Annotated in this window: 66 protein-coding genes (2 of these 66 running past the window's edge); 31 read left to right on the plus strand and 35 right to left on the minus strand. The window is 67.3% G+C overall.

The window, feature by feature from the left end:
* Window positions 1–1,231: the 5' portion of an MFS transporter gene (locus ACQPYH_RS04480; protein ID WP_432886954.1), read on the minus strand. The gene continues 275 nt to the left of window position 1, outside the view; 1,231 of the gene's 1,506 nt are visible here — the first part of the coding sequence; its start codon is at window positions 1,229–1,231; its stop codon lies beyond the left edge, outside the window.
* A 181-nt stretch (window positions 1,232–1,412) separates the two neighbouring features.
* On the opposite strand from ACQPYH_RS04480, the gene ACQPYH_RS04485 reads away from it, so the two are divergent.
* A complete protein-coding gene (locus ACQPYH_RS04485) occupies window positions 1,413–2,222 on the plus strand; it encodes an alpha/beta fold hydrolase (protein WP_432886957.1) in 810 nt (269 codons plus the stop codon).
* Here the strand turns inward: ACQPYH_RS04485 and ACQPYH_RS04490 are convergent.
* Complete coding sequence (locus ACQPYH_RS04490; RefSeq protein ID WP_432886960.1) at window positions 2,213–2,860, minus strand: hypothetical protein; 648 nt, start codon at window positions 2,858–2,860, stop codon at window positions 2,213–2,215. The genes ACQPYH_RS04485 and ACQPYH_RS04490 overlap by 10 nt on opposite strands.
* A 117-nt stretch (window positions 2,861–2,977) precedes the next feature.
* On the opposite strand from ACQPYH_RS04490, the gene ACQPYH_RS04495 reads away from it, so the two are divergent.
* Complete coding sequence (locus tag ACQPYH_RS04495) at window positions 2,978–3,538, plus strand: RNA polymerase sigma factor (protein WP_432886963.1); 561 nt, start codon at window positions 2,978–2,980, stop codon at window positions 3,536–3,538.
* On the plus strand, window positions 3,535–4,371 hold the full coding sequence (locus ACQPYH_RS04500) for a hypothetical protein (RefSeq protein ID WP_432886966.1): 837 nt from the start codon (window positions 3,535–3,537) through the stop codon (window positions 4,369–4,371). Before ACQPYH_RS04495 ends, ACQPYH_RS04500 begins: the two co-directional genes overlap by 4 nt.
* On the opposite strand, the gene ACQPYH_RS04505 is transcribed toward ACQPYH_RS04500, so the two are convergent.
* Complete coding sequence (locus ACQPYH_RS04505) at window positions 4,360–5,370, minus strand: aldo/keto reductase (RefSeq protein WP_432886969.1); 1,011 nt, start codon at window positions 5,368–5,370, stop codon at window positions 4,360–4,362. The genes ACQPYH_RS04500 and ACQPYH_RS04505 overlap by 12 nt on opposite strands.
* Complete coding sequence (locus tag ACQPYH_RS04510) at window positions 5,367–5,798, minus strand: VOC family protein (RefSeq protein WP_432886972.1); 432 nt, start codon at window positions 5,796–5,798, stop codon at window positions 5,367–5,369. Before ACQPYH_RS04510 ends, ACQPYH_RS04505 begins: the two co-directional genes overlap by 4 nt.
* Before the next feature lie 68 nt (window positions 5,799–5,866).
* On the opposite strand from ACQPYH_RS04510, the gene ACQPYH_RS04515 reads away from it, so the two are divergent.
* The 5 genes from ACQPYH_RS04515 (at window position 5,867) to ACQPYH_RS04535 (ending at window position 10,003) form a co-directional block, all read left to right on the plus strand.
* The gene (locus ACQPYH_RS04515) at window positions 5,867–6,526 is read left to right on the plus strand and encodes a TetR/AcrR family transcriptional regulator (protein WP_432886975.1); all 660 of its coding nucleotides are present in this window, start codon (window positions 5,867–5,869) and stop codon (window positions 6,524–6,526) included.
* Between the two features lie 199 nt (window positions 6,527–6,725).
* On the plus strand, window positions 6,726–7,124 hold the full coding sequence (locus tag ACQPYH_RS04520; protein ID WP_432886978.1) for a hypothetical protein: 399 nt from the start codon (window positions 6,726–6,728) through the stop codon (window positions 7,122–7,124).
* 50 nt (window positions 7,125–7,174) lie between these two features.
* On the plus strand, window positions 7,175–8,347 hold the full coding sequence (locus ACQPYH_RS04525; RefSeq protein WP_432886981.1) for a TRAFAC clade GTPase domain-containing protein: 1,173 nt from the start codon (window positions 7,175–7,177) through the stop codon (window positions 8,345–8,347).
* Window positions 8,344–8,757, plus strand: coding sequence for a hypothetical protein (locus ACQPYH_RS04530; RefSeq protein ID WP_432886984.1), 414 nt, complete (start codon window positions 8,344–8,346; stop codon window positions 8,755–8,757). The genes ACQPYH_RS04525 and ACQPYH_RS04530 overlap by 4 nt, the downstream gene beginning before the upstream one ends.
* A gap of 226 nt (window positions 8,758–8,983) precedes the next feature.
* Window positions 8,984–10,003, plus strand: coding sequence for a ScyD/ScyE family protein (locus ACQPYH_RS04535; RefSeq protein ID WP_432886987.1), 1,020 nt, complete (start codon window positions 8,984–8,986; stop codon window positions 10,001–10,003).
* Between the two features lie 60 nt (window positions 10,004–10,063).
* On the opposite strand, the gene ACQPYH_RS04540 is transcribed toward ACQPYH_RS04535, so the two are convergent.
* The 3 genes from ACQPYH_RS04540 to ACQPYH_RS04550 form a co-directional block, all read right to left on the minus strand.
* On the minus strand, window positions 10,064–10,387 hold the full coding sequence (locus tag ACQPYH_RS04540; RefSeq protein ID WP_432886990.1) for a DUF427 domain-containing protein: 324 nt from the start codon (window positions 10,385–10,387) through the stop codon (window positions 10,064–10,066).
* Window positions 10,388–10,389: 2 nt separating this feature from the next.
* Window positions 10,390–11,307, minus strand: coding sequence for an NADP-dependent oxidoreductase (locus ACQPYH_RS04545; RefSeq protein ID WP_432886992.1), 918 nt, complete (start codon window positions 11,305–11,307; stop codon window positions 10,390–10,392).
* A 72-nt stretch (window positions 11,308–11,379) separates the two neighbouring features.
* Entirely contained in the window at window positions 11,380–11,721 is a 342-nt protein-coding gene (locus ACQPYH_RS04550; protein WP_432886995.1) for a GNAT family N-acetyltransferase, read from the minus strand.
* A 112-nt stretch (window positions 11,722–11,833) separates the two neighbouring features.
* Between ACQPYH_RS04550 and ACQPYH_RS04555 the strand changes: the two genes are divergently transcribed.
* A complete protein-coding gene (locus ACQPYH_RS04555; protein ID WP_432886998.1) occupies window positions 11,834–12,469 on the plus strand; it encodes a TetR/AcrR family transcriptional regulator in 636 nt (211 codons plus the stop codon).
* Between the two features lie 2 nt (window positions 12,470–12,471).
* Here the strand turns inward: ACQPYH_RS04555 and ACQPYH_RS04560 are convergent, their stop codons facing one another.
* Together ACQPYH_RS04560 and ACQPYH_RS04565 are read right to left on the minus strand one after the other, a co-directional pair.
* The gene (locus tag ACQPYH_RS04560; protein ID WP_432887001.1) at window positions 12,472–12,894 is read right to left on the minus strand and encodes an LmrA/YxaF family transcription factor; all 423 of its coding nucleotides are present in this window, start codon (window positions 12,892–12,894) and stop codon (window positions 12,472–12,474) included.
* 17 nt (window positions 12,895–12,911) lie between these two features.
* Window positions 12,912–13,640 (minus strand): GNAT family N-acetyltransferase, encoded by a 729-nt coding sequence (locus tag ACQPYH_RS04565; RefSeq protein ID WP_432887004.1) that lies wholly within the window; start codon window positions 13,638–13,640, stop codon window positions 12,912–12,914.
* 139 nt (window positions 13,641–13,779) lie between these two features.
* Between ACQPYH_RS04565 and ACQPYH_RS04570 the strand changes: the two genes are divergently transcribed.
* Window positions 13,780–14,220: a VOC family protein gene (locus ACQPYH_RS04570; protein ID WP_432887007.1), complete on the plus strand. Its 441-nt coding sequence runs from the start codon at window positions 13,780–13,782 to the stop codon at window positions 14,218–14,220.
* Between the two features lie 4 nt (window positions 14,221–14,224).
* Here the strand turns inward: ACQPYH_RS04570 and ACQPYH_RS04575 are convergent, their stop codons facing one another.
* Complete coding sequence (locus ACQPYH_RS04575) at window positions 14,225–14,818, minus strand: TIGR03086 family metal-binding protein (RefSeq protein WP_432887010.1); 594 nt, start codon at window positions 14,816–14,818, stop codon at window positions 14,225–14,227.
* Window positions 14,819–14,870: 52 nt separating this feature from the next.
* Here ACQPYH_RS04575 and ACQPYH_RS04580 point away from each other — a divergent pair, with 52 nt between their 5' ends.
* From ACQPYH_RS04580 to ACQPYH_RS04595, 4 genes are all read left to right on the plus strand, one after another.
* Window positions 14,871–15,290, plus strand: coding sequence for a MarR family winged helix-turn-helix transcriptional regulator (locus ACQPYH_RS04580; protein WP_432887013.1), 420 nt, complete (start codon window positions 14,871–14,873; stop codon window positions 15,288–15,290).
* A 63-nt stretch (window positions 15,291–15,353) separates the two neighbouring features.
* Window positions 15,354–16,205: a hypothetical protein gene (locus tag ACQPYH_RS04585; protein ID WP_432887016.1), complete on the plus strand. Its 852-nt coding sequence runs from the start codon at window positions 15,354–15,356 to the stop codon at window positions 16,203–16,205.
* Between the two features lie 117 nt (window positions 16,206–16,322).
* Window positions 16,323–16,832, plus strand: coding sequence for a sigma-70 family RNA polymerase sigma factor (locus ACQPYH_RS04590; protein ID WP_432887019.1), 510 nt, complete (start codon window positions 16,323–16,325; stop codon window positions 16,830–16,832).
* The gene (locus ACQPYH_RS04595) at window positions 16,829–17,491 is read left to right on the plus strand and encodes an anti-sigma factor family protein (protein WP_432887022.1); all 663 of its coding nucleotides are present in this window, start codon (window positions 16,829–16,831) and stop codon (window positions 17,489–17,491) included. Before ACQPYH_RS04590 ends, ACQPYH_RS04595 begins: the two co-directional genes overlap by 4 nt.
* Before the next feature lie 351 nt (window positions 17,492–17,842).
* Here the strand turns inward: ACQPYH_RS04595 and ACQPYH_RS04600 are convergent, their stop codons facing one another.
* Window positions 17,843–18,079, minus strand: coding sequence for a hypothetical protein (locus tag ACQPYH_RS04600; protein ID WP_432887025.1), 237 nt, complete (start codon window positions 18,077–18,079; stop codon window positions 17,843–17,845).
* A gap of 63 nt (window positions 18,080–18,142) precedes the next feature.
* Window positions 18,143–18,820, minus strand: coding sequence for an ArsR/SmtB family transcription factor (locus ACQPYH_RS04605; RefSeq protein WP_432887028.1), 678 nt, complete (start codon window positions 18,818–18,820; stop codon window positions 18,143–18,145).
* Between the two features lie 67 nt (window positions 18,821–18,887).
* Between ACQPYH_RS04605 and ACQPYH_RS04610 the strand changes: the two genes are divergently transcribed.
* The gene (locus ACQPYH_RS04610; protein ID WP_432887031.1) at window positions 18,888–19,499 is read left to right on the plus strand and encodes a flavin reductase family protein; all 612 of its coding nucleotides are present in this window, start codon (window positions 18,888–18,890) and stop codon (window positions 19,497–19,499) included.
* Here the strand turns inward: ACQPYH_RS04610 and ACQPYH_RS04615 are convergent, their stop codons facing one another.
* The 5 genes from ACQPYH_RS04615 to ACQPYH_RS04635 are packed head-to-tail and all read right to left on the minus strand — an operon-like array spanning window position 19,500 to window position 22,906.
* Window positions 19,500–20,285, minus strand: a complete 786-nt coding sequence (locus ACQPYH_RS04615; protein ID WP_432887034.1) for an arylamine N-acetyltransferase family protein — start codon at window positions 20,283–20,285, stop codon at window positions 19,500–19,502.
* An 18-nt stretch (window positions 20,286–20,303) separates the two neighbouring features.
* The gene (locus ACQPYH_RS04620) at window positions 20,304–20,705 is read right to left on the minus strand and encodes a VOC family protein (RefSeq protein WP_432887037.1); all 402 of its coding nucleotides are present in this window, start codon (window positions 20,703–20,705) and stop codon (window positions 20,304–20,306) included.
* Between the two features lie 11 nt (window positions 20,706–20,716).
* The gene (locus tag ACQPYH_RS04625) at window positions 20,717–21,067 is read right to left on the minus strand and encodes an SgcJ/EcaC family oxidoreductase (RefSeq protein WP_432887040.1); all 351 of its coding nucleotides are present in this window, start codon (window positions 21,065–21,067) and stop codon (window positions 20,717–20,719) included.
* A complete protein-coding gene (locus ACQPYH_RS04630; protein ID WP_432887043.1) occupies window positions 21,064–22,194 on the minus strand; it encodes a YbfB/YjiJ family MFS transporter in 1,131 nt (376 codons plus the stop codon). Before ACQPYH_RS04630 ends, ACQPYH_RS04625 begins: the two co-directional genes overlap by 4 nt.
* A 1-nt stretch (window position 22,195) precedes the next feature.
* Window positions 22,196–22,906: an SDR family NAD(P)-dependent oxidoreductase gene (locus tag ACQPYH_RS04635; protein WP_432887046.1), complete on the minus strand. Its 711-nt coding sequence runs from the start codon at window positions 22,904–22,906 to the stop codon at window positions 22,196–22,198.
* Window positions 22,907–23,015: 109 nt separating this feature from the next.
* On the opposite strand from ACQPYH_RS04635, the gene ACQPYH_RS04640 reads away from it, so the two are divergent.
* Window positions 23,016–23,927: a LysR family transcriptional regulator gene (locus tag ACQPYH_RS04640; protein WP_432887049.1), complete on the plus strand. Its 912-nt coding sequence runs from the start codon at window positions 23,016–23,018 to the stop codon at window positions 23,925–23,927.
* Here ACQPYH_RS04640 and ACQPYH_RS04645 read toward each other — a convergent pair.
* On the minus strand, window positions 23,915–24,694 hold the full coding sequence (locus tag ACQPYH_RS04645; protein WP_432887055.1) for a GntR family transcriptional regulator: 780 nt from the start codon (window positions 24,692–24,694) through the stop codon (window positions 23,915–23,917). The two genes, ACQPYH_RS04640 and ACQPYH_RS04645, sit on opposite strands and share 13 nt — an antisense overlap.
* An 80-nt stretch (window positions 24,695–24,774) precedes the next feature.
* Between ACQPYH_RS04645 and ACQPYH_RS04650 the strand changes: the two genes are divergently transcribed.
* Window positions 24,775–25,863 (plus strand): YeiH family protein, encoded by a 1,089-nt coding sequence (locus tag ACQPYH_RS04650; protein WP_432887058.1) that lies wholly within the window; start codon window positions 24,775–24,777, stop codon window positions 25,861–25,863.
* Here the strand turns inward: ACQPYH_RS04650 and ACQPYH_RS04655 are convergent.
* The 4 genes from ACQPYH_RS04655 to ACQPYH_RS04670 form a co-directional block, all read right to left on the minus strand.
* Window positions 25,848–27,656, minus strand: a complete 1,809-nt coding sequence (locus tag ACQPYH_RS04655; RefSeq protein WP_432887061.1) for a glycoside hydrolase family 2 protein — start codon at window positions 27,654–27,656, stop codon at window positions 25,848–25,850. The two genes, ACQPYH_RS04650 and ACQPYH_RS04655, sit on opposite strands and share 16 nt — an antisense overlap.
* Before the next feature lie 85 nt (window positions 27,657–27,741).
* Window positions 27,742–28,110, minus strand: coding sequence for a hypothetical protein (locus ACQPYH_RS04660; protein WP_432887064.1), 369 nt, complete (start codon window positions 28,108–28,110; stop codon window positions 27,742–27,744).
* An 11-nt stretch (window positions 28,111–28,121) separates the two neighbouring features.
* Window positions 28,122–28,847, minus strand: a complete 726-nt coding sequence (locus ACQPYH_RS04665; RefSeq protein ID WP_432887067.1) for a class I SAM-dependent methyltransferase — start codon at window positions 28,845–28,847, stop codon at window positions 28,122–28,124.
* Window positions 28,848–28,849: 2 nt separating this feature from the next.
* Entirely contained in the window at window positions 28,850–29,302 is a 453-nt protein-coding gene (locus tag ACQPYH_RS04670; RefSeq protein ID WP_432887070.1) for a GNAT family N-acetyltransferase, read from the minus strand.
* A gap of 204 nt (window positions 29,303–29,506) precedes the next feature.
* Between ACQPYH_RS04670 and ACQPYH_RS04675 the strand changes: the two genes are divergently transcribed.
* The 3 genes from ACQPYH_RS04675 to ACQPYH_RS04685 are packed head-to-tail and all read left to right on the plus strand — an operon-like array spanning window position 29,507 to window position 31,277.
* Window positions 29,507–30,235, plus strand: coding sequence for a TRM11 family SAM-dependent methyltransferase (locus ACQPYH_RS04675; protein ID WP_432887073.1), 729 nt, complete (start codon window positions 29,507–29,509; stop codon window positions 30,233–30,235).
* A gap of 23 nt (window positions 30,236–30,258) precedes the next feature.
* Window positions 30,259–30,606 (plus strand): ArsR/SmtB family transcription factor, encoded by a 348-nt coding sequence (locus ACQPYH_RS04680; protein ID WP_432887076.1) that lies wholly within the window; start codon window positions 30,259–30,261, stop codon window positions 30,604–30,606.
* Window positions 30,603–31,277 (plus strand): cation diffusion facilitator family transporter, encoded by a 675-nt coding sequence (locus ACQPYH_RS04685; RefSeq protein ID WP_432887079.1) that lies wholly within the window; start codon window positions 30,603–30,605, stop codon window positions 31,275–31,277. The genes ACQPYH_RS04680 and ACQPYH_RS04685 overlap by 4 nt, the downstream gene beginning before the upstream one ends.
* On the opposite strand, the gene ACQPYH_RS04690 is transcribed toward ACQPYH_RS04685, so the two are convergent.
* From ACQPYH_RS04690 to ACQPYH_RS04705, 4 genes are all read right to left on the minus strand, one after another.
* Complete coding sequence (locus tag ACQPYH_RS04690; RefSeq protein ID WP_432887081.1) at window positions 31,245–32,129, minus strand: amidohydrolase family protein; 885 nt, start codon at window positions 32,127–32,129, stop codon at window positions 31,245–31,247. The genes ACQPYH_RS04685 and ACQPYH_RS04690 overlap by 33 nt on opposite strands.
* Window positions 32,130–32,134: 5 nt before the next feature.
* A complete protein-coding gene (locus ACQPYH_RS04695; RefSeq protein ID WP_432887084.1) occupies window positions 32,135–33,370 on the minus strand; it encodes an ATP-grasp domain-containing protein in 1,236 nt (411 codons plus the stop codon).
* 63 nt (window positions 33,371–33,433) lie between these two features.
* A complete protein-coding gene (locus ACQPYH_RS04700) occupies window positions 33,434–34,180 on the minus strand; it encodes an esterase family protein (protein ID WP_432887086.1) in 747 nt (248 codons plus the stop codon).
* The gene (locus tag ACQPYH_RS04705) at window positions 34,140–35,216 is read right to left on the minus strand and encodes an alpha/beta hydrolase (RefSeq protein ID WP_432887089.1); all 1,077 of its coding nucleotides are present in this window, start codon (window positions 35,214–35,216) and stop codon (window positions 34,140–34,142) included. Before ACQPYH_RS04705 ends, ACQPYH_RS04700 begins: the two co-directional genes overlap by 41 nt.
* A 43-nt stretch (window positions 35,217–35,259) precedes the next feature.
* Between ACQPYH_RS04705 and ACQPYH_RS04710 the strand changes: the two genes are divergently transcribed.
* Window positions 35,260–35,622: an MmcQ/YjbR family DNA-binding protein gene (locus tag ACQPYH_RS04710; RefSeq protein ID WP_432887091.1), complete on the plus strand. Its 363-nt coding sequence runs from the start codon at window positions 35,260–35,262 to the stop codon at window positions 35,620–35,622.
* A 204-nt stretch (window positions 35,623–35,826) separates the two neighbouring features.
* Here the strand turns inward: ACQPYH_RS04710 and ACQPYH_RS04715 are convergent, their stop codons facing one another.
* Entirely contained in the window at window positions 35,827–36,567 is a 741-nt protein-coding gene (locus tag ACQPYH_RS04715) for a response regulator (protein WP_432894337.1), read from the minus strand.
* Window positions 36,564–37,922 carry a sensor histidine kinase gene (locus ACQPYH_RS04720; RefSeq protein ID WP_432887094.1) on the minus strand — a complete coding sequence of 453 codons (1,359 nt, stop codon included), beginning with the start codon at window positions 37,920–37,922 and terminating at the stop codon, window positions 36,564–36,566. The genes ACQPYH_RS04715 and ACQPYH_RS04720 overlap by 4 nt, the downstream gene beginning before the upstream one ends.
* A 341-nt stretch (window positions 37,923–38,263) precedes the next feature.
* Between ACQPYH_RS04720 and ACQPYH_RS04725 the strand changes: the two genes are divergently transcribed.
* From ACQPYH_RS04725 to ACQPYH_RS04735, 3 genes are all read left to right on the plus strand, one after another.
* Window positions 38,264–38,971 (plus strand): M15 family metallopeptidase, encoded by a 708-nt coding sequence (locus ACQPYH_RS04725; protein ID WP_432887097.1) that lies wholly within the window; start codon window positions 38,264–38,266, stop codon window positions 38,969–38,971.
* A 20-nt stretch (window positions 38,972–38,991) separates the two neighbouring features.
* Complete coding sequence (locus ACQPYH_RS04730; protein WP_432887100.1) at window positions 38,992–39,363, plus strand: hypothetical protein; 372 nt, start codon at window positions 38,992–38,994, stop codon at window positions 39,361–39,363.
* Window positions 39,364–39,426: 63 nt separating this feature from the next.
* A complete protein-coding gene (locus ACQPYH_RS04735; RefSeq protein WP_432887103.1) occupies window positions 39,427–39,813 on the plus strand; it encodes a pilus assembly protein CpaE in 387 nt (128 codons plus the stop codon).
* A 161-nt stretch (window positions 39,814–39,974) separates the two neighbouring features.
* Here ACQPYH_RS04735 and ACQPYH_RS04740 read toward each other — a convergent pair whose 3' ends face one another.
* Window positions 39,975–40,850, minus strand: coding sequence for a redoxin domain-containing protein (locus ACQPYH_RS04740; protein ID WP_432887105.1), 876 nt, complete (start codon window positions 40,848–40,850; stop codon window positions 39,975–39,977).
* Between the two features lie 48 nt (window positions 40,851–40,898).
* Complete coding sequence (locus tag ACQPYH_RS04745) at window positions 40,899–41,609, minus strand: YqeB family protein (protein ID WP_432887108.1); 711 nt, start codon at window positions 41,607–41,609, stop codon at window positions 40,899–40,901.
* 63 nt (window positions 41,610–41,672) lie between these two features.
* Here ACQPYH_RS04745 and ACQPYH_RS04750 point away from each other — a divergent pair, with 63 nt between their 5' ends.
* A complete protein-coding gene (locus ACQPYH_RS04750; RefSeq protein ID WP_432887110.1) occupies window positions 41,673–42,686 on the plus strand; it encodes an ornithine cyclodeaminase family protein in 1,014 nt (337 codons plus the stop codon).
* Window positions 42,686–44,149 carry an aromatic amino acid lyase gene (locus ACQPYH_RS04755; protein ID WP_432887113.1) on the plus strand — a complete coding sequence of 488 codons (1,464 nt, stop codon included), beginning with the start codon at window positions 42,686–42,688 and terminating at the stop codon, window positions 44,147–44,149. The genes ACQPYH_RS04750 and ACQPYH_RS04755 overlap by 1 nt, the downstream gene beginning before the upstream one ends.
* A gap of 149 nt (window positions 44,150–44,298) precedes the next feature.
* On the opposite strand, the gene ACQPYH_RS04760 is transcribed toward ACQPYH_RS04755, so the two are convergent.
* Window positions 44,299–45,372, minus strand: coding sequence for an iron-siderophore ABC transporter substrate-binding protein (locus tag ACQPYH_RS04760; protein ID WP_432887115.1), 1,074 nt, complete (start codon window positions 45,370–45,372; stop codon window positions 44,299–44,301).
* Window positions 45,373–45,562: 190 nt separating this feature from the next.
* Between ACQPYH_RS04760 and ACQPYH_RS04765 the strand changes: the two genes are divergently transcribed.
* From ACQPYH_RS04765 to ACQPYH_RS04780, 4 genes are read left to right on the plus strand one after another with little or no spacing between them, the layout of a single operon-like run.
* The gene (locus tag ACQPYH_RS04765; RefSeq protein WP_432887118.1) at window positions 45,563–46,210 is read left to right on the plus strand and encodes a hypothetical protein; all 648 of its coding nucleotides are present in this window, start codon (window positions 45,563–45,565) and stop codon (window positions 46,208–46,210) included.
* A 44-nt stretch (window positions 46,211–46,254) separates the two neighbouring features.
* Window positions 46,255–46,602, plus strand: a complete 348-nt coding sequence (locus ACQPYH_RS04770) for an ArsR/SmtB family transcription factor (RefSeq protein WP_432887121.1) — start codon at window positions 46,255–46,257, stop codon at window positions 46,600–46,602.
* Window positions 46,599–47,075: an SRPBCC family protein gene (locus tag ACQPYH_RS04775; RefSeq protein ID WP_363880260.1), complete on the plus strand. Its 477-nt coding sequence runs from the start codon at window positions 46,599–46,601 to the stop codon at window positions 47,073–47,075. Before ACQPYH_RS04770 ends, ACQPYH_RS04775 begins: the two co-directional genes overlap by 4 nt.
* On the plus strand, window positions 47,075–47,818 hold the full coding sequence (locus ACQPYH_RS04780; RefSeq protein ID WP_432887125.1) for an SDR family NAD(P)-dependent oxidoreductase: 744 nt from the start codon (window positions 47,075–47,077) through the stop codon (window positions 47,816–47,818). Before ACQPYH_RS04775 ends, ACQPYH_RS04780 begins: the two co-directional genes overlap by 1 nt.
* Here the strand turns inward: ACQPYH_RS04780 and ACQPYH_RS04785 are convergent.
* From ACQPYH_RS04785 to ACQPYH_RS04800, 4 genes are all read right to left on the minus strand, one after another.
* Entirely contained in the window at window positions 47,815–48,900 is a 1,086-nt protein-coding gene (locus ACQPYH_RS04785) for an ornithine cyclodeaminase family protein (RefSeq protein ID WP_432887127.1), read from the minus strand. The two genes, ACQPYH_RS04780 and ACQPYH_RS04785, sit on opposite strands and share 4 nt — an antisense overlap.
* Window positions 48,900–50,027 (minus strand): NAD(P)/FAD-dependent oxidoreductase, encoded by a 1,128-nt coding sequence (locus tag ACQPYH_RS04790; protein WP_432887130.1) that lies wholly within the window; start codon window positions 50,025–50,027, stop codon window positions 48,900–48,902. The genes ACQPYH_RS04785 and ACQPYH_RS04790 overlap by 1 nt, the downstream gene beginning before the upstream one ends.
* 116 nt (window positions 50,028–50,143) lie before the next feature.
* Window positions 50,144–51,688 (minus strand): aldehyde dehydrogenase family protein, encoded by a 1,545-nt coding sequence (locus ACQPYH_RS04795; RefSeq protein ID WP_432887133.1) that lies wholly within the window; start codon window positions 51,686–51,688, stop codon window positions 50,144–50,146.
* A gap of 12 nt (window positions 51,689–51,700) precedes the next feature.
* Window positions 51,701–52,294 carry a hypothetical protein gene (locus ACQPYH_RS04800; RefSeq protein WP_432887136.1) on the minus strand — a complete coding sequence of 198 codons (594 nt, stop codon included), beginning with the start codon at window positions 52,292–52,294 and terminating at the stop codon, window positions 51,701–51,703.
* 85 nt (window positions 52,295–52,379) lie between these two features.
* Between ACQPYH_RS04800 and ACQPYH_RS04805 the strand changes: the two genes are divergently transcribed.
* A protein-coding gene (locus tag ACQPYH_RS04805) for a DUF1992 domain-containing protein (RefSeq protein WP_432887139.1) crosses the window boundary here: on the plus strand, window positions 52,380–52,752 show its 5' portion. Its footprint extends 104 nt past the window's final position; the window shows 373 of its 477 coding nt (coding positions 1–373); its start codon is at window positions 52,380–52,382; the stop codon falls past the right edge of the window.

Genomic DNA, 52,752 nt, shown 5'->3' on the forward strand with positions numbered 1-52,752 from the left:
CCGCGGCTCCGACGTACCGGGCCATGTTGGAGACACCGGAGGCTCCGCCGACCTCGTTCTCCGGCACCGACGCCGTTGCCGCCGACGACGACGGACCGTTCGACAGTCCCATGCCCACCGCGATGGCAACCAGCGGCAGCAGGAACGCGGCGTACGTCCACGAAGCGCCGACGAAGCCCACGATGACGAATCCGAGCGTGGAGAGGGCGAACCCGGCGCCGATCGTCTGCCGGCCGCCGAACTTCGCCGCCAGCCGTGGTACGAAAGGCGCCACGACGACGAGACCGACGGTCGCCGGCAACGTCGCCAGCCCTGCGTCGAGCGAGCTGAAGTTCAGGGCAGCGGGTTCCTGGAAGTAGAGGCTGAGCAGGTACATCAGTGCGTTGATCGTGCCCGCACCGATCAGAATCGCAATGGTCGAGCCCACCAGGACGCGGTTGCGCAGCAGCGAGAGGTCCAGCATCGGTACGGCGACCCGTCCCTCGACGACGATGAACGCGTACCCGGCACCGATCGAGATCGCGAAGCACCCCAGGGTGGCCCAGGACAGCCATCCCCAGTCGCTGCTCTTGGTGACTCCGAGGATCAGCGGTGTCAGCGTCAGCGCGATGAGTACGCTGCCCGCGTAGTCGATGGTCGCCGGTCGATCTGGGTCCCTTGACTCGCTCACCGTCGCGGCGGTCAGCACCATGCAGAGCACAGCCACTCCGGCGTCGATCCAGAACAGCCCCTGCCACCCGCTGAGGTCGACGAGTACGCCGCCGGCCAACGGGCCGGCGGCCGCGCCGACGGCCGCGGCCGCGCCCCACAGCGACACCGCCCGCAACTGCGCGGAGCCTTCGTTGGCGACCGTGAGCAGGCTCAGGCCGCACGCGAGAATGGTCGCCCCGGCCGCGCCCTGGATGACGCGTCCGGCGATCACCATCCCGCCGGACCCGGCAAGCGCGATCATCACGCACGACGCCACGAACAGTAGCAGGCCCAGCTGGAAGATCCGCCTGCGGCCGAAGACGTCACCCAACGAGCCCGAGGTGACGATCACGGCGGCACCGACCAGCGAATAGCCGGTCACAGCCCACTGCAGCGTCTGGACCGAAGTGCCGGTGTCCTTCGAGATGGCGGGAAGAAGGATGCTGACCGCCGAGGTGTTCGCGTTGACCACGAGCGTCGAGATGCACGTGGCCGCGAGTACCCCACTGGCCTTGTTACTGACCTGTTCGGCGTCGCCCATGCGTTTCCTCCCGTTCCCGGCCAGGCCGATCGAGGCAACGGTAGGGCGGCCACCTGCCCGGCAACCTCACCTCCTGCGGACGAGCCGGGCTCGCGAGTGATCCCATCAGCGCGTCGAGCCCGGTCCCGGCCGGGGAGGCCAGAGCAGCGATGGATCCGACCCGCCTGTGGGAGAATCCGCCATGGTGGCCGACAGGTGGGTTACGGAGTACGTGCGCGTCGATGGGAAGTCTGTCCACCTGAAGCGCAGCTCGGGTGGCAGCGGTGTGCCTCTCGTCCACATTCACGGCTTCGGCATCTCTGGCGCCTACCTGATGCCCACGGCACGAGTCCTGGCCGGCCGATGGCTGAACGTCGTCCCGGACCTGCCGGGCTACGGCCGCAGCGAACGGCGCGACCACGTCCTGGACGTTCACGCTCTGGCTGGCGCCCTGCTGTCGATCCTGGATGCACTGGGCATCGACCAGGCTGTGCTGATCGGGAACTCGATGGGTTGTCCGATCGGGCTCGAGGTGGCGCATGAGGCGCCCGAGCGCGTCGATCGCCTTGTCCTGGTGTCTCCTGCCGGGGGCCTACAGAACCAGCCGCTGCCTCGCGGGCTCGGTCAGTTGGCTCTGGACGTGATGCGAGAGAGCCCCGCGATGGTCCCGGTCGCGCTGCCGGACTACCTGAGGTTCGGGCCGATCAACGGCCTGCGCCTGTTCCACCAGCTGACCCGCTTCCCGTCCCTGGAGCGATTGCTTCACAGCCCTGTTCCGACGTTGGCCGTCCTCGGTGGCCGTGATCCGCTGATGCCGTCTCCGTCCCGTGTCGGTGAGGTGGCGCGGCTTGCTTCCGGGCATCTGGTGGTCGCGCTCGTAGAACGCGCGGCGCACGCCGTGAACTTCAGTCACCCGGAGGAGTTGGCGAACCTGATCGAGGCCTGGCTGGACGGTCGGCTGCTCGCTGGAGGCACTCAACTCCCTGCCGGGGTTCGCGTTATCTACTCCTGACACTTGCTCGAGCACGAGCTGGCGTGGATGCGAACGTTCTCGGATCTGCGGCTACTCACCCAGGAGGATGAATTGGAATCCGATGAGGGCTGCCCGTTGACGCCGCACTTGTGGACGACCAGCGACTCGTATGCCGCCCAGCCGGACTTCCGGATCAGCTTCACGACCGGCTTTGCCTTGGCGGTGGTGGGGATGTGGATCGTGTAGAGCGCGCCGGCCTTCGTGGTCATCAGGAGGGTGTCGTACGCCCTCTCCTCGCTGATTTGCTGTTGCTGTTCAGACCGTACAGGTACGCGGGCCGGGATCCCTTGAGGGGATAGGTTCGAGCCCAGCAGGAACAGGCCGAAGGCGTAGTACTGGGTGCCCGCGGCGTTCCAAGCCAGGTACCACCTGTCCATGAAGCGGGTGGCGAAGAACTTCGAGTACACGTACGGCGGGTACACCGGAGTCGGCGGCTTGTGCGCGGTGATGTCGACGGTGTCCACGACGTTCGCCGTGGTCGGCCAGACGACCGAGTTCCAGCACGTGTCGGTAGCAGCGGCGGCTGAGCCGGGCGCGGCGGCGGCCGTTGGTGTGGCGCTGGCGGTGGTGGTGGCAGTGGAGGCCAGCAGACCGCAGCTTTGTGCAACGTCCTGCATCACTCGTGGCACCCGTGGAGAAATCGTCGTTGGATTGGGAACCTGCTCGTTCGCGCCGACACCTAACGATCGCAAGAGCAATCGTGAGGGGAGTGTGGAGTGGGCGGCATACGGGCTGTGCCTGCTGTCTCGGACCGGGACCTGTGGGCCCGAGCCGCGGAGGGTGACTCCGAGGCGTTCGCGCAGCTGTACGACCGGCATGCCCGGGCGATCTACAACTTCCTGCACCGCCGGACCGGATCCTGGAGTGACGCGGAGGACCTGACCTCCGCGGTGTTTCTGCAGGCGTGGCGGCGGCGGGCTGACGTCGTACTCGATCGTGACTCGGCCCTGCCCTGGTTGCTTCGGACGGCCGACTACACGGTCCGCAACGAGTGGCGGAGCAAGCTCCGCTACCGCCGTGCGCTCGCCGCGGCCCATCTCATCCACAGCGATGTCGAGGACCCCGCGGACGACGTCGCGCGGCGGATCGACGACGACAGCCGGATCCGGGCGATCCGGGCCTCGCTGAAACGTCTGCCCCGGCAGGAACGCGAGATCGTCGAGCTGTGCATCTGGGCCGGACTCGATCAGGCAGCCGCGGCGGTAGCGCTCGACGTACCGATCGGGACGGTCAAGTCGCGGCTGTCCCGCGCTCGGAAGCACCTGCGCGAACTCGATCTGGAGACCCCGGCATGAACATTCTGCTGCCCGACGGCGACCTGCGGCCGTCGACCCGAGACCGTCAGCGCGACGAACTGATCTCGATCCTCGAGAGCGAATCCGGTACGCCGTCACGCCGCCGACTGCTCGTTCCGCTGGCCGCGGTCGCGGCGATCGTCCTGGTCGCGGCTCTTGGTTTCGTTCTGAAGGACGGCAACCCGCGCGTCGAGCAGGTTGCGTCGGCGCCGGCGGTCGAGCCGTTGAGCGCCGCGGACAAGGCGCATCTCGGTCAGCGCTGCCTGGTCAGCTACAACCTCGCGACGTCCACGGGCCACGCTGTTCTGGACGGCTTCCGATTCGTGAACCCGCCCAGCGACGCGTACGTCCGGACGTGGGTCGTCGGGTACGGCGACGGCCTCTGGGTGAACTGCGGGTTCGACCAGGCCGGAGCCATGGTCTCTGGTACGGCGGCGGCACCGAGGTTGGGGCTGTTCAACGAGGGGCAAGCCGGCGGGCCGGGCAGCGGTGCCTACGTCAAGTCGATCACGCGTATCACCGTCACGCCGCAGGGCGGTGAGCCCGTCGAGGCACTGCTCCGCAATGGCTTCTATTACGCGCCCGTGAGGCCTGTTCCGGCAGGCAAGGCGCAGACTGACAGCAGCCCTCGCCCGTACGTCGTTCGCGGGTACGACGCCACCGGACACCTCGTCTACACCAGCCCGGAGACCGAGGCCGACCGCAAGGCTGGACAGGTCGCCTGCCGCGCCGACCCAACAGGCCGCACGTACGCCTTGATCGGCACGGAAAGACCCCTCCCCGCCCCCAAGGACTGCCGCCCCAACCTCCCCTGGACCTGGCTACCCAACTGAGCCGGCAAAAGCGGCGCCGAAGACCCACGAGGATGTCTGGGCGATGAAGTCGTGCGGGAATCCGAGGTCGACTGCGGTGGCCTCGTTCAATCGGGCGATGGCCTGGGGTGGGAGGACGAGGTCCGCCGCGGCGAGGTTGTCGCGGAGCTGGTCGGCAGTGCGGGCTCCGATGATGGGATGGATCAAAGGAGAGCGGTTCATCGTCCAGGAGATCGCCACCTGTGAAGACGTTGTGTCGAGTTCATCGGCGACGTCTTGCACGACTTGGGCAACGGCGTGGTCCCTGGCTGACAGGGATTCCGGGGCCAGCCGGCTTCTGGAGGCCGGTGTCGCGAGGGCGTATTTGCCGGACAGCACTCCGCCGGCGAGCGGGCTCCACGCGGTGACGCCGAGGCCGAGCGACTCGGCCATCGGCAGGAGCTCGCGTTCGATGTCGCGCTGGAGCAGGCTGTAGGGAACCTGCAGGCCGACGAACGGGCTCCAGCCGCGCCACTCGGCCAAGGTATTGGCGCGGGCCACGACCCAGGCGGGTGCGTCGGAGATCCCGACGTACAGGACCTTGCCGGCCTGTACTGCGTCGTCCAGCGCTCGCATCGTCTCCTCGAGCGGCGTATGCCGGTCCCACATGTGCACCCAGTAAAGGTCCAGGTAGTCGGTGCGGAGGCGGCGCAGGCTGGTCTCCAGCGATGCGCGGAGGTTCTTGCGGTGGTTGCCGGCGGCATTGGGGTCCGCGCGGTCGCGGGAGACGGTGTACTTCGTTCCGAGGACGAACGACTCACGACGGCCGGACAGCAGTTCGCCGAGGAACTCCTCGCTGGCCCCGTCGCGGTAGTTGATGGCGGTGTCGATCATGTTGCCGCCGGCCTCGGCATACAGGTCGAGCATCTGCCGGCACTCCGCCATCGGCGCGCCGACCCCGCCCTGCTCTCCGAACGTCATCGCGCCCAGCACCAACTCGGACACCCGAAGTCCGCTGCTACCCAAGGTGCGGTACTTCATGCGAACAGCTCGGCGGCCCGCTCGGCAACTTCTTCAGGTGACACATCTCGCAGGTGCTGATCCAACGCCCAGCGGTGACCTGAGGGGTCGAGGAACTGGCCGGTGCGGTCACCCCAGAAAGCGTCGTGCACGGGCTCGAAGACTGTGGCTCCGGCTTGCAGTGCCTGCGTCCAGGCGGCGTCGACGTCGGCGACCCGGACACGGAACGCCGCGGGTGTGCCGCCCAGGTTGGCCGGCGTGCGCATGCCTCGCTCGGGCATTTCTCCTGCCACCGCGAGCACCGTGTCGCCGAGCAGGAGTTCGACGGTCAGCGTCTGCCCGCCGGGAAGAGTGAGGCGGCTCGTCTCCCGTGCGCCCAGCGCCTCGGCGTACCAGGAGGCGGCCTGATCCGGGTCGTTGACGACCAAATGCATCGCTATCTGAGTCACGGTTGTGACCATACATTGTGTATGGTCACGACGTCCATACATGGTGTCCGGACACTATGATGAGGTGCATGGCTTCCAGACGCACCGTGCGCTCTGCCCGTCGATCCGCTGCATCCCCGGCCTCCGCGGAGTTGCGGGAGCGAATCTTGTCCGCGACGCGCGAGCTGCTGCGGGATTCCCGGTTCGACAGCCTCAGCGTGGCCGACATCCTCGACGCCGCGGGCGTGTCCCGGGCCAGCTTCTACTTCTACTTCCCGAGCAAACAGGCTGTGCTCGCTGACCTGGTGCGCGAGGCGGTGGCGCAGGGGCAGCAGGCGGCTCGCCCCTGGACCGAGCGGGAGCAAGATCCGGTCAGCGCGCTTCGGGCCGGGGTGTCCGACGGAGCCCGGCTGTGGCGCGAGAACGCCGGCGTTCTGATGGCGATCGTCGAGAGTTGGGGATCGGACGAAGGGCTTCGCGAGCTATGGCTCGAGCAGATGAACCTGTTCACCGAGGCCGCCACCGCACGCATCGAATCCGACCCCCACGCCGGCCCGCGAATCGGCTCCGCGAACGCCCGCGCCGTCGCCGCATCGCTGACCTGGATGGGCGAACGCCTCTATTACCTCGCCGCCGCCTCAGTCCCGCCCTTCGACGACGAGGAAGTCCTCATCGACACCCTCACGACCGCCTGGACCTCGATCCTGTACGGCGACCCGGCCCACGAGCTAAGACCCCCCGAACGCTGAAGCGACGGAACGGCCAGACCCGAGCGAGCTGGGCGCTGGTTTCAGGGGTGACAGTCGAGCGCGGACGACCGAGACTGCTTGTGCCGGCGTGGTTCGGGAGGAGCGCGAGATGGCTGCGGAGTGGGTGTTGGCGGGGGCCTCGTTTTTCGCGGGGTTGGCGGCGGGGTTCTTGGGTGGGTTGTGTTTGATATTGCGGCCGGTGCAGGCGGAGATGGGTGGGCGGGAGTTCCGCGGGTTTATGGAGACGTTTCTTCGGTACGCCGACAGCGGCTGGGGCAAGGTATACAACTACGCGTGGTCGCTGGGGATGGGGATACCGCCGATTGTCGCGCTCGTACTGCTTCGGCACGATCCCGGCTCCGCGTCGTTCGTGCTGACCGCGATCGGGCTCGGCATCGTGATCCTCGGTGTGTACGTCGTCTCGAACGTCTGGAAAACCCCGCAGTACAAGGTGATCCTGGCGTGGGATCCCGACGCCCTCCCCGCGACCTGGGAGGCGGACCGACAGCGCTACTTCAACATCAACTGGATCCAGCTGGTCACGACCTGGATCGCCTTCATCCTGTTCCTGGTAGCCCTGCTCGCACTGCCCCATTGACGAGCGTTGAGGTCGCACTACCTTGAGCCAGGGTGAGGTACGTTCGCGCCATGGCGAAATATCCCAGGATCCGCGAACAGCACATCGCAGTTTTCGGAGAGGGCGGCTCCGGGAAGACAGTGCTCGTTTCCTCGTTCTACGGCGCGACCCAGGAGGGGTCGTATTCGAACGACCTCTGGGACCTCGTTGCAGATGACACCGGCCAGGGCAACCGGCTCTACCAGAACTACCTCGGCATGAGAGACCGCGCTAGGACGCCGTCGACTACCCGATTCGCTGCCACGACCTACTACTTCTCGGTGAAGCTCAAGGGTGGAGACAACGCCGCAGCGAAGAAGAGGCCTTTCGACGCTCTGCGACTCGCATGGCACGACTACCCGGGGGAATGGTTCGAGGAGTCGCCGAGCAGTGAGGAAGAGTCGAACCGCCGTGTCGACACGTTCCGGTCACTGCTGCGATCAGATGTCGCGTTCCTGTTGGTGGATGGCCAGAAGTTGCTGGACTACGCGGGCGAGGAGGAGCGCTACCTCAAGTCGCTCCTGACGAACTTCCGCCAAGGCGTACTGCGCCTCAAGGACGACCTGCTGGGCGACGAGAACCGCCTGGACGAATTCCCGCGCATCTGGATCATGGCTCTCTCAAAGGCGGATCTCTTCCCGGACTGGGACGTCTACTCCTTCCGCGACCTCGTGATCGAGAAGGCGGCCAATCACCTCGACGAGCTCCGCTCGACGCTCAAAGACATCGTGAACGCGCCTGACGCGTTGTCGGTGGGCGAGGATTTCATGCTGCTCTCCTCGGCCAAGTTCGAGCTCTCGGCGGCTGACCCGGAGATTGACGTCACCCAACGGGTTGGGCTCGACCTCATCCTGCCGGTGGCTTCCATGCTTCCGCTGGAGCGCCGCGTTCAGTGGAACGAGCGGATGGAGATCCCGAGGAAAGTTCTCGACACCTTGGCGGACGGTGCCGAGACCGTGGCGGCGGTCCTGGTCGGCGGGAAGCTTCTCGACAAGCTGGTGGGGAAGCTGCCGAGGATCGGCTCCGTCGCCAAGATCGCGCTGCCTGTCCTGGCTGCGGCCGCCAAGATGGCGGGGTCGCAAGTCAGGGAGATCAACGCCCAGGCTCGGAAGGATCACGACTTTCTGACCGCAACTCTCACGCAGTTCAAGCTGGACCTGGACCAAGGCGTCAAGGACAAGTTGCTGATCAGGAGCCTCAAGTGAGTGCTCTCGACCTACCCGGGAGCCTTATCTGGGCGACTCGCGGGCGTTCCTGGGGGTTCCGGTTTCTCCTCAACGGAGGGTGGTCCGATCCACTGCTGAACTACGAACGGAGCTTCGCAGGTCTTGAGGACGAGCCTGCGACGTGGCGCCGTTCCGCCGGGAAGGTCGCGCTGCGCTTTCCCGATCCGTTGGGGCGGAAGGATGCTGCCGGCCGCGTCATCCCACACGAGTTCGTCGTATCCGGCGCCTTAGCCGATGAGATCGACTCGGTCGAGGACGGCCGGCAACAGATCTGGCCGCTCGTTGCAGGAGCCTATGCCAGAGTCTGGGATGCCGAGGGTCCACCCTCGACTGCGGACCTCGGCTTCACTACACACGACAACCCGCCCCTCGATGCCGCCGGCGGGTGAGAGTCGGCGACGTCATCGCCGCTTACGTACGGCGTACTTCTAACCGGCGAGCGACGGTGCTGCGTTATTGCTTGACGGGGGTCTGTTTCTTGACGCCGGGGTAGTCCGGGTGGAGGGTGAAGTTGGGGGTTGACGATGGTTCCCGGGTTGGGGCGGTGGGGCTGTCAGGCCAGGTCGCCGCTCGGCGGCGGCCATTGTTGTTCTGGGGTTGACGAGGGGGGAACCCATGTCTACCGCACGTCGGATCGTTCTGTTCATTGCTGCATTCGGCCTTGTGACGGGGGTGATTGCGCCGACAGCGAGTGCGCACGATCGACGAGGGCCGGTGGTGACCCAGCTCGCCAGCTTCGGCAACGGCGGGTCCGTGACTGGAAGCACGATCGGTCCCGATGGAGCGCTGTACGTCACAGACGGAAACGCCGGCAGTGTGCTGCGGATCGATCGCCGCAGCGGACGAGTGACCACGTACGCGACCGGATTGCCGCGGAAGGCGTTGCCGCCCGGTGCGATCGGCGGACCCGTTGACATCGCATTCGTCGGCCGCACTGCCTACGTGTTGGTCACCTTGGTCAGCGGTAAGCTCGCCGGCGCGCCGTTCGGTAACAGCGCTGACAAGAACGGCATCTACCGCCTCGAGCGCAACGGCGGATTCAGGGTTGTAGCCGACATCGGCAAGTGGTCGGTGGACAACCCTCCGGCACCGGCGTTCTTCATCGACACCGGCGTGCAGTACGCCATGGAGCCGTACCACGGTGGTTTCCTGGTCACTGACGGACACCACAACCGGGTGTTGCACGTCACGCGGCACGGCGGGATCAGCGAGGTCGCGACCTTCGGCAACGTCGTCCCGACCGGGCTCGAAGTAACCAACAGCCGTGTCTTCATCACCTTGGCCGGACCGAACCCGCACCGACCGGAGGACGGAAAGGTCCTCGCGCTGCGTCGTGGGTCGCCTCCGCGCGAGGTTGCCAGCGGAGCGAGCCTGCTGATCGATGTCGAGCGCGGGCCTGGCGGCAGGCTGTACGCACTGTCGCAGGGGCAATGGGACGGCGTCGGCGAGGGCTCGCCGGCCTTACCGAACACCGGTCGCTTGGTTGTGGTCCAGGACGACGGAAGTCTGGCCCCGGTGGTCGACCGCCACGGACGAGAACTTGTGCTCGACCGCCCGACGTCGATGGAGTTCGTCGGAGACACGGCGTACGTCGTATCCGTGGTCGGCGGCGTCTACAAGATCGACAATCTCTAGCGAGACGACTCCGAGTATCAGTCAGAGGAGCAACGCGACGGTCGGCCTGCGTCCTGTTCCTCATCGCTCTCCTTGAATTGCGACGTTGACCTGGACGGGGTCGAAGGCTATGTAGCCGGTGAAGTCGCGGCCTACTCGTTCGATGGCGGAGTGCTTCGGGGCGGGGTAGGTCCAGGCCGCGTCGGAGAGGGTGCGGCTTGGGGTTGTGACGTCGAAGTACTCGGCGTGGCCTTTCCAGGGGCAGACGTAGGGCTTGGTTGAGGGGCGGAGTACGCCGATGGTGAGCGCGGCCTGGGGGAAGTAGTGGTTGCCCTCGATGACGACGACGTCGTGGGCGGGGGCTTCTGCCAGCAGCGTTCCGTCTGCGGTTGCTTTGATATCCATGCTCACGGCCGAACCCGGATGATCGTCTTGCCCTTGGTGCGCTCGGTCGGGTTGAGGGCGGCGACGGCGTCGTCGAGGGTGGCGACGGTGCCGATGTTCGTGCGCAGGCGGCCGTCGCGGACCCGCTGGACGATCTCGATCAGCTGGGCGCGGTCGGCTTCGACGACGAAGTCGATGGCCAGGCCGTCCGCGGGGCGCGCCTCGGGCGGGCCGACGATCGTCACGAGGGTTCCGCCGACTCGGATCAGGCTCGCGGACTGATGCTGGATGTCGCCGCCGATCACGTCGAACACCAGGTCGACCTCGCCGACGTCCTTCAGAGAATCGTTGCCGAGGTCAACAAACTCCTGTACGCCGAAGTCGAGCGCGGCTTCACGGTCCGCAGTACGCCCGGTGCCGATCACGTACGCACCGAACTCATGCGCGAGCTGCGCCACGATCGACCCGACCGCGCCGGCTGCGCCGTGCACGAGCACGCTCTGCCCCGCCTGAAGGCGGCCGTGCTGGAAGAGTCCCTGCCACGCCGTAAGCCCCGAAATCGGCAGGCTTGCCCCGACCGTGAAGTCGACGTCGCCCGGGAGCGGTGCGAGGTTGCGCGACTCGATCGCGACGTACTCCGCCAGCGTGCCATCGCGATGCCAGTCCGAGAGGCCGAACACCCGCTGCCCGACGGACAGTCCCGTCGTACCGTAGCCGAGCGAGGCGACAACGCCGGCCAGTTCGTGGCCGACGATCGACGGACTGCGGTCGCGGTTGGCGCGATCGGTCCAGGTCGACGGCCACGTCACCTCGGTGGGTACGTATCCAGACGCGTGAACCTCGACGACGACGTCGTTGATCGCCGCCGGCGGCTCAGGACGCTCGCCCAGCGTCATCCCGGCCGTTCCTGCAGCCTCATCCGTCACAACGATCGCCTTCATCACGCACCTCCGGGTTGAGATTGGACCAATTCGTCCACAGTAGTACTGGATGGCTGTGCCGACAAACGGTGGTCAGGACGGGATGTTGCGCGGAGCCCGGTCCGGGACTGCCGCGCCGCCCGGATGCTCGGGGTCGACAAGGGTCTTGTATGTCGGGTGGTCGGCGATGTAGTCGGCGATGAACGGGCAGAAGTTCGTCAGCCGCCGTCCGGTGGCAACGATGTCGTCAAGTGCGGCCTGGACGAGTTGGTTCGCGATGCCCGCGCCGCGGTGAGGTTCGTCGACCTCGGTGTGTGTGAGTACGACGCGGTCCTGGCGGAGCCGGTATCCGACCCGCCCGACAACCTCGTCGTCGAGGACGGCTTCGAATTCGCCGTCGGCTGTGTTGTTCCTGATCTGCAGCGCTGTGCTCAACGTGCCGTGCCTTCCGTGCGTCGATGTCCTGTAATGGACTATATAGTCCAATACAAGGTAACGCTGCGCCATTCGAAGAGACCGGCGCGGTCCGAAAAGGTACCGTGGGATCGTGACTCGACCGGGAAGCGTGACCGTAGCTCCGCCTCGCCAGTTGACGGCGCGCGGCCAGGCGACCCGGGCGCGAATTGTCGACGCGGCGGCGGACCTGATGTACGTGAAAGGCGTGAATGCCACGACGCTCGACGATGTTCGGGCGGCGAGCAGCACGAGCAAGTCGCAGCTCTACCAGCACTTCGCCGACAAGGACGAACTGGTCCGGGCGGTCGTCTCGCGGCGCGCCGGCCAGATCCTCGAGCGCGAGCAGGGGTACCTGGAGCGGCTACGTTCGTTTCGCGGTCTGCAACGCTGGCGGGACGCTTTGGTCCAACGCAACGCCCTGCAGAACGGGGCGTACGGGTGCGCGCTCGGCTCGATGGCCAGCGAGTTGTCCGACCAAGATGACGAAGCCCGCCAAACGCTGGCGGAGGCTTTCACGGAGTGGACCGGCTTGATCGCCGCCGGCCTTCGACGAATGCGGGACGCCGGCTCACTCAGTAATGCAGCCGACCCTGACAAGCTCGCCGTGGGACTGATGGCGGCGCTGCAAGGCGGATATCTGCTCGCTGAGACCCAGCACGACATCACGCCGATGGAGACCGCGCTCGACATGGCGCTCGACCATGTTCGGTCGTTCCTCGCCCAGTGAGTTCAGCGGTTGGCGAAGGTGTCGATGCGGTCCAGAGCCATGTCCAACGCGTCAGCCATGGGCTGCGGGTCGTGCGCGTTCTGAGCGAGGATGTATCCGCCTTGCAAAGCGGCAAGCAGCCCGGTTCCGAGCTTGTGCGGGTCCGCGTCGCTCGTGCGTACGTCGAGATCGCGCAGGCGTGCCAGTGTCTCGATGAGCAGCTCATGCCACCTCTCGAACGCCGCCGCCAGCGCTGAGCGAGATTGTTCATCGTCGTCGGGCAGTTGGGCGCACAGCGCACCGAGAGCACATCCGTAGGAGCCGTCTTGCCGCGTGTTCGCCTGGACGAGCGCGTCGCGCCAGCTCCGTAATCCGCCGAGAGTTCTCACACTCGCCAGGAGGCCTTCTTCCCTGTTCAGCACCAGTCGCGACTGAGCCTCGATCACATCGCGAATCACAGCCGTCAGGCCCGCCGCGGCCGGCTCAGGAGATCGCCGTACGACGGGTTCTTCTCGACGAATCGGCTCACGACCGGGCAGTAGTTCATCACCGTCGGGTACTTCGTGCGGATGTCGTCGAGTGCTCCGCCGACGAGCGCCCACGAAAGCCCTCGTCCGCGGTACGTCGGTTCGATCGCGGTGTGCGTGATCGACAGGTGCGAGCCGATCACGTGGTACACGAGCAGCCCCGCCTGTTGGCCGTCGACGAGGAGCTCGTAGTACTCGTCGTCCGGGTGGTGGACCACGGATACCCCCGGAGCCTGCGGTGCCGGCTCATCGGCGGTGCGATCGATGGTCAGGAGGTCGGCCAAAGGAGCCTCCCAGCCGGCATCGAATGCTTCGGTGGGGAGCTCGGCCTGCCAGGTGAGGCTCGATCCGGCCTGATTGCGGAAGTGAAGGACCAGTCGCCAATCGTTCTCGGCCGTGTCTGTGTGCAGTCGCACTCGCACGCTGCTCGGCAGCGAGTTGAGCATCATCGGCCGCGTCTCCAACGGCAGGACGCTGCGCCCGCCTTCCGACCGTACGTCGCCCGGATCCGCCGTACTCCGGCTCGCCAGCGTCACATCGAATCCGTCGAGCAGGCGCGCGCTAACGCTGGCATCGACGGTCCCGCCGTACCCGCCCGCCACCGTCAGCTCACCATCGACGAGAGAGAAGCCCGTTCCGTCGGGCCGAACAACCTGATCAGTCATCACTACGTCCTCGTGCCGCTCACGTCCATATGGACCATATAGTCCAAGGTACCCCGCGGCTCAGGAGGACACCAAGGTGGGTTGTCGGTGGGCTCGGGGACGCTGGGGGTGACGGGTCGCCGGGTGTGGAGGAGGAGTGATGGGTGCGGAGTTTCAGTTGGTGGTCGATTGTGCTGAGGCTGAGGTGATGGTGCGGTTCTGGGGTGGGGCGTTGGGGTATCAGGTTGCGCCGGCGCCGGAGGGGTTTGCCAGCTGGAAGGACTTCTATCGGCGGTTGGGGGTGCCGGAGGAGGAGTTGGGGGACGGGACGGATCGGATCAGTGATCCGGAGGGGCGGGGGCCGGATATCTGGTTCCATGTGGTGCCGGAGGGCAAGGTGGTCAAGAACCGGTGGCACCTCGACATTCACGCCAGCGGTGAGTGGTCGGACCCGATCGAGACACGGATTCAGCGTGTTGATGCTGAGGCGGCCAGGTTGGCGGAGTTGGGCGCGACCATCACCGGAGCGTTCGAGGAAGGGCTCGACCACTACGCGGTCGGGATGAGGGATCCCGAAGGCAATGAGTTCGACATCAACTGACTGATCAGTTCGGCCAGTTCGGGTTGCGGCCGAGGTAGGCGACGATGCGGTCGAGAGGGTTGTCGCCGGACCAGGGGATGTCGGCGGCGAAGGGGGTGCCGGGGGCGCGGCGGACGTCGCCGGTGGGGACGATCTGCGCGACCGTGTTGGCGGCTTCCAAGGTGGCGGGCTCGAACGTCACCGTCTTGCCGATGGACTTTGCGACGTCCCAGCTGTGGACGATGTAGTCGATGAAGTGGAAGCTGACAGCCTGAGCTCCCGGGAAGGCTGCGTCGGGTCCGAACTCGGCCAGCGGGAACGTGCGCTCGGCGACGCCGGGCTGAGCGAACGCGTCGAGGACGTGCTCGGCGGACTCGACGTACGCCTTCACTGGGTCGTCGCCGAGGTCGCGGAGCTTCCAGACTGCCGGGTCGGACTCGCCGCGGGAGGCGGCGGCGAAACCGTAGTGCTGGGTGGCCATGTGGGCGAGTAGACCGTACAGAGTCCAGGCCCGGCACGGGGTCGGCTTGGACAGGTCGGCGTCGGTGACGGTGGAGACCAGCTCGATGCTGGTGCGGACGGCTTCGGCGTCTAGTGCGATGTATTCAACGGTAGGCATGTGCCTATCGTAAGCCCGCGCATATGATTGCGCCAGTGCTACCTTTTCAGCTATGGCAACCGAGCGCCCCGATCTGGCTGCGATGCTGTACCCGCTGGTGCGGGAACTGATCGCGCTCGAGCTGCCGGTGCTCGCCGCACACGAGGTCTCGATGTGGGGCTACTCGGTCCTCACCGCGCTCGACGACACCCCGGTCCGTACCCAGGCCGCACTCGCCGAGGCGATCGGCGCGGACAAGTCCCGCATCATCGGCACGCTCGACGAGCTGCAGAATGCCGGCCTGATCGAGCGCACGCCGGATCCCGACGACCGGCGCGTCCGGCTGCTGTCCATCACCGCTGAGGGCCGTCGCGTCCGCCGGGCCGTCCGCCGGGGTATCCAGGTCAAAGAGATGCAGGTGCTCGAGAACCTCCTGGTTCCTGACCGCAAGGCCTTCCTCCGCATCCTGCAGCAGCTCCACGCTTCACGCTGACGATGGAGGTCGTTCCCTCGCGCGGGTGATCCGGTCGCGGTCGAGGCTCAACAGACTGGCTGCATGAGGCGAGCGGTGGTTGCGTGGGCGATGGCGTACGGCGGTCTGCGGATCTGGTTCGCCACCGGCCACGCCCCAACCTGGAAGCTCCCCGGCAACGACCTCCTCATCCCACCCTGGCTCGCCGTCGCCGCCTGCGCCGTCACAGCCCTAGCCGCAATCACCATCCGCGCCGAGCGCGGCGGGGTTTGGGTTGGGTGGTTGTTTTGGGTGCTGGCTGGTGGGTGGGTTGGTGCGGCCGCGTTCATCCTGCTTGACGTCGTTGCTGCTGTGCTGCCAGGTCTTGGCATTCCGTTCGATCCGCTTGGCATGCTCTGCCGGGTCGGCGCAATCCTCGGCGCGGTCCTATTAGGCCTGACCGCCAAGGCCCACCAATCCAAGGCAAAGCCGTTGCCCCACTGGATCGCGACTCTAGGTGCGTGCCTTGCGGTTGCCGGGTGTCTCACCAGGCTCGCGGCTCAAGCGGCCGTCGGCTTCGGCGCAACGCCGTACGGCAGGGACCTGTCGCTGTTCCTCTTCGAAGCCGGCTTCATGCTTGTCGGCACGCTGCTGCCGTTCCTGCTGGTGCATCCGATCGGCCGGCGCTTCCCGCGCTGGGTGCTGCTCGTTCCGGGGTTCACGCTCGGCGCCGGCATGACGGCGTACTTCGGTGTCGGTCTGATCCAGATGATCGTCGCCACGGTTCAGGGCAAGCCGATGTTCGCCGACATCCCGCTGCCGGACGCGTTCTTCTGGGTGGCGGTGCCGGCGTACGTCGTCTGGGGTGCCGGCCTCACGCTCGCCACCCGCGGCTACCAATTCGCGACCCGCAAGGCAACCGATTCGGAGTGTGAGCTTCAAATCACGCGCAGTTGAACCAGACTGTGCACCCGACAGCTGCTTTGCTTCCTGTGCAGAATGGTGGCGAGAACGGCGCCACAGCGAGCAACCGCAGCAGCCGAGTGAGCGATGTCCGACAGAGCAGGAGCGCCGATGGCCGACGACCGGGCGGCGCTGCTGCGTGAGCTGCACGACGTGCATGCTCCCGCGCTGTGGCGGTTCGTCGTCCGGCTGACCGGCGACGATCGGCTGGCCGAGGACGTCGTACAAGAGACCCTGCTCCGGGCCTGGCGCCGGCCGAACATCCTGTCCGAGGACGAGGCGGGTGCCCGGGCCTGGCTGTTCACGGTGGCGCGCAACCTCGTCATCGACGACCGGCGCAGTGCCCGGGTCAGCCGGGAGGTTGCCAGCGACGACCTTCCGGAGAACCCGAGCGCCGACCATGCGAACGCAGTACTCGACGCGTGGCTGGTGGCGGAATCCCTGGCACAGTTGTCTGAAGAACATCGGCAGGTAATCGTTCGGGCGTACTACGGCCGCCGGACGGTCACCGATATCGCCAAGGAGCTGGACATCCCGTCGGGCACCGTGAAGTCGCGGCTGCACTACGGGTTGCGCGCGCTGAAGCTCGCGCTGCAGGAGAAGGGGGTGACAAGTCAGTGAGCGACCCGTACCGGGAGTGGGATTCGGCGTACCTGCTCGGGGCGTTGTCGGCGAAGGACCGCCGCGCGTACGAGGAGCATCTGCGGACCTGTGCCGAATGCTCGGCAAAGGTGTCATCGCTGGCCGGCGTCCCCGGCGTACTCGCAGCCCTTCCGGCCGAGCGGGCGCTGGCGACCATCACCGCCGAGCCGCCGAACTTGTTGCCCGGTCTGGTCCGCAATGTCCAGCGCGATCGGCGCAAGCAACGCATCCGGCTCGGCGCGTTGATCGCCGGCGTCGGGGTCGCGGCCGCCGCGATCGGCGCAGTCGTCGCGATCCCGTTGACGAACGACGAGCCGCAGGGCGACTACGTCGTACTCGCGCAAACCGTGAACAGCAAGCTGTCCGCGGACGCCCGGCTGGTGCCGGAGCGCTGGGGTACGACGATCGAGATCAGCTGCCGGTACGACGAACTCGCGACGCCGAGCGAACGCGCCCGCGGATATGAGTTGTTCGTCACCGACTCCTCCGGCAAGGCGTCGCTGATCGCGAGCTGGACGTCGTCACCCGGTACGACGGTAAAACCGGCCGCCACGACGAAGCTGCAGCGTAGTGAGATCAAGGCGCTGGACATCCGCAGTTCGGAAACCGGCCGGATTCTGCTCGCTGTGCACTTCTGAGTCGTTTCCGGGCATGAATGATCACGGGCTGTCGGGGCACCTGAAGGTCACGAACGGTTGTCGCTCGAGAGGCCGCCGATCCAGACCCCGGTGTTCAGGGACGTGCACCGGGGTCGCGGCATGACCCGCCGGACGTGACCTGGTTGGAAGAAAGTTCCGGGGATCCTGTAACACTCACCCCGTTATCGGCGATACACCCTGTGTAACGCCACTGAGGTTCCCGTCCCAGGTCAACCGCCCGAAGGGCCTGGGGCGGGTTCCTCTCGTTCGTCTGAGGCGCCACGGCGGCGTTATGCACACGTCGGCCCCCGGTGATGCTCACCCGGGGGCCGACGTGTGTGCGTTCCCTCCCTAGGACGCTCTCTCCGTGCCTTCCGACTCCGGCAAGGCGATCCGGTTCGCCGGCAGGCGCTCCGTCCGCTCGTTACCGTCGTCGCCCTCGTACTGCACCAGAGCGGTCCATCCCGACTCCTCATGGTCGCGGCCGATCAACCAGCCGTGACGCCACTGGCCGTCAACCTGGACGACCACATGGCTGGGCAGAGGGAGACGGGACACCAGCTCTGTGCCGGGCTCGAACTCAGTCATGGCCGAAGGTTAAGTGCTATCGCCGCTGAGCGCTTCCTGAAAGCGTGTTCCCTCATACAGTTCTCAGACTCCGGACGACAGTCCAAACGCTTGTACTGCGCCGTTCACCTTCAGGGCACGCCCGCCTGGTATGTGACTTACCCAACCCTGTTGCAACGCGTGTGAACACAGCGCCGCGCCGACCGCGCCGGCCAGATGCGGCCGTCGTTCGGTCACGTCCAAGCAGGATCTCAAGGCGGGGCGCCCACGTCGTACGTCGACCTTGACGCCGAGATTCTCCAACCAGGCTTGGCCTTCCGGCGTCAGCGCGATCCCGTCCGACCAGTCGATCAGGCCACGCTCTGTCATCGCATCGGCCAGGGCGACGCCGAGTTTGCCTGCCAGGTGGTCATAGCACGTCCTAGCTCTCGCGAACGCGTCTCGCTTGCTGACCGCTGACAGGCTGTTCGCTACTTCGGTACGTCGTGGTGCCAGCGCGGCGAGTCCTTCGAGCAACTCGGCCGTATCCGGTCCGGCCAGCTTCACGTACCGGTGCCGCCCTTGCCGTACTTCGGTCAGCAATCCACCGCCGACGAGCAGGTTGAGGTGCTCGCTGATCGTCGGCCGCGACACCTTCGCCAACTTCGCCAGCTCGGTCGGCGTCCACGCCCGCCCGTCGAGCAAGGCCAGACAAACCGTCGCCCGCGTCCCGTCGGCAAGCATCCGCGCCCAGCCGGCCAGCTCCTCACCTTCGGCACTCATACTGCCCATCATGCCCTGGCAACAGTTAGGCGACCGCCGAATCATCCGGTGCCTACTGTCGATTCACATGACCCATCTGACCATCGAACCTTCCATCCTGTACGTCGGCACTCCGGTAGCCCTGCTCAGCACGGTGAACGAGGACGGGACCGTGAACCTCGCGCCGATGTCGTCCGCGTGGGCGCTCGGCGATGTCGTGGTCCTTGGTGTCGGCATGACCGGTCAGACCGCGATCAACCTGCGCTCTCGCCCGGACGTGGTCATCAACTTCCCGTCGCCCGCGCAGTGGGAGGCCGTTGAGCGAATCGCCGGACTGACCGGTCGCGATCCAGTTCCGGAACACAAGCAAGCCCGCTTCCGCTTCGAACGCGAGAAGTTCGCTGCGGCTGGGCTTACGCCGGTCCCGGCCGAGCTCGTCGCGCCGCCCCGTGTAGCGGAATGCCTGATCCAGTTCGAGGCAACCGTCACCCACGCAGAGCTAGATGCCAAGGGCAACTTCCTCATCGCCCAGGCCGAGGTACTACGAGTTCACGCCGAGCAAAGGATCGTCGTCCCGGGGACCTCGCATGTGAACCCCGCGGCGTGGTCCCCTCTCATCTACAACTTCCGCCACTACTTCGGCCTAGCAGAAGAGCTAGGCGAGTCCTTCCGCACCGAAACGCCCAGAAAGCGCGTCTAGTTACACCAAGCGCAGGCGGTCGACCTCTTCGTCGCTCAGGTGTACGTCGAGTGACTCGAGTACGTCGGGAAGGTCCTGCGTCGGCACGGTTCGTTCCGCCGTGTGGCCGTCGGCGTGCTCGATGGTGAGCGTGTTGCCGATCAAGCGTCGTACGACGCCGTCTGCGACGCGCATCACCACCGGGCGGCCGGTGAACGGGGACTTCGGGTGGGTGGAGACGTAGTGGTGGTAGACCTCGTAGTCGATCGGTCGCACCGGCTCGTCATTGGAGGCGTGTTGCGGCTCCCAACCTTCCGCGGTCTTCTTCGACAGCGTCCACACGTCGCCGTCGAGCGTGAGCCGATGGTCCCATCCGGCCTGATCGACCACGACCCCGTCCTTCAACGGAGTCGGATAAAGCTGACCGGCCCCGAACCCGACATCAGCCAGGAACCACGACCCGTCAACCCCAACCTTCAGCAGGGCGTGCGTACGCGGGCCTGCCTTGTGCGGTTGGACCCGGCCAACCCGCCGTACGACGTCGAACCCGAGCCGCTCGAGCGCCGCCCCGAACAACAGCGCGTGCTCGTAGCAGTACCCACCGCGTTGTCGACCGACCAGCTTCGCCTGGATCGCATCGAGGCCGATCCCGGGATGCGTCCCGAGGATCACGTCGATGTTCTCGAACGGGATCGCCAGCACATGCGCGCGATGCAGACTCCGCAACGCGTCCGCCGACGGCGCTACCCGCGCGTGCCCGATCCGCGCGAGGTAGGCGTCCAGGTCAAGGCTCTCGATGTTCCACATGATCCCTAGCCCAACACTTCAAGCCTGCTTCAGGTCAAGCTCGGTGAAGAGCGTGAGTTGAATGCCGCCTGGTGTTTCGAGTCGGGCGTTGAGCGAGTTCCACGGCGTACGCGTCGGCTCCGCGATCACCGTCGCGCCGGCGTCGGCGAGCTTCTGCGTCGTCGCCGCGGAGTCCTCCACCTCGAACGCGACCCGGTACTTCCCCGCGACCCGCCGGCCCACCTCGACCGCGTCGATGTAGTCCGCCTGTCCGGGATCCGCGATCTCGAGCGTTGCTCGCTCGACCTCGAGGATCGTCACCCGCCCGTCATCCGAGGAGTACGACGCCCGCTCCGGCAGCCCGAGGACGTCGCGGTAGAACGCGACCGCCTCCTCGTAGTCGTCCGCCGTGACCACCAACCGCAGTTCCTTGACCGTCATGCAGCCAGTATCTACAACCGCGAGACCTGGTAATGCGAGATGAGCCAGCCGTCATCCACATGCCGAAGGATGACAAGCAGGTTGACGGACAGCGTCGGACGGTCGGTGAAGGTGAAGTCAACGGCCAGGTAGCCGAGGAGCGTGTCGTCAGCGAGTCGGCGGGTCTCCAGCAGCTCGTACTGCGGGGACAGGCCGACGGGCTGCGATTCGTAGTACTCCGCGACAGCGTCTCGGCCTACGCCGTACGGATGCAGGCCTTGGAAGATCGTGTCCTTGGTGAAGAGCGCAGCGGCACGCGACGGATCGTGCGAGTCGATGGCTGACTTCCACTGGGCGAGGACGTCGTACAGGATGTCGTTCATGTGAGTTCCTTCGGTTGATGGCGGACCAGAAGCGCGGCCATCGCGGCGAGGGCCACGACGCCGGCGCTGACCAGGAGCGCCTGGTGGTATCCGTTGTGGAGAAGGGGTCCGACGGCCAGGGGCCCGATGATCTGGCCGAGGCTGTAGCCGGTGGTGAGGATGGCGACCGCGTGCGGCACGGCGAGTTCGGCGCCGAGCGCGATCGCGAGGTTGGCGACGCCGAGGAACGTCGCACCGAAGAGTGCCGCGGAGATCAGCGCGGCCGCGATCCCGTGGATGAACGTCGGCAGCGCGATGCCGACTGCTTGCAGGAGCAGTGCGACCAGGAGGAGCGTCGATCGCGACCATGAGCGGCTCAACCAGGCCCAGAGTGCAGTCGACGGCAGTGCGGCCAGACCGACGATGATCCACGCTCCGTTGCCGACAGCATCTGTTGCCGTTTCGTTGATCGCGGCAACGAGGAACGTGCCCGCGATGATGTAGCCGATGCCCTCCAAGGTGTAGCTGGCCAGCAAAGCGTTGAAGTGTCGCGATCTGGTGCCTCGCGCAACAGTTGCTGAGCTTGCCGACCCGGTGAGGTTCCAGGCCGGAATCGTGCAGGCGACGGTAAGCAGAGCCGCGAGACACCACGCCGTACGCCAGTTGCCACCAGCAAGTACTGCGCCCGAGAGGGCGATGCCGGCGCCGACTCCGCCGAAAGTCCAGCCGACGTGGTGACTGTGCAATCGGGGGAGTACGGCGTTGACCGCGATCACGAACACCAGTGCGCTCGCGATCCCCGCGATGAACCGCAAGCTGATCCAGAGCGACTGACCGAGCGGCATCAGGGCGAGCGTCGCGGCAAGGATGAGCATCGACAGGCGGAGTACCCAGCGTGAGTGGATCAACCGCGGTACGGCGATCGCGGCGAGCGCACCGGCCAGGTAGCCCGTGTAGTTGGCCGTCGCGAGCGCGGCGCCGAGGCGCGGGGACAGGCCGACCTGTGCATGCATCATCGGCAGGATCGGCGTGTACGCGAACCGGCCGATCCCCATCCCACCGGCCAACGCCGCCGCCCCTTGCCCGGCCAACCGCCAAGCGGCGCGACCGCCCGCCAACCTCTCCGTGACCGCGACAGTGGTCGACATCTCAGTGGCCGGCCTGCTGCCCGCCGTCTACGTGCAGCACCTCGCCGGTGACGAACTTCGCGCTCTCCAAGTAGGTGACAGCGTCGACGATCTCCTCGATCTCGCCGAGCCGGCCGACCGGGTGTAGGGCCGCGAGGAACTCGTGCGTCTCCTCCGGGTGCATCGGCGTACGAATGACGCCCGGCGCCACCGCGTTGAACCTGATCCCGCGCGAGGCGTACTCGGTCGCGAGCGACTTGGTCACCGAGTTCAGCCCGCCTTTGGTCAGCGACGCCAGCGCGGACGGGACCGTGCTGTACGCGTGCGAGGCGAAGCTGGTGGTGATGTTGACGACATGCCCGCCGTCCTCGTTCTGCAGCATGGCGGCGATCGCCGCGCGGGTGGTGTCGAAGAAGCCGCGCAGGTTGATCCCGTTGATCCGCTCGAAGTCCTCGTCGGTGTACTCCGTGAACGGCTTGGCGACGAAGATGCCCGCGTTGTTGACGAGCGTGTCGATCCGGCCGAAGGTGTCGAGGCCTTGCTCGATCACCCGCGCGCCGGCGCCCGGCTCGGCGATGTCGCAGGGCACCGCCAGCACCAGCGGGTCGTCGGAGCGCGTGATGTTCCGCGAGTTCGCGACGACGGCGTAGCCGAGCTTGCGGTACGCCGTGACCAGGCCTGCCCCGATGCCCTGGGACGCTCCCGTGATCACGGCAACCTTCTGGTGGTTCATGGTTCTCCTCATCCGAAGTGGTTGTACTTCGATGGTTGTCGAACCATGCGAGCTTTTCCACGACCGCTTTGCTCCCAGCTGGGAGGCTCCGCCTACTACGCTGTGGCACGTGGAGCTGCGGCAGTTGCGGTACTTCGTGGCGGTCGCCGAGGAGCTGAACTTCGGCCGGGCCGCGGCCCGGTTGCACATCGCCGGCCCGTCGTTGTCGCAGCAGATCAAGTCCCTCGAGCGGGATCTCGGCGTGCGGTTGTTCGAGCGCGATCGCCGGACCGTGACGTTGACCGCCCACGGCGAGACCTTGCTGCCGCAGGCGCGGGCGTTGCTCGAGCAGGCGGATGCGTTGCGGCGTACGGCGCGGGGATTCGCGGCGAGCGAGCCGGTGCGGTTGGGGTACGTCAGCTGGCGGCCGCCGGATCTGGCCGAGCGGGTGTCCGGGGTTGCGCAACTGCTGGTCGACACCTGGGTGATGCCGTCGCACACGCAGGCGGCGCGGGTCGCGGACGGGAGCATCGACCTCGCGATCTGCTGGGTTCGTGCGACCGATCTGGCTGAGCAAGAGCTGTCTGGCAAGCTGCTCGGGGCGGACCGGTTGTTTGCGGTCTCAGCCGGCGAAGAGACACCAGTCCGGGCGCGGGACACGGTCGTGCTGGTCGACGCGGACACCGAGGCGTGGGCTTCGTGGAACATCTACGCGGTCGAGTTCGCCAGGGCGACCGGCGCCGCGGTCGAGCGGATCGAGGATCACGGGATCACCGGTCCTGGTTTCTTCGATCACGTACGACGGTTGGGCCGGCCGATCGTCAGCTCGCCGAAACGGGATGCGACGCCGTTGCCGCGGGGCTTCGTCCGCAGATCGGTGATCGATCCGGTTCCGGTGTGGACCTGGGCACTGGTGGCGCGGCAGGACGAATCGCGTCCCGCCGTACTTGCGGCTGTTGATGCATTGACCCGGGACGTGAAGGTCGACCTGGACCCGGCGACGTCCTGGTTACCTGCGGACGATCCGTTTCACCAGGCCTGAGAGAGGGCTGTCGTGCTCGGCGTCAGGCGGTAGCCGGCGTTGGCGGAGAACTCTGCGGACAAAGCGAATCGGTCGCCCCGGACGAGGGTGTGCCGCCACTCGACCGGACGGTTCTGTGCGGTGCCTTGGCGGACGATCGAGAAGACCGCCGCGTCCGCGGGGCAGTGCAGGAGCGCTCGTTCGGACGGGCTCGGGTTCACGGCGCGGATGTCTTCGCGGCCGTGGTCTAGGTTGATGCCGGTGCGGGTGGAGAGCTCGTTGTACAGGCTGGTGTGGGTGAAGTCGGCGTCGAGCAGCGGTTCCGCGAGGGTCGCGGGAAGCCAGACGCGGTCGAGTGCGAGCGGCTCGTCACCGGCGTACCGGAGGCGCTCGAGGTAGAGCAGCGGGGTGGATCCGTCGAGGTTGAGGCGGGCGGCGATCACGCCGTCGGCCCGGACATCGAGCGCGCGTACGGCGCTGCGCTGCGGGAGGCCGGACTCCTCGACGGAGGAGAACAGGCTGTAGAGCGCGCCCATCGGCTGCCGGATCTCCGGCGCGGTCGCGACCCGCGGCTGGCGTCCGCGCTCGGCGATGATCAGCCCGTCGGTCCGGAGCTGAGCGAGCGCCTGGCGAACGGTATGCCGGCTGACCTCGTACTCGTCGACCAGCGCGAGCTCCCCGGGGAAGGCATCGTCAAACTCGCCGGAGCGCAGCCGCCGGACCAGATCCTCCTGCAGTTGCTTCCACAGCGGCCCGCCGCCTGCACGGTCCAGCCTGCCCACGCTCATCCGTTCCTTCCGGGTTGCTAAATGTCCGGTCATCTCCTACCGTAAATGTGCGTACATTTCGGCGGGAAGGACCGGGCTCAGTGGTGCACCTTGAGGTTAGGCCACGGCACACCTCTACTACTGCTCCGAAGCCGCCGTCCCGGATGCCAGGCCTGGCTGCTGTCCTGGTGATCACCGCAGTGGCGGTCCCGCTCGGGCGGCTGGTGCCTGTCGTGGGCGGTCCGGTGTTCGGGATCGTGCTGGGTGTGATCGCCGGACTCTTCATCCGGCCGCTCCGCAGCGAGGCCTGCCGCCCGGGGTACGACTTCGCCTCGAAGACGCTGCTCCAGCTGTCGATCGTCGTACTGGGAACGGGTCTGTCGCTCCAGCAGGTCGCCCGCGTCGGCGTCTCGTCGCTGCCGGTCATGCTCGGGACACTCGCGCTCGCTCTCGGCGGAGCGTGGTTCTTCGGGCGGCTGCTCGGCGTACGCGGAGATACTCAGACCCTGATCGGCGTCGGTACGGCGATCTGCGGCGGATCCGCGATCGCCGCCGCGACTGCTGCGATCGGGGCTCGGCGTTCGTCGGTCGCCTATGCGATGGCGACGATCTTCACGTTCAACATCGTCGCCGTCCTGACCTTCCCGCCGATCGGCCACCTGCTCGGCATGAGCTCGGAATCCTTCGGGCTGTGGGCGGGTACTGGGGTCAACGACACGTCGTCCGTCGTCGCGGCCGGATACGCGTACAGCCAGGCCGCCGGCGATCAGGCGATCGTGGTGAAGCTGACCCGTTCGCTGACCCTGATCCCGATCGTGCTGACGCTGGTCGCGCTGAAGATCCGGCGCGAGAACCGCGCGGCTCGTGCGCTCGACGCTGCGGGGGAGGGCTCGTACGACGGCGCCACGACGTCGATTCGCAAGCCGCTGCCGTGGCGCAAGCTCGTCCCGCTGTTTCTGATCGGCTTCATCGCCGCCGCGGGCCTGCGCTCCGCGGGCGTCGTACCCGAATCCTGGCTGCCGACCCTCACGATCATCGGCAGCACTCTCATCACCGCCGCACTCACTGCGATCGGCCTGTCGCTGCGGCCACGCGAGCTGCGCGACGCAGGACCCAAGCCGCTCCTGCTCGGAGCGATCCTCTGGGTCCTGGTCGCGGTCGGCAGCCTCGGACTTCAGTCCTTCTCGTAGGCCGCCTGGCGGTCCTGGACCGCCTTGATGCGCGGTACGTCGAGCTTGTCGGAGCGGTCGAAGTTGTAGATGCCGTTCTCTTCCTGGAACACGTCGGTCAGCTGCGTGTAGCAGTAGCCGAACATCAGCTCGTTGTCGAGGAGTGCGTCGACCAGGCCGGTGAAGCGGCTGTAGAACTCCTCCTCGTCCGCGACGCGCTGGCCGTAGCCCCAGGACTCGGCGCTCCGGCCGTCCTTGCCCGCGGCAGCGGCCTTGGCGTTCCACCAGATGCCGCCGAACTCGCTGCAGAAGTACGGCTGGCCGTCGTACCCGAGGGAGATCGGCTTGCCCTCGGGGCCGCCGGTGTTGCCGTACGGCTTGTTGTTCACCAGGTCCGCCATCTGCTCGGCGAACTTGGCGGGGTCCTGCTCGTAGTTGTGCGAGTCCCAGACATCGGTCTCCGGCACGCGGTGGCTGTAGCCGGACGCATCCAGCACCGGGCGGCTCGTGTCGGCGGCCTTGGTGGCAAGGAACATCGCGCGGGTGACGTCGTCGAGCTGGGTGATGCGGTCGTGCAAGAGTTGGTGGGTCTCGTTCAGCGGGCACCAGCCGACGATGCTCGGGTGGCTGTAGTCGCGCTCGACCGCCTCGAGCCACTGAGCGACGTACGACGCCGTCGGCTGCTGGTTGTCGTTGTCGGTGTTGCCGACGCCGGAGCCCCAGTCGCCGAACTCGCCCCAGACCAGGTAGCCGAGCCGGTCGGCGTGGTAGAGGAACCGCTCCTCGAACACCTTCTGGTGCAGGCGTGCGCCGTTGAACCCGGCCGCCAGGCTGAGCTCGATGTCGCGGACCAGCGCCTCCTCGGACGGCGCGGTCATCAGGCTCTCCGGCCAGTATCCCTGGTCCAGCACGAGCCGCTGGTACACGTGCTTGCCGTTGATCAGGATCGCCTTGCCGTTGATGCTGACCGAGCGCAGGCCGGCGTACGAGTCGGCGCTGTCCGCAACGTTGCCGTCAGCATCGATCAGCTCGAGGTGTACGTCGTACAGGTGCGGGTCCGTGGTGTCCCAGAGGCGGACCCGATCGGCCGGGATCTGCAGGGTCAGGCGCGGGGCGAGGTCGAGGTCGGCGCGTACGTCGGCCGTGGTGACCTCGCCGTCGGCGTCCTTGAGGGTTGCGCTGATCTTGTATCCGGGCTTGTTCGCGGAGACCGGTACTTCGAGGTGGAAGCTCGAGCCGGCGACGTCCGGGGTGATGCGCGGGCGCTTCAGGTGCACCGTGGGTACAGCTTCGAGCCAGACGGTCTGCCAGATGCCGGTGGTGCGGGTGTAGAGGCAGCTGTGGTTGAAGTACAGCTGGCTCTGCTTGCCGCGCGCCTGCGGACCGCGGTGGCTGTCCCGCGCGCGGACGACGATGGTCGCCTCCTCGCCGGGGGCGGCGACGTGGCGGAGGTTCGCGCTGAACGGCGTGAACCCGCCGCGGTGCCGGACGACCTCGACGTCGTTCACCCAGACGGTCGCGTCGTGGTCGACGGCCTGGAAGTGCAGCACGGCTTCCTTGCCGGCCCAGTCCGCGGGGATCGTGACGGTGGTGCGGTACCAGACCGCCTCCAGGAAGTCGACGTCCTCGATCCCGGACAACTCGGTCTCCGGCGCGAACGGTACGACGATCCGCTGCGTCAGCTCCCGCTCCCGCAGCCCGCGCTCCAACCCGGAGTCCGACCGGTCGATCTCGAACTGCCAGTCACCGTTCAGATTCACCCACTCCGAACGAACGAACTGCGGACGCGGATACTCCGCACGAGGCTGCGACATGAACTCTCCCAGATGCTGATCTCGATGGCGACAGGACGACAGTACAACGTTGGAATAACCCCAGCAACGGGTGTTCACGGATGCGTCATCCGCTCGGGCAGGGGAGGCCGGACCCATCCAGGCCGTCGCTGGCCTTGGTCGGGGTGTCGACCAGGACCAGCCCGCCACCCGCCGCGCCGATTACGGCGGCGACGAGCAGAACGCCTGCCAATGCTTGGGTCAGCGCGCGGGCTCGCGGCGCGGAGGCGAGAAAGCAGCCGGCCGCGGCCAGGCACAAGACCATCCCAGCGACGGTCACCACGCCGACCTGCGGGAGCGGCGGCACGTGCTGACACTTCGTCCCGACCACAGTGTGGAGCCAGTCCTGGCGCTCGTGCCACCGAACCCAGTACGCGGCCGCCGCGGCGACCAACGCCAGCAGGCCGGCCACCAGAGCGGCGGTTCGTCGAGACATGGGCCACCACGCTAGAGGCCCGAGGGGTCCACACTCCTGAAGAGCCCGGCGTTGAGGAAGTCGGGAGCGAAGGTGTCGGGCCGGTCGGGGTTTACGGCGCGGAGTTCGACCGGGGTGAGGGCGCCGAAGATCGTGCGGAGGTCGTCGACGGAGAACGTCATGCCGCCGTACGTGTCGCCCGTCATGACGACGTCGAGGTCGCTGGGCGTATCCATCCGCTCGGCGGCGAAGGTGACGATCGCGAAGCGGCCTCCGGGGCGGACCAGGGGAAGGATCCGCTGGAGGTACGTGATCCGGCGGTGTGGCGCGATGTGGTGGAAGCAGCCGGAGTCGTACACAACATCGAACGGACCGGCCGGCAGCGCATCACGCAGTACGTCGAGCGCCGTCAGAGTGACCGTCGCCGGCATGCTCGGCCGAAGCTTGTCCAGCAGTTCGCCCGCGAGATCGACGGCCTCGACCGTCGCACCCTGCTCGGCAAACCAGCGGGTATTGCGGCCTCCGCCACAGCCCACGTCGAGCACCCGCGCGCCGGACAGTTCCCCGAGCAGACCGCGCTCGTTCCAATCGACCAGCGGCTCGTCCGGCAACGGACTCGTCAACGGATGCCCGGGCGTCGTCAACAACCCGGTCCAGTAGTCGGCCGCGGAAGCATGAGCCCGATCGCCCCGCCCACTCGCCCCCACAACCTGGTCGAGGACATCGAGCAGCTGATCGACCGTGTAGATCCGCGTCATCCTCAAAGTGCCTTTCCGTAGCAGCGGGTCCGCGGTTCGTGGACGTACTTGCCCCACGGCGCCGTCCGCACGTAGCCGCTCGACTCGTAGAGTGCGATGGCCTCTGGCTGTTGCTCTGCGGTAGATAATCGCAAGAACGGATGGCCCGCTGAGCGGGCCGCCTCCTCCAGCGTTGCCAGCAACTTGCGCGCATACCCATGACCGCGGGCGGCCGGCATCACGTAGACCCGCTTGATCTCGGCGTCGCCCGGGTGAGCAGTGTCCGTCCCGAACACCTGTAAGGCGCCACACCCGACGGGCTGTCGCTCCGTGTCGAGCGCCACGAAGTACCGCGCTCCGTCCTTGACCTGGGTCCGTCCCTTGGCGCCGTTCCGCGTGACGAGTTCGTCGAACGCGGCCTTCAGCAGGACGGCCAGCTCGGCGTCCTCCGGTGATCGTTCCTCGATGTCTGCCACCCGGCAACAAAACCAGATGATGGCAGGCGGCGAAACCCAATACGCTGCCGGTGATGGGACGTTTCTGAAGGCGTAGGTACGGCGGGTTGAGGCGGGCTCCGGTGGGAGTCGGCCGGCTTCGTCGTGCGTGCGCCGCGCTTCGGCTGTTCTTGTCGATCGCGAGCCTTCAGGAGTCTTGTGGTGTCCTGCTGTACCGGCCGTTTTGTGCTGCACACCATCGACGGCGCCGCCGATCTCCTCGTGGAGGAGCTTCGGGCGATGTCGTCCGTTCATTCGATCCGCCAACTGTCCGCCGAGACTGTCGAATGCGCGGTCGACGGCCCGTTGGACGAACTCGTTGCCTGCGCTCTCTACTTCACCGTCACCGGATCCGGCAACGCGCCGCTGTCGTGGATGCGGCGGTTCGGGCGGCTGGAACGGTTGCCATGGTCAACCAATCCGGTGGTTGCCGAGGTCATCGTCCGGCTGGCGAAGATCCGGCCAGGTCAGCATGTCCTCGACCCGTTCTGCGGCACGGGGACGATCCTTCTGGCCGTACGCCGTCGCGCACCCGCGGCCCACGTCATCGGAACGGATCACGACCCGCGCGCCCTCGAGATCGCAACCGCGAACGGATGCCGCCGGCTCGCACAGGCCAAGGCGGAGGCGCTTCCACTGCAAGACCGGAGCATTGATCGCGTCGTCACGAATCTCCCGTTCGGCAAGCAGGTCGGCAGTCATGAACTCAACCGCACGCTCTACCCGGCCGTCCTGCGCGAGCTCGGCCGAGTCCTCACCGTCGACGGTCGCGCCGTCCTCCTGACCGAGGACAAACGCCTGCTCCACAACGCGATCCAACGCCAGCGAGCCCTCAAGCTCGTCCGCCAGCGCCTCCTCAAATACAACGGAGCCACCCCGACCGCCTACGTGCTCACCCGTACTCGTCCAAAGTGACCGATCTGCGATAACATCGCCAAATGGCGATGAGTGCTGTCGGTGCGGACCTGGCGGTTGCGGCGTGTTTGTTCCATGGGTTCAGTGACGGATCGCGGTTGGCGATCGTGCGGCATCTGGCGTTGGGTGAGCATCGGGTTGTCGAGCTGACCGAGCATCTGGGGCTGGCGCAGTCGACCGTGTCCAAACATCTTGCGTGTCTACGGGACTGCGGTCTGGTCGAGTCGCGTCCCCAGGGGCGGGCGTCGATGTTCAGCCTGTCGCACCCCGAGGCGACGATGGACCTGCTCGCCGCGGCCGAGCGCCTCCTCGGCCTGACCGGCGATGCCGTCGCCCTCTGCCCCAACTACGGACTGACGGTCACGCCATGACTGAGCCGATGCAGCTCGGCACCGCGGCCTCAGCCTGGGTCGTAGATCCGGCCGAACGCCGCCGCCTCGGTCGCCGCGCTCAACTGCTGGCAGGCGCCTCCGTCACCTACAACGTGATCGAGGCCGTCGTTGCTATCTCCTCAGGTCTGGTCGCAGGATCGGTCGCCCTCGTCGGATTCGGCCTGGACTCGGTCGTCGAGGTCTCCAGCGGCCTGATCATCCTGTGGCAGTTCCGCCACCCCCTCCCGGAGTCCCGCGAACGCCGCGCCCTCCGCCTCCTCGCCTTCTCCTTCTTCGCCCTGGCCGCGTACGTCGGCTTCGAATCGATCCGCACCTTGATCACCGGCGCCGACCCGCACGCCTCGCCGGTAGGTATCGGCCTCGCGATCGCGTCGCTGATCGTGATGCCGTTCCTCTCCTGGGCCCAGCGCCGCACCGGAAGAGCTCTCGGCTCGAACGCCGTTGTCGCCGACTCGACCCAGACGCTCCTGTGCACCTACCTGTCCGCGGTCCTCCTGGTCGGACTGCTCCTCAACGCAACCCTCGGCTGGTCGTGGGCAGACCCGATCGCCGGCCTGATCATCGCCGCGGTAGCAGTCCGCGAGGGCGTCGAGGCCTGGCGAGGCGAGGGCTGCTGCTCACCCCTTGGCGGCGCCTGCAAGGCCGAGTAGCCGCGCGCCGTTCTCCCAGCACACCGACCGCAGCCAGTCATCGCCGAGCTCCAACGCCTCGAGCACGTCCAGCTGCACGGCGTACTCATAAGGAATGTTCGGGAAGTCGGTCCCCAGCACGATCCGGTCCTGGAGGTCGCCCAACTGTGGGACCAACGAGCGGGGGAATGGCATCATCGCCTCAGTGAACGGCGTCAGTGCCATCGTCGTGTCCAGATGCACATTCGGGTACGACGTGAGCGCGAGATGCTCGGCGTACTCCGGCATCCCGAGATGAGCGATCACCGCGGTCAACCGGGGATGCCTGCGCAAGACCTCACCCATCGGCCCGGGCCCGGTGTGCCGACCTGGGATCGGGCCGGAGCCGCAGTGCACGACCACCGGCGTACCGGCCTCGGCCAGCTGCCCCCACACATCGTCCAGCTCACCGGACCGCGGATCGTAGTCGCCGACCTGCACGTGGACCTTGAAGATCCGCGTCCCCAACTCCAACGCCTCGCGGACATACCTAGCCGCTGCGGCCTCGGGAAAGAACGTCCCGCTCGCCACACACCCAGGCGTCACTGCCGCGAAGTCCCGGGCCCACTCGTTCAAAGACGCAGCCATCCCCGGCTTGTGCGGGTAAACCAACGCCGGAAACGCCCGAACCCCTAGCGCGTCGAGCGTCTTCAGCCGCTCCTCGACCGACGTCCGGTAGGTGATCGGCCACGCGGTCCCGTAGTGCTCCGACGCCTGGTCGAAGTACGCCCAGACCGCATTCATCACCCGGTCCGGCAGGAAATGCACATGCACATCCACCAGCCCGTCCAACCCGAGCCGCCGCCACCAGGCCGCTACCTCCGCGTCACGCACGCCCTCTAGCCTGCCTGATCCGCCACCCAGAGGTCGGTCAGGCCCTTGAAGTGGGCGTGGAACTTGTCCTGCTCGTGCTTCGGGTACGTCGCGACGACCGTCTCGCGCAGCAACCGGTCGAAGTCGGGGCCGGCGACCCATTCGCGGACCCGCAGGTCGAAGTCACCCAGGTGAGCGGCACACCATTCCTGGTACTTCGCGGTCTCGAAGTGCTCGTCCGCGAGGGCCAAATACCCGTCGAGCTTCGCGTCGTAGTCCAGCGACTCGTCGTCGGCGATCTCGAAGTACCGCTCGGTGTGGAGGTCGACCTTGGTGCGGCGGCCGGTGGCGAGTGAGAAGACCGACCACTTCACCAACGCGCTGATCGCCCACGGGAAGTAGTAGTGCAGCGAGGTGACCGCGACGTCGGGGCAGGCGTTGGCATAGTCGATCGGGTACACGTCGTCGCCTGCGACCAGCATCTCGCAGGAGTTGAACTCCCAGCCGAAGAACGCGTTCACGATCCGGCTGATCGCCACCGTCTGGTGCCCGGCCGACGGCGACAGGAAGCCGTGCGAGACGGCGTACCGGTTGTGCATCGGCTCGTCGGGGCGGAAGTCCATCACCATCGTCTCGGCGCCGATCGACAGCGCGCGGGCGAACTTGTCGTACTCGACCGTGGCCTGCAGGTGCATCAGCATCTCGTCGGACTCGTCGTACGCGCGGTGCAGGTCGTCACGGTTGTTGATCCGGGACACCCCTCGCCACCCGCCGCCGTCGAACGGCTTCATGTACAGCGGGTAGCCGAGGTCGTCGGCGATCGCGTCCAGGTCGAACGGCCGGTTGTACTTCGCCGACGTGTACGCCCAGCGCACGTTGTCGACCGGGTTCTTGTACGGCACCAGCACGGTCCGCGGGATCTTCAGCCCGAGCCGCAGCATCGCGCAGTACGCCGAGTGTTTCTCCATCGACTGGAACGTGAACGGGGAGTTCAGCAGGTATGTGCCGTTCATCAGCGCGGCCTTCTTCAGCCACTCGCGCGGGTGGTAGTACCAGTACGCGAGCCGGTCGATCACCAGCCCGACCCGGACCGGATCGTTGAGGTCGAACGGCTCGATGGTCAGCCGCCGGGACCCGAACTCGTGCTCGCCCCCGTCCAGCGACACCGGCCCGACCCGCTGCAGCAACGCCTCGAACGCCTGCGGCCAGTCCTCCTCTGCGCCCAGCAACAACCCGATCAGATGACGCGAACGGTCAGACACAAGATCTCCTACAGATCGGGGAAAGGGAAGGAAAGAAAAGAGGGGGGTGGGGAGGGAAATCTCCTAACAGAATCGGGGCAGATGATGGGCGAGCTGCTGCTGCCACCACGGCCAGTCGTGTGCTACGTCGTACCCCCACAGGTCCAGCTCATGCGGGATGCCCTTCTCGGTCAGCGCCTTGTCGGTCGCGCGCGCCGACGGCAACGAGCCCGTCGGATTCGTCTCCCAGTCACCCTGACCCACCGTGAGCAGGATGAACAGACGCTTCCGCAACCAGTCGAGGTGCTCACCGGACAGGTTGGGCAGGTAGTCGGCCGGATTGTTGAAGTACGTCGCGTCGCCGCGCTCGCCCCACGCGTGCCAGCTGCTCGCGTCGTAGTTCCCGCTCTGACAGATCGCGACCGGGAACAGGTCGGCCCGCTTGAACGCGAAGTTCAACGCGTGAAAAGCACCCAGGCTGCAGCCGGTTGTGATGATGTCGCTGACCCCGGGTGAGTCGGCCCCGATCGCCGGGACGACCTGGTTCACGATCCAGGACTCGTACAGCTCGTGCCGGCGGGCGCGGTCCTCGAGCTGGATGCTCCGGTCGGACCAGCTGACGTGGTCGTAGGAGTCGACGCAGTACAGCTTCACCCGCCCGGCCTCGATCAGGTCCGCGACGGCGTCGACCATGCCGTTGTTCTCGTAGTCCCAGGCCCGGCCCTGCTCGCTCGGAAAGACCAGCATCGGGCGGCCGAAATGCCCGTAGCGGATCACTGTTCCGGGGCGATCAAGCCCCGGTGCCTCCAACTCGGCCTGCTCCCGTTCCATCAGCCCCACCCCAGGTCTGCCGCAGAAGATCCGTCAGCTCAGGATGAAGCACATCCCGCCAGGCTGTGAAGTTGTGCATGTCGGGTGTTTCGTCGAGTGTGACCTCGAGGCCGAGCTCGGCGAGCCTTGCGGCCATCACCCGGTTGTTGTGCACGTTCTCCTCGGTGGTCCCGGCGGTCATCCCGACCAGCGGCGTACTCGGCGCCGTGGTTGCCGTCAGCACCTGGTCGACGAACGCCGTCACCTCGGCGTAGAACTCGAACCGGGACTCCTGCGGATCGGTGTCCGGCGTGAAGAACGACCCCGACTGCAGGAACAGCCCGTCGAACGTGCCCGGATGGTTCCACTCCGCATACAGCGCCGCCAGCGCGCCCAGGCTTGCGCCCATCATCACGGGCCGCCTGCTCTTGTACTGCGTTTGCACGGCCGGCACGACGTGCTGCGCAAGGGACACGGCGTACTGCGGGTTCGCGGCGTACCAGAGGTTCCGCGACGTCGGCCGGACCAGCGCGAGCCGAAAGGCCGGCAGGTTCCCGGAGGCGATCATCGCGCCCGCGTAGTGCGTCAGACCGGCGTACGCGGCGAATTCAGGACCGTCGTGGGAGAGCAGCAGTGGCAGCTCGAACGTCGGCGCGATGCCCTCCGGCGCCCAGACCTGCAAGTCGATGGGCCCGACCGGGGCGTCGATCACGAGTGGAGCCAAGGTCGACGCGATCGGCTCGGTCGCGATCCAGGACGGCTCGACGTACCCGGGGAGCGGCAGCCAGGAATGGTCGCCGAACGCGCCGCCGACGACCCGCGGGTTGGTCGGATCGGTCCGCATCCCGAGGTCGGCGATGTCGAACAGGTACTCCATCCGGTGCACCGACGGGCGCGGCAGCCGCAGCTCCCAGCCGTAGTCGACCGGCTTGAACTCGAGCAGTTCGGCGGGGAGCCCGAGCTCCTGCCACAACCGAACGCCGGTGAACGCATGCGGAGCGTCACCGAGGCGGAACACCACCTCGGCTCCCTCGACCGCGCTCACGAAACTGGGCATCCAACCAAGGTACCGACGAAATCACTGACACTCGGTGTCAGTGATGACGTTCTATCGTGGGAACGTGGTCGATCTCACCGATATCCGCGAAATCACCGCGGACCTCCCGCGCAGCTACGAAGTTCTGGTCCGGGACCGGATCAAGTTCCGCGTCGGCCAGATCGTGTACCTCGCGGTCGCCGCCGACGAGCAGACCATCGGCCTCGGTTTCCCGCGTGAGGAACGCGCCGCCGCGCTGGCGGCCGAACCGGACAAATTCCTCCCGCCGCGCCCGTCCGACGAACGGTTCCAGTGGATCGAGCTCAACCTCGCGGCCGTCGACTACGACGAACTCCGCGAGCTGATCCTCGACGCCTGGTCGCTGTGCGTCCCGAAGAAGGTCCGCCGCGAGTACTTCGGTGACTAAAGCAGGGGCTCGCGGCAACGACCTCATCCTCAGGTAGTAGGCCAGAACCGTCCTGAAGGCCGATGGGCGGAACGCCTTCGCGAGCGACTCTGGAAGCATGACTGGGGACTTCCTACCCCGGCGCCAGAAGGCGTCGGTGCTGAGCCAAGCGTTGACCGTAGTGATTCTGCTCGCCGTGGGGGCGGTTGCGCTCTGGTTGTTTCTCTAGGAATCCCAGCGCACGTCGGCTTCGCCCGGCCGGACCACGCCGGCCTCGTAGGCGACGACGACCGCCTGGACCCGGCTCGACAGCCCGAGCTTCGACAGGACCGAGCTGACGTGGGTCTTGACCGTGGTCTCGCTGACGAACAGCTTCGTCGCGAGGTCGCGGTTCGACAGGCCGCGGGCCATCCAGACCAGGATCTCGCGCTCCCGTTCGCTGAGGTTGGCGAGCAGTCCGACCCAGCGCGGATCCGGCTGGGCGGGCGCGGCGTTCGGCGTACTGCCGTCGACCTGGCGCTCGAGCTCCATGCAGCGCTCCAGCAGCACCCGCGTCGAGGCCGGGTCGACCAGGGAGTCGCCGCGGTACACGGCGCGGACGGCTGAGACCAGCAGATCCGGATCGGTGTCCTTCAGCAGGAACCCGGACGCCCCGGCGCGTACGGCGGCCAGCACATAGGCCTCGTCGTCGAACGTGGTCAGCACGAGTACGGCGGGACGTGCGCGTCCAGCCTCCCGGTTGGCCGTCGTGATCCGCTCGGTCGCGACCAGGCCGTCCATCACCGGCATCCGGATGTCCATCAGTACGACGTCCGGGTCGTACTGCTCGATCAGCCGGAGCGCCTCCTCGCCGTTCTCGGCCTGGGCGACCGTGGTCAGGTCCGGCTCGTGATCGAGGATCATCGCCAGCCCCATCCGGATCACGCCCTGGTCGTCGGCGACCAGGACCCGGATCGACTCGTTCAGTTCTGCGGCGGCAGCCATGCCTGCACTCTCCATCCACCCAGGGGGCCGGCCGCGACGGCGAGGGTCCCGCCGACCGCTGTGGCCCGTTCCCGCATCCCGATCAGCCCGTTGCCGCGGCCGCTCTCGCTGCGCCGCGCGGTCTCCAGCACGTTCACCGGCGGCGGTCCGCCGTTCCCGTTGTCGTCGATGGTGAGGAGCTCACCCTGCGGCCCACTCTGCCAGGTCACCCGCGCCGCGGTCGCCTTCGCGTGCACCATCACGTTGGTCAGCGCCTCCTGGATGATCCGTACTGCGGTCAGGTCCGCCGCCGACGTGAGCTGGCGCTGCCGCGGCGGCAGGTCCATCGTCACGTCGATTCCGACCGCCTTCAGCCGCTCGCCCATCCGCGCCACATCGGCCAGATCCGGCACGGGCGCGGTCCCGCCGCCCGACCCGGTGTCGCCGGCGATCTGGGGCGAGGCGGTGTTCAGTACACGGACCGTCTCCCGCATCGCGGTCAGTGCTTCCTTGCCGCTGGCAATGATCCAGCGGATCGCTTCCCGCAGTACTTCGGGGCGCTGGTCGGCCACCCGGTCGGCCGCCTGTGCGCGGATCACGACCGCGCTGACGTGGTGCGAGATCACGTCGTGGAGGTCGCGGGCGATCCGGGTCCGCTCCGCCACGGCCGCCCGCTCGGCCTCGACCGCGCGCAGGCGGACCAGCTCGGCGTTCCGCTGCTCGAGCAGGGCGACGCTCTTGCGGCGTCGCCGGGCGTCGGCGCCCAGCAGCACCATCCCGCAGATCAGCGCCTCCGCGAAGACGAACAGCGACACGTCGATATAGCTGTACAGGCTCGGTACGTCGCGCGGGAGGCTCCGGTAGCGGTCGCCCAGCAAGACGTCTCGGTTCACGTGGCTGAGGACGAACGCCACGACGGTCGGCAGCCCGATCATCAGCCCGGCCAGGCTGCCCATCGTGAAGAACAGGCAGGTGAAGCGCCGTACGCCGGCCGACGCTGCCAGGTAGCCGACGACGAGCAGCGGGACCAGATGGATCTCCGACTGCAGCGCCGCGTCGCTGATCTCGGGCTGGCCGAAGATCGTCAGCCCGACCTGCGCGGCCAGCCCGGTGCCGACGGCGGCGTACAGGAGGGGATAGAGGACTGAGACGATCACGAGCATCGTGCGCGGGATCCGCCGCGCGAACGCGACCGTCGCGACCAGAAAGACGCCCGTCACCACCGAGACGGCCGGGTTGTGGGGGCGGAGTCCGGTGCCGTTGATGAAGTTGAGCGCCGCGATCCAGACCAGGCCAATGACCGCAGCGAGCAACAGATCCTGCTGCCCCTGCGACATCCGCCGCCAGATACCCTTCACTTTAGTGACCCCTCGGCGTCGTGGCTCGGCGCTGCTCGCGCCCAGGCACGCGCCTCCCGGCACTGGCCGAGCGCCCACGATGCTCCGCATCGAGGCCACTCGTCCAGCACCGCGATGCACGCACCTGGACACGAGCATCACTCGAGCCACAACGCCGAGGGGTCACTTGCCCAGCGTAGTCAGCTTGAGTTTGCCGAAGCTTCATCTGCCCGGAGGGGCGGTCTCTCCAACTTTTGGAGGAGGCTCGGCGTCCGAACTGATACTCAGGGGCTAGAGGTGGGGCGCGAGGACGGTCCCTGGGACCGATGTGTCGACCGCGCTGATCCGAAAGGCTGTACCCCATGAGGAACGACCTGCCGCCACGCCGTACCGGCGCGGTGCGGACGCGGTTGCTGTCCGTGATCGGTGTGGTCGGGGTCGGCGCGGTCGCCGGTTCGCTGCTGCTGTGGCACGCGCAGGTCGGGGACTTCCTCGGCCTCGCCGCGGACAAGGAGCCGGTGGTATCGACCGTGAGCGCGCCGGCGATCGGTGCGCCGCCCGCGAGCACGCCGTCGACCAGCACTCCGACGCCGACCCGCCGCCCGACGTACCCGCCGAAGACCCCGTCGACGACTCCTACCAAGAAGAAGACGACGGAGCCGACGACGACGGCGGTGCGGGAGGAGAGCATCAACGGGCTGTCGCCGAAGCTGAAGGCGCGCCTGAAGAAGGCGATGGCGGCCGCGAAGGCCGACGGCATCACGATCAGCATCACCTCCGCCCGGCGCAGCGCGACCAAGCAGCAGCGGCTGCTGAACGCGGCGATCAAGAAGTACGGCTCGTACAAGGTGGCGACCCGCTGGGTGCTGCCGCCGAAGTACTCCGCTCACGTGCAGGGCAAGGCCGTGGACATCGGTCCGGCGGCCGCGATGACCTGGCTGAACAAGAACGGCTGGCGGTACGGCGTGTGCCGCCGGTACGACAACGAACCGTGGCACTTCGAGGCGCTGACCGCGCCCGGTACCAAGTGTCCGCCGCGCGAACCGCACGCGGTCGCCAAGGCTGACTGAAACCCAAGGGGGAACTCACCATGACCATGACCTACGCGCAGCCCCTGACCCGGCGCTACACCCGCGCCCGCCTGGCCGTGCCCGCTCTGTGGCGGCAGGTGATCCGCTCCAGCGAGAAGGGAGACGTGACCGCCGTGCCGGAGCCGGACCGGTCCGCGTACACGCAACTGGAGATCTACGACGGCGTGCTGGCCGCGTTCGACCGCCGCGACGAGGTGGCCGAGGTACTGCGGGCGTCCGCCGACCGCGACACCGCCGTACGACGGCTCCGCGCCCAGTTCGGACTCAGCCACCTGCAGGCGACCGCGCTGCTCGATCTGCCGCTCACGACCGAGTGCCGGGACCGCATCGCGCACCGTGCCGAGGAGCTGCGCAGCGCGCTCGGCCGCTGACCTTCCTCCCCCGCGGCTCGCCGCGAACCTGCGCTGTTTGCGTGTCGTGGGGAGGATGGAAGGGTGATCACGATCGAGCAGGCTGGACGACTGCGCAAGGCCGGGGTGCTGTGGGCGCCGACGGCAGGGGATCGATTCGTCGTGCCGGACCGGGATATGGACGACGACGTGTTCGTGGTGAGCGACATGACCGTCGAGGTGCACGACTACCAGGGCAGCAAGGTGATCGGCTTCAACGGCACCACCGAGTGGGCCCTGGACAGCATCGAGCAACGCGAGGTGATCTGGCTCCCGCGCGAGGAACAACTCCGCGCTCTCCTGGGCGATCACTTCCAGTCGCTGGAGTCGGTCCCTGGCGGCTATCGGGTGAGTTTGAGCGAAAGCACCCACACCGCCGACGACGCCGAACAGGCCTACGCCCAGGCGGTCATCCACTTGCTAGGCGCTTAGGGCCTGTCTGGTGGTCCAGCGCCTACTGCGGGGCACTCGGCACGGCACCTCGCCGCACGGGTACAAAGGGAACGATGCTCCGCATCGACCCCTTCGCCCCCGCGCGCCGATGCACCGCACCGAGCACCTCCTCGCTACGGCGCTGGATCACCAGACAGGCCCTAGCCGAACGTGAAGACGTAGGCCTCTGCACCGGGTGCGAGGAACGTGAGCTCCAGCGTTCGCTCGCCGACTTCACCTTGCTGACGGAAGAGTTGGTAGAGCCGGCCCTCGTCGATGAGACCTTGTCCGTCGGCGGACACGTCGACGCCGTGGGACTCTCCGGGCGGTTGCCCGTTGACCAGCAGCCGGAACGGCACGGGCTCGGCTCCGCGGGCGAGTACGAGGTTCGCGTCGCGGGCACGGAAAGTGAAGGCGATCTGGCCGCCGGCTTTCGTGAGCACCACCCGCTCCTGCTCGACCTCCCAGTCTCCGGCGAGCGCCTGAGATGCGACCCCGCCGCCCCGCCCGCTGCCGAGGTATGTCTCGGGTGTCCGCAGATTGGCCCAGTCGGCGGCCGCCTCCACACCGATGCCCGTGACGCTGGCCGGTTCGCGGTCGATGCCGAGCAGCCGCTGGATCACTCGCTCCGACTGTTCGTAGCGCCCCTCGCCGAAATGGGTGTCACGGATCGAGCCGTTCCGATCGACGAAGTACAGCGCGGGCCAGTAGTGGTTGCTGAACGCACGCCAGACCTCGTACTCGTTGTCGATCACGATCGCGTACTCGATCCGATGCTCCTCCGCGGCCCGGCGTACCCGCGCGACGTCGTGCTCGAGGGTGAACTCGGGGGTGTGCACCCCGATCACGACGAGGCCGTCGTCGCGATAGGCCTGCGACCAGGCCCTGACGTACGGCAGTTGGCGCAGCCAGTTGATGCAGGTGAACGTCCAGAAGTTCACCAGTACGACGCGACCGTGCAACTCATCGGGACCGAGCGGCGCCGAATCCAACCACTCAGCTCGAGCGAGTGACGGCATCCCGATCGACGCGTTCATGACCCACCCCCGACGGATCGTACTGCGGGGGTGTGGTGGTTGGGGAGGTCAGGCTGTGGGCCGCCAGTACTGCTTCTTGTCCTTGTCTTTCACGGTGTAGCCGAGGTTGGTGAGCTCACCGCGGAGTTCGCGGAGGTCGGCTTTGCCCTTGTCGCCTTGGTCGAACGCTTTCGAGCGGACCTTGAGGATGGCGTTGACCGCGGGTGGGAGGTCGGGGTCGTCCTCGATCCAGCGGCGGAACTCGGACTCGTGGGGGTCGCCGGCGTCGGACCACGGATAGCCGTGGGCGCGGAAGGCTGTCGGGATCTGCTTGGCCTCGGACTTCAGTTGGTCGTGCTTCTCGCGAGCCAGCTCGCGCGACGTCGGGTCCTGCAGGACGATCTCCTTGCCGTCCAGGAACGCGACCGCGACCTTCTCCCGCGGCACCGTCACCGTCTTCTGGTTCTTCAGGAACTCGACCGACTGATGGGTGATCGTCACCTTCAGGATGTCGTCGAGCGCCACCGCGGCCAGCAGTACACCGGCGATCAGCCCGACGAGAACGCAGATCGCGACGACCCACCAGCCGTCCCATGCGGCGATCATCTTCAGCACGCCCTGGAACGGCACCCAGGCCCGCCCGGCGGCCCAGTCCGCGATCCGTGGGAGGAAGAACCCGAGCACCAGCCCGAGCAGCGGCAACCCGCCGAACAGCAGCACCTTGTCACCGGCCGAATGCCCGATCACGGTGCGCTGCGGCGTCCCAGTCGTCGACCCCATGAGCCGAACGTAGCGTGACGAGGAGAAACTTAAGTATCAACCGACGACAACCGAAGGAGCCAAGTGGCGGACGGCATCTGGTTGAGGTTCATCAGCGGTCCGGACATCGACGCGCTGGGGTTGACCCGGCTGGAGATCGTCGACGCGGTCGAGGAAGCGGTCCGCGAGCACGGCGAGGGACGTACGGCGTTCGAGCCGCGGGTCCACCTGACGCCGGACAACGGCGGCATCGGCCACTTCAACGTCCTCCGCGGTCATCTCGACGGACTCGGTGAGCACGGGATCAGCGGCGTGAAGGTGGTCGGCGACTTCGTCCCGAACTACCAGAAGGGTCTGCCGAGTGAGCTCGCGATGGCGACGCTGTTCGACCCGACGACCGGTATGCCGCTGGCTGTGCTCGACGCGACGATGATCACCGCGGCCCGGACCGGCGCGATGACCACCGTCGGCGCTCGGTATCTGGCGCGGCGGGACAGCAAGATCCTTGCGCATGTCGGGGCACGGGGTACGGCTTGGTGGAACGTGACGATGCTCGACGATCTGCTCGATCTCGACGAGATCCGGGTGACGTCGCGGCGGCCCGAGTCGCGGGAGAAGTTCGCCGAGGAGTTGTCGGCCGAGTTGTCCACGCCGGTGCGGGTGTGCGCCACCGCCGAGGAAGCGTTCGACGGCGCCGACATCCTTGTCGAGGCGACCCGCCTGACCGAACCCGAACCGCTGCTCCGGACCGCGGCGATCAAGCCGGGAGCCTTCGCCATACCATACGGTACGGTATCCGCGGTCGAGCTGGATCTGGTCGACGTGATGGACAAGGTGGTCGTGGACGACTGGCGCGAGGCGCAGTCCGGGCGGTTCGGGTCGTTGCGGCGGCACGTGGACACCGGGCGGCTGTCGCCGGAGACGTTGTACGCCGAGATCGGCGAGATCGTCGCGGGGCGCAAACCCGGCCGCGAGAACGATGCCGAACGCAACCTTTTCTGGCATCGTGGGTTGTCGTTGCTCGACGTCGCGATCGCCCATCTCATCCTCCGCCGAGCCGAGTCCGCCGACATCGGCACAATGCTCCGCTTCCACTGATGATCAACGAACCCACAGACCTCGACCCCACCAGCCCCAACCCGATCGAGCTGTCGCCGGCGCTGCTCGACCGGATGGCCGCAATTCGTGCTGCTGCTCTGCACACCCTCGAGTCGGGTGATCCGGTGTACGGCGTCAACACCGGCATGGGCAACCTCAGCAAGGTCCGCCTGACCGAGGCCGACCAACGCGTCCACCAACGCAACCTCCTACTAGGCCGAGCCGTCGGCGGCCCACCCTGGTTGTCACCCGAGGAGTCCCGCGCCGTCCTGATCGGCCGCCTGAAAACCTTCCTCAACGGCGATTCAGCCGTCTCCGTCGGCCTCATCCAGCAACTAGTTGCCCTCATCAACAGCGGCTACACCCCCGCCATCCCCACCCAAGGAGCCGGCTCCGCCGGCGAAATCATCCCCCTAGCCCACGCCACCGGCCCTCTGGTCGGCATCGGCTGGCTCCTCCCCCCAACCACCAGCGCCGACTCGGCTGCTGCAGGCAGCACGGGCGTTCCGGGCAGCACGGCCGACGTGGGCGGGTTGCGGGCTGCGGATGGGTTTTTGCCTGCGTTTGAGCTGGGGCCTAAGGAGGGGATTGCCTTGCTTGCGGGGACGCCTGGGGCGGCTGGGCGGGCGGGGTTGGCGGTGGTGAAGGTTCGGCGGTTGGTGGAGCGGTTGAGTGAGGTAGCGGCTGGGGCTGTTGCTGTGGTGGGGGCTAACCGGGATCCGTACGATGCGGCCGCGGCGCGCGGGGACGACGTACTGGCGGCTGAGTTTGCGCGACTGCGAGAGTTGGCCGGACCCGAGCCGGAGCCGCGGAGTCTGCAGGCGCCGGTGTCGTTCAGGGTTGCGGGGCACGTGAATGCTCACGTAAGGCGGACATTGCAGCAGTTGGGCGATGCTGTCGACCGGGCATTCACAGGTGTGTCCGACTCACCGGCGTACCTGGATGGTGACTTCGTCGGCACCGCGGGCTTTCACGGCATCGACCTCGCCGCGTACTGCGATCACCTGACAACCGCGCTGGCCCACGCCGCCGAGGTCTCAACGGCCCGGTTGCACCGTCTACTCGACCCCAGCGTCACCGGCCTGACCGCCCAGCTCGCCCGCGAACCAGGCCCGCAAGCCGGCCTCGTCGCGGTCCACAAACGCGCCGTCGCCACCACCCACCAGCTCCGCCGCCTAACGTTGCCTACGGCAATCAGTACGGCGGAGACGTCCAACGGTCAGGAAGACGTACAGACGTTCTCCTGGGAAGCGGTCGGCAACCTCGCCGAAGCGATCCGCCTGACCCGCGCGACAGTCGCCTGCGAGCTCCTCGCCGTACGCCAAGCCTTCGCGCTTTCAGCAAGAGCGATCCCACCAGGACTGCAGGACCTCATCCAAGCGGTCGACGATGTCGTGCCTCCGATTGACTCCGACCGCCCGTTCGGGGAGGACCTCACCCGCCTGCTGACGGAAGTGCTCTAACCCCGGGCCGGAGATGCAGCTCGACAGTACGTATACGCCCACTGGGCCTGCGGCTGAGCTGGCGCCACGCGTGCGGGCGGGGGTAGCGGACGTATACCTCCTGTCGAGCTGCAGACGCCGCTCGATTGCAGACCCGAGCTGTAGCTGACTCAGCTCTTGCCGGCCAGTGCGTTCTTCAGCATTGGGACGAGCTTTGGCAAGGCGTACTTGATTCCGAGCGGGCCGCCGATCGACATCGCGCTGGAGAACTCGCCGCTCGGTGTCGCGGTGTTGATGACCGGCGCGCCACCCCAGTACGCGACGTGTCCGGCCTTCACCGCCGGCAGTGCGTTCCACACCTTGTCGTTGACGACCGCGGGATCGAGCTTGCCTGAACCGTCCAGCGCGGCCATGAAGATCAGGTCGGCGTCCAGCTTGGGCGTCAGCTCCGGCGAGATCTTCACGTAGAAGTCGCCGTTCTCCATCGCGTCGATCTGCGGGTTGGACTTGAACCCGAGCGAGGTCAGCAGCCGCATCCGCGGGTCGGACGGCAGCCACGCGTTCAGGCTGTCCGCCGAGTACACGCCGGCCGTGATGACCTTGCCGGCGAAGTCCGGGTTCGCCTTCGCGGTGTCGGACACCAGGGTCTCGGTGTCCTTCACGACCTGGTCGCCCGCGGTCGCCGTACCGGTCGCCTTCGCGATCTCGCGGACCTGGTCCTGCCACGGCACGCCGTACACGTTCTTGGTCCCGGCCGGCGCCGCGATCGTCGGCGCGATCGCGTTCAGGGTGTCGAACTGCAACTTGTCGTTGATCGTGTTGATGTAGACGATCAGGTCCGGCTTGAGCGCGGCGATCTCTTCGTACTTCGGCTCCGAGGCCTGGATCAGCTTCGGCGCCGGGCGATCGCCGAGCGCGGACTTCACCCAGCCGCGCACCTGCGGGTCCCCGAACCAGTCGGCGCCCGCGACCGGAATCACGCCGAGCGAGATCGACGCCTCCAGGTCACCACCGCCGAGCGTCACCACTCGCTCAGGCTTGGCCTTGATCGTGGTCGAGCCGAACAGATGGTCGATCGTCACCGGGAAGCCGGCACCGTTGCCGGCCGTGTTGCCGGCGTTGTCGCCGGTGTCCGCGGCGGAGTTCTTGGTGTCGTCGTTCTGGCTGCAGGCGGTGAGTCCGGCGCCGAGCGCGAGTACGGCGACCGCGACGGCCGCGACGGACCGGATACGGGACAGGGCCATGGCGGCTGGTTCCTTCGAAAGTCGGCAGATTTAGGTAAGCCTAACCTCACTTACAGCCGTTTGATCCAGGAGGTTGATCGAAAAAGCCAGCCCGACACGCAGGTGACGCCCAGTCGCAAGTAGCCTGCATCGGGTCTGAGTCGTTGGCTTGGGTGCGCGCGCCTGCACGAAGAGCTGGAGGATTTTTCGAGTGAAGCGGTTCGTGGTACCGCCGAACTGGCCGTCCCCACCCCGTCGCAGCTGGGTCCCACCGAAGACGTGGCGCCCGGATCCGTCCTGGCCGCCCGCGCCGGAGGGCTGGCGCTTCTGGGTCGACGGCAAGGGCAACCCGGTCCGCGGTCCGATCGGTCAGTACGGCGGTACGTCGCGCCGGGTCGTGTACGCCGGTGGCGGCGCCCTTGTCCTGTTCCTCGCGGTCAACCTCTGGGCCGTGACCGCAATCGGCCTGTTCGGCGGCGATTCGGACGACGCAGCGGTGAAGGTCCTCGGCAATCAGTCCCCGTCACCGACCGCCTCATCGAGTACGACGCCACCCGCCGTACCGCGACCGTCGGTCACGCCGCCGCGCGTCCCGACGACGACGCCCGTGCCGACCCACGCGCCGACGCAGCGGCCGACCCAACAGCCAACCCGGCGTCCGAGCAGCACCAAGACCACCGAGCGGACGCCGACTCCCGATCCGACGCGCACGAAGACCAGCACGAAGACCCCGACGCCGACGCGCCCGACCAGCCGGCCGTCGACCCGCGAGGAGATCCTCCGGCAGTACTGCATCGACCACGGCTGGGACCCGTCCCTGTGCGACCCGGACCGGTGGGAAACGCCGCAGCATCCCTGATCGGGCCTTGACGACCGGCGTACCCCGGACGCATTCTTAACCATATGGTTCTGAAACCATCTGGTTCTGAAGTCGTGCTGACCGGCGTCTTCGCCGCGCTCGCCGACCCGACCCGCCGGGCGATCCTGACCCGGCTCAAGGACGGTGACGCGACCGTCGCGGAGCTTGCGGCGCCGTTCAGCATGTCGCAACCGGCCATCTCCAAGCACCTGAAGGTGCTCGAGCAGGCCGGACTGATCAGCCGCTCGCAGCGGGCGACCGCGCGGCTGAGTCACCTCGAGGCCGAGCCGCTCCGCGAGGCGGTCGGCTGGTTGATGGACTACCGCGCGTACTGGGCGGAGAGCTTCAACCGCCTCGACGATCTGCTCGACGACCTGAAGGAGCAGCCGTGAAGATCGTGGCGGAGCCCGGCGTACCGCAGGTCGTCATCGTGCGGGAGTTCAACGCACCGCGGGAGCTGCTGTTCCGCGCGTACACCGAGCCCGAGCTGGTGAAGCGCTGGCTCGGGCCGGCCGACCTCGAACTGGTCGTGAACCAGCTCGATCCGCGGCACGGCGGCCGCTGGCGGTGGACGCACTACGACGGGGACGGCAAGGGGTATGTGTTCCACGGGCTGTACCACGGAGAGCCGACGCCGGAGCGGATCGTGCAGACATACGAGTTCGACCAGGCGCCCGGCACCGTCTACCTGAACCTGATCACCTTCGACGAGGCCGACGGGGTCACCACGCTGACCCAGAACACGGTGTTCTTCGCGGTCGAGGATCGCGACCTGTACGTCGCCGGCGGGATGGAGCGCGGGATCCGCGCGTCGATGCAGAAGCTCGACGACCTCGTCACCGAACTGGCCGAGGAGGCCCACTGATGATGCTCACCGACAAACACGCGATCGTGTACGGCGCGGCCGGACCGATCGGCAGCGCGGTCGCTCGCGCTTTCGCGTCCGAGGGCGCGACCGTGCATCTGGCCGGACGTACGGCGGAACGGCTGGAACGGATCGCTGACGAGATCCGCACCGCGGGCGGGACCGCAGACGTCGCGGTGGTCGACGCGCTCGACGAGAAGTCCGTGGACGAACACGCTGGTTCGCTCGCCCGCATTGACATCTCGTTCAACCTGATCGGCCACCAGCAGTTCTTCGGTACTCCGCTGGTCGACATGCCGCTCGCGGACTTCGAGCAGCCGATCACGACGATGGTCCGCACGTTCTACCTGACCTCGCGCGCGGCCGCGCGACGGATGATCCCGCAGGGCTCGGGCGTGATCCTGACCTTCGGCGGGTACGGCGATCCGGCCGCGAATCTCGGCGGATTCCAGGTGGGCTTCGGCGCGGTCGAGGCGCTACGCCGCGGTCTGGCGCTGGAGCTCGGGCAGCACGGGATTCGCGTTGTCACGCTGCAGACCAACGGGATCCCGGAGGCCGTCCCCGCCGACTTCCCCGAGAAGGCGGCTCAAGCGATCGCAAAACACACCGCCGACAGCACGATGCTCAAACGCGCCGCGACCCTCTCCGACGTCGGCACCCTCGCCGCGTTCGCCGCCTCAGACCTGGCCCGCTCCATCACCGGCACCGCCCTCAATCTCACGGCCGGCGCGGTAGTCAACTAACTCAGAAAGTCGATGACCTGCCCGCGCCCACGCGCTGCCTGGAAGACGGGCCACGCGATCGCAAGATCCTGCCAGGGCAGCCCGACCGGCGCATACACGGTGACCTCGTCATCCGTACGCCGCCCGGGTGCGACACCCGTCAGCACTTCGGTCAACGTCGCGCTCACTTCATCGTTGGACAGCCCAACGTTGCCCAGTGCACCCATCTCCACCGCGAGCCGCCGATCATCAACAACCACCCGCGCCGCATCCAGCAAGTCAGCCGACAACTCCACCTTGCCCGGTTCGTCGGCTCCCAATGTGGTGAGGTGCAGCCCGGGCCGCGCATCCGCCAACGTCAGCAAGGCTTCCCGTGACCAAGTAGCCAACACAACAACGTCCGTCTGCGCAGCGACCTCCTGCGGCGAGTTCGCCACGCTGCCCGGAATCCCTTGCTGAGCGAGGAATCGGATCGCCCGCTCAGGATCGACGTCGTGGACGACGAGCCGGCCGACACCACGCAGCGCAGCCAGCCCGGCAACCACCATTGCGGCCTGCACCCCCGCCCCGATCACCCCGACCACCCCGGCCCTCGCCGCGCCGACCCCGGCTCCGAACCCGGCCCCGGCTCCGACCCCGGCCCCGACCCCGGCCCCGGCCCCGATCCCGGCCCCGGCCCCGATCCCGGCCCCGGCTTCGACTCCGGCCCCGGCCGTGCCGGCTTCTGCGGCGTCCGGGCTCGCTTCGGGGCGGGCGAGGAGGTCGGTTGCGAGCGCGGCGGCCAGGCCGGTTCGCCAGCTCGTGATGGTGGTGGAGTCCATGACGGCCAGGAGGGTGCCGTCGGTGAGGTCGTGCAGGCAGACGATGCCGCGGAGGGCAGGGGAGGCAGCGGGGAACTTCGCGTTGACCTTCACGGTGTAGGCGGGGATGCCGGGGATGAGGCCCGGAAGCAAAGTGGTCGCTGTGCCTGGGCCGGGGAGGTCCGTGCGGATTCTCAGGGGTTCTATGGCGGCGGAGTGGACGAAGCCGGCGCGCAGGGCATCCAGGGCGGCTGGGATATTGAGTGCCGCGAGGATGTCGGAGCGGGTGAGGAGGAGTGTCATCAGACGATGTTTCTTTCGGCGCGGTTTGCGGAGTGGGCGAAGCGGCGCGCGTCTAGAGGGCTGATGTCGACGAAAGGCTTGCGGCCGAGGTACAGGTCTCGGATGACCTCGCCGACCGCGGGGCCTTGGAGGAAGCCGTGGCCGGAGAAGCCGGTGGCGTAGAGGAAACGGGAGACGTGGTCGGCCTCGCCGATCAGGGCATTGTGGTCGGGGGTGATCTCGTACAGGCCGGCCCAGCCGCCGGTGAGGCCGACGTCCAGGAGCGACGGTGCACGCCGGGCCATCACTTCGGTCAGGCGCGGGATCCAGGTGTCGGTCCGGTTCACCGAGAATCCAGGCTCCTCGTCGGGATCGGACAGGCCGACCAGCAGGCCAGGACCCTCGCGATGGAAGTAGAACGTGCTGCCGAAGTCGATCGTCATCGGCAAGCCGGCCGGGAGATCGGGGATCGCCTCGGTCACCACGATCTGCCGCCGCAGAGGAGTGACCGGCAACTCGACCCCGACCGACGCGGCAAGACCCTCGGACCACGCACCGGCCGCACAGATCACCGTGCCCGTACGGACAGTACCCAGACTGGTCCGCACCGCAGTCAAATGGTTGCCGACAGCATCGATCCCGACAACCTCGCAGCCGGTCAGCAACGTCGCGCCGAGTCGGCGGGCGGCGGTCGCATACCCGAGTACGACGGACTCCGGCGTACAGTGCCCGCCCGTCGGTGAGAAACACGCGCCGACCAACCCGTCGGGCGCGACGATCGGCGCAAGCGCGACCGCTTCGTCGACCGAGATCATCCGCGTCGGTTGGCCGAGCGTGTTCTGCAGCTGCGTGCTCTCGCGGAACTGCTCGACCTGCTCGCCGGTCTCCAGCAGGAACAGATACCCGACCCGATGCAGGTCGATCTCCTGCCCCGGCCGTTCCCCGAACCGCGCGAATGCCTCCAGACTGCGAGCACCGAGCGCGATGTTCACCGAGTCGGAGAAATTTGCCCGTACGCCACCCGCCGCCTTACACGTCGACCCCGAGCCGAGCTGATCCTTCTCCAGCAGCAGAACGCGTTCGACCCCGGCCTCGGCCAGATGGAACGCGATACTCGTCCCCATCACCCCGCCGCCGACGATCACCACGTCGGCGGACTCGGGGAGACCGGTCCGGTCCGGGGCTTGAACAGGCTGCCGGGGGTCGACAGAGGTTATTGCTTGTGTCGACCCCCGGTTTCCTGTGTCAGGCTCCGACGCGGCGCTCACGGGAGTTGGAAGGACAAGTCGGCCTCTACCGTCTCCGTGTCCATCTGGGCTTTCTGGAGTTTGCCGGAGTAGTCCCAGTTCATCGACTGCCAGCGGGTGAACTGGTCCAGCACCCAGATCCCGCTCTGCCGCGACCCGTTGCCCGACTTCCCGTTCCCGCCGAAGGGCAGATGCGCTTCCGCCCCGGAGGTCGAGTTGTTCACGCTCACCATCCCGGCCGAGATCCCCTGCGCGAACCGGAACGCCTTGTTCGGGTCGGTCGTGTAGATCGAGCTCGACAAGCCGTACCCCGACTTGTTGCCCAGAGCAATCGCTTCGTCCAGCTCGGAGTACGGCGTGACCCCGACGATCGGGCCGAACGTCTCGTTCAGGAACAGCTCGTCGTCCGGCTGGACCCCCGCGACGACGACCGGGTGATAGAACAGCCCGTCCGACGGATCGCCGACGAACCCGGTCCGCGGATTGTCCGCGGTGACCCGCCCGGTCCGCCCGAGCACCCGGTGATGCGGCTCGATCCATCCCAGCGACTTCTCGAACCCGGCCGCGAACTTCTCGTCCAGCAACGGCCCGAACAACACGTCCTGCGCCGGATCGCCCATCGCCGCCTCGCCGACAGCGGAAGCGAACCGGTCGAGGAACTCCTCATGGACCGACCGATGCACGATCACCGTGCCGAGGGACGTGCACCGCTGTCCCGCCGTACCGAAGCCGGAGAACAGCGCGCCCTCCACGGCCAGGTCGAGGTTCGCGTCCTCGGTGATCACCATCGGGTTCTTGCCGCCGAGCTCGAGGCACGGCGTCTGCAGATGCCGCCCGCACAGCTCACCGATCCGCTCGCCGACGACGCTCGACCCGGTGAAACCGACCTTGTTGATCAGCCCGGCCTGCAACGCCTGCTCGAGACCCGTGAATGTGTCCGACCCGTCGGCGTACACGACGTTGAAGACTCCGGCCGGTACGCCGGAATGCGCGAAGATCTCGTAGAACGCGTCCGACACGACCGCGGAGTACTCCGCCGGCTTCCAGACGACTGTGTTGCCGCAGAGCAACGCCGGCACGATGTACCAGGACGGGACCGCGACCGGGAAGTTGCCGGCCGTGATCACCGCGACCGTCCCGACCGGACGGCGGAACGTGAACAGCTGCTTGTCCGGCATCTCCGACGGCACTGTCTGCCCGTACAGCCGCCGGCCCTCGCCGAGGAAGAAGTCGCAGGTGTCGATGATTTCCTGCACCTCGCCCAGCGCCTCGGCGAGAGGCTTGCCGATCTCGGCCGTGACGAGCGCGGCGAGCCTCTCCTTGTTCAGAGTCATCAGCCGGCCGACGTTCGAGATCACCTGCCCGCGCTGCGGCGCCGGTGTCGCGGCCCAGGCGGCCTGTGCGGAATGCGCGACCGAGGTGGCCCGGACGAACACCTCCGGCCCGGCGCTACCGACCGTCCCGACGACCTCGCTCAACCGGGCGGGATTGGTCGACGGAGTACGTCGTACCGCGTCCGCCACCCGCTCGCCACCGACAACGGACAGGACCTCAACAGCCATGCGGCATCCTCCTCAGTCGTGAGGATCCACCCTAAGCGGCACCCTGTTGTCCGGGTAGAGATCTGGGATCGGGATCGGCATCCGCCACAGGTGCGAGTCCGGGTGGATCATGCCGTGCCGGATTGCGACGTACCTGAGCAGGCGGAGCGGGCCGGCGATCAGGACGAAGGCCAGCGGGAGCTCGACCAGCAGAGCGCTGAGCAGCGCCTGGGTGAGGTCGCCGCCGCGGTGGCTGGTCATCACGTCGAACCAGGCGTCGCAGATCAGCAGCACGCCGGTCGCGAACGCCGTCGGGAACACGAACTGCTTGCGCTTCCAACCGGCAAGTGCGGTCAGCACCATCATCGCGAGGAGCAGGATGTCGAAGCCGACCCACGTGGCGACCCAGTTCCGCGCGACGTAGTGGCTCGGCAGCGTGATCGCCAGATAGACAGTCCACGGGATCAGGGCGGCAGCGCAGACAAGCATCAGCACGGTCCGCCACTTGCGCAGCCGGTCCATGGTTCGCCGGGACGGCATTCCGCCCGGATGGGGCGCCAGCCGCAGGATCAGGTCCCGCCGCTCGGCCGGTGTCATCGCCGCGATCTCTTCGTCGGTCAGCTGCACATTCCGAGTATGCCTTGTGATTGCATTCACAAGCTAGTAATCTGTACCGGAAAGCAACTGTCGATGATGACAGCGAGGTGTGGCCATGACCAAGCGCAGACCGCCGGGTATGAGTAACCAGGAGTGGGTCGAGTCGCAGATCAAGCTGGCTCAGAACCAGGGCGAGTTCGAGAACCTGCCCGGTGCCGGCAAACCACTGAAGCTGAGTGAGCACCACGATCCGGACTGGTGGGTCAAGGAGTTCCTCAACCGCGAGGACATCGAGACCGAGGCGCTGCTGCCGCCGGCGATGCTGCTCCGCAAGGAGAAGCAGCAGGTGCACGAGAAGATCCGCGGGATGCGGCGCGAGTCCGAGGTCCGCGAGTACCTGGCCGATCTGAACAAGCGGATCCGGCTCAGCATCCGCGACACCACCGGACCGGTCGTCCCGACCGGCCCGGTGAACGAGGACGCGATCA

Origin of the sequence: Kribbella sp. CA-245084 (assembly GCF_050942355.1) — a bacterium.
GTDB lineage: Bacteria > Actinomycetota > Actinomycetes > Propionibacteriales > Kribbellaceae > Kribbella.

Bases quoted from the DNA above. Each gene is read 5' to 3' on its own strand.
- ACQPYH_RS04485 (WP_432886957.1), top strand. From the start codon at position 1,413: ATGGTGGCCGACAGGTGGGTTACGGAGTACGTGCGCGTCGATGGGAAG.
- ACQPYH_RS04490 (WP_432886960.1), bottom strand. From the start codon at position 2,860: ATGCAGGACGTTGCACAAAGCTGCGGTCTGCTGGCCTCCACTGCCACC.
- ACQPYH_RS04500 (WP_432886966.1), top strand. From the start codon at position 3,535: ATGAACATTCTGCTGCCCGACGGCGACCTGCGGCCGTCGACCCGAGAC.
- ACQPYH_RS04505 (WP_432886969.1), bottom strand. From the start codon at position 5,370: ATGAAGTACCGCACCTTGGGTAGCAGCGGACTTCGGGTGTCCGAGTTG.
- ACQPYH_RS04515 (WP_432886975.1), top strand. From the start codon at position 5,867: ATGGCTTCCAGACGCACCGTGCGCTCTGCCCGTCGATCCGCTGCATCC.
- ACQPYH_RS04525 (WP_432886981.1), top strand. From the start codon at position 7,175: ATGGCGAAATATCCCAGGATCCGCGAACAGCACATCGCAGTTTTCGGA.
- ACQPYH_RS04535 (WP_432886987.1), top strand. From the start codon at position 8,984: ATGTCTACCGCACGTCGGATCGTTCTGTTCATTGCTGCATTCGGCCTT.
- ACQPYH_RS04540 (WP_432886990.1), bottom strand. From the start codon at position 10,387: ATGGATATCAAAGCAACCGCAGACGGAACGCTGCTGGCAGAAGCCCCC.
- ACQPYH_RS04545 (WP_432886992.1), bottom strand. From the start codon at position 11,307: ATGAAGGCGATCGTTGTGACGGATGAGGCTGCAGGAACGGCCGGGATG.
- ACQPYH_RS04565 (WP_432887004.1), bottom strand. From the start codon at position 13,640: ATGACTGATCAGGTTGTTCGGCCCGACGGAACGGGCTTCTCTCTCGTC.
- ACQPYH_RS04570 (WP_432887007.1), top strand. From the start codon at position 13,780: ATGGGTGCGGAGTTTCAGTTGGTGGTCGATTGTGCTGAGGCTGAGGTG.
- ACQPYH_RS04575 (WP_432887010.1), bottom strand. From the start codon at position 14,818: ATGCCTACCGTTGAATACATCGCACTAGACGCCGAAGCCGTCCGCACC.
- ACQPYH_RS04580 (WP_432887013.1), top strand. From the start codon at position 14,871: ATGGCAACCGAGCGCCCCGATCTGGCTGCGATGCTGTACCCGCTGGTG.
- ACQPYH_RS04585 (WP_432887016.1), top strand. From the start codon at position 15,354: ATGAGGCGAGCGGTGGTTGCGTGGGCGATGGCGTACGGCGGTCTGCGG.
- ACQPYH_RS04590 (WP_432887019.1), top strand. From the start codon at position 16,323: ATGGCCGACGACCGGGCGGCGCTGCTGCGTGAGCTGCACGACGTGCAT.
- ACQPYH_RS04600 (WP_432887025.1), bottom strand. From the start codon at position 18,079: ATGACTGAGTTCGAGCCCGGCACAGAGCTGGTGTCCCGTCTCCCTCTG.
- ACQPYH_RS04605 (WP_432887028.1), bottom strand. From the start codon at position 18,820: ATGAGTGCCGAAGGTGAGGAGCTGGCCGGCTGGGCGCGGATGCTTGCC.
- ACQPYH_RS04610 (WP_432887031.1), top strand. From the start codon at position 18,888: ATGACCCATCTGACCATCGAACCTTCCATCCTGTACGTCGGCACTCCG.
- ACQPYH_RS04615 (WP_432887034.1), bottom strand. From the start codon at position 20,285: ATGTGGAACATCGAGAGCCTTGACCTGGACGCCTACCTCGCGCGGATC.
- ACQPYH_RS04620 (WP_432887037.1), bottom strand. From the start codon at position 20,705: ATGACGGTCAAGGAACTGCGGTTGGTGGTCACGGCGGACGACTACGAG.
- ACQPYH_RS04625 (WP_432887040.1), bottom strand. From the start codon at position 21,067: ATGAACGACATCCTGTACGACGTCCTCGCCCAGTGGAAGTCAGCCATC.
- ACQPYH_RS04630 (WP_432887043.1), bottom strand. From the start codon at position 22,194: ATGTCGACCACTGTCGCGGTCACGGAGAGGTTGGCGGGCGGTCGCGCC.
- ACQPYH_RS04635 (WP_432887046.1), bottom strand. From the start codon at position 22,906: ATGAACCACCAGAAGGTTGCCGTGATCACGGGAGCGTCCCAGGGCATC.
- ACQPYH_RS04645 (WP_432887055.1), bottom strand. From the start codon at position 24,694: ATGAGCGTGGGCAGGCTGGACCGTGCAGGCGGCGGGCCGCTGTGGAAG.
- ACQPYH_RS04655 (WP_432887061.1), bottom strand. From the start codon at position 27,656: ATGTCGCAGCCTCGTGCGGAGTATCCGCGTCCGCAGTTCGTTCGTTCG.
- ACQPYH_RS04660 (WP_432887064.1), bottom strand. From the start codon at position 28,110: ATGTCTCGACGAACCGCCGCTCTGGTGGCCGGCCTGCTGGCGTTGGTC.
- ACQPYH_RS04665 (WP_432887067.1), bottom strand. From the start codon at position 28,847: ATGACGCGGATCTACACGGTCGATCAGCTGCTCGATGTCCTCGACCAG.
- ACQPYH_RS04680 (WP_432887076.1), top strand. From the start codon at position 30,259: ATGGCGATGAGTGCTGTCGGTGCGGACCTGGCGGTTGCGGCGTGTTTG.
- ACQPYH_RS04685 (WP_432887079.1), top strand. From the start codon at position 30,603: ATGACTGAGCCGATGCAGCTCGGCACCGCGGCCTCAGCCTGGGTCGTA.
- ACQPYH_RS04700 (WP_432887086.1), bottom strand. From the start codon at position 34,180: ATGGAACGGGAGCAGGCCGAGTTGGAGGCACCGGGGCTTGATCGCCCC.
- ACQPYH_RS04705 (WP_432887089.1), bottom strand. From the start codon at position 35,216: ATGCCCAGTTTCGTGAGCGCGGTCGAGGGAGCCGAGGTGGTGTTCCGC.
- ACQPYH_RS04710 (WP_432887091.1), top strand. From the start codon at position 35,260: ATGACGTTCTATCGTGGGAACGTGGTCGATCTCACCGATATCCGCGAA.
- ACQPYH_RS04725 (WP_432887097.1), top strand. From the start codon at position 38,264: ATGAGGAACGACCTGCCGCCACGCCGTACCGGCGCGGTGCGGACGCGG.
- ACQPYH_RS04730 (WP_432887100.1), top strand. From the start codon at position 38,992: ATGACCATGACCTACGCGCAGCCCCTGACCCGGCGCTACACCCGCGCC.
- ACQPYH_RS04740 (WP_432887105.1), bottom strand. From the start codon at position 40,850: ATGAACGCGTCGATCGGGATGCCGTCACTCGCTCGAGCTGAGTGGTTG.
- ACQPYH_RS04745 (WP_432887108.1), bottom strand. From the start codon at position 41,609: ATGGGGTCGACGACTGGGACGCCGCAGCGCACCGTGATCGGGCATTCG.
- ACQPYH_RS04755 (WP_432887113.1), top strand. From the start codon at position 42,686: ATGATCAACGAACCCACAGACCTCGACCCCACCAGCCCCAACCCGATC.
- ACQPYH_RS04760 (WP_432887115.1), bottom strand. From the start codon at position 45,372: ATGGCCCTGTCCCGTATCCGGTCCGTCGCGGCCGTCGCGGTCGCCGTA.
- ACQPYH_RS04770 (WP_432887121.1), top strand. From the start codon at position 46,255: ATGGTTCTGAAACCATCTGGTTCTGAAGTCGTGCTGACCGGCGTCTTC.
- ACQPYH_RS04780 (WP_432887125.1), top strand. From the start codon at position 47,075: ATGATGCTCACCGACAAACACGCGATCGTGTACGGCGCGGCCGGACCG.
- ACQPYH_RS04785 (WP_432887127.1), bottom strand. From the start codon at position 48,900: ATGACACTCCTCCTCACCCGCTCCGACATCCTCGCGGCACTCAATATC.
- ACQPYH_RS04795 (WP_432887133.1), bottom strand. From the start codon at position 51,688: ATGGCTGTTGAGGTCCTGTCCGTTGTCGGTGGCGAGCGGGTGGCGGAC.